Origin of the sequence: Bartonella sp. HY038 (assembly GCF_014117425.1) — a bacterium.
GTDB lineage: Bacteria > Pseudomonadota > Alphaproteobacteria > Rhizobiales > Rhizobiaceae > HY038.
In genome coordinates, this window is sequence record NZ_CP059725.1 from 1,441,786 (window position 1) to 1,499,456 (window position 57,671).

Here is a 57,671-nt window from a genome sequence, read left to right on the forward strand (position 1 = left end):
TAGATCTTGTTATTGAAACAAATATATCAAAACTTTCATTGCCATCTGACAATTCCTCCGAAATTTTAGGCTTTGACAACCTTGGTGATGAGCCAAATCAGGTGATGTCAGATATTTTCCCAGCCTCAACATCTAGTGCCAATATGTCAGTTACTGCTGGTGCACCTGGGCAATCTTCTGGCCAGACGCAGGAAAAACAAAATCTTTCTGGATTTGATAATATTAGTTCAAATATAGAGAGCAATATTGAAAAACTGCAATCCCATACTCCTAATGACGGCATAAGCGGTGTGAATAGCTATACCTCGCCCAAACTAGAAGTTGCAAAAGCATCACAATCTGATTCGAACACAGCCATCGATGTTGCGACTAATCAAGATAGCAAGGTTGATGCGCTAAGTTCATCAAGAAATGATTCAGCCTCTATAGAAGAAATAGCATCACCTAGACTCAATGAAGAAAATGATAATTGGGAGGCAGAGGAAACTGTCTTCGATGAGGAAACGCCATCAATTCATTCACATGATAGCCAAGGTGATGAAGTAAATTTTGAAGCTGCAGATAAAACAGCTTATGACGAAAAAATCCAAAGTGATGAACTACAAGAACGAAAGTTCGAAGCAGACGCAGAACAGTCATTTGCGCCTCAAGAAAAAAATGCCGATAGTGCTCCCATCAAAAATAAGCTAAGCAATACAGTCGTCGCCACTAATGAAGTTAACACAAGCATTGCATCACTTAAGTCCGCATCAACTAACAACGCCATCAAAGATGGAAATAATAGTGAACAGACTAGCTTTAAGAAGGTAAGTGATTCTAATCAGTCAGATCCAGTAGCTTCTGGATATACATCATTGCGCAGCGGTTTAAAGCGACCAACAGGTCAAGAGGTCAAAGAGCAGCAATCGAAACAATTTTTACGCGGTGAAACTTCTCATCAAAAGAACCAAGACAATCCCTTTGGTACTCCAAAGCCAATCAATCCTTACAAAATAATGAAAGCTGCTGGGGTATTTCGCGGTAGTAATGTCAACTTTAATGCAACTATTAGCAACGCGCCAATTAATAAAGGCACTACAGCTAGCGATAAAAGTAAATTATCCTCCAATAATGATGATAGTCGCAACATTCAACCAAGGTTTGCGACGCCCGCTTCATTAAACAACGTGGAATCAACGGTTTTTATAAACAAAAATGAGCAAGTATCTGAAGAAAAAATTCAAGAACATAAAGGCGAGACAGGGGCACACGTTTCCGCAGTAGATACGCCATCAGTTAAACCTTCAGGGCAAGACGAAAAGAATTTTGATAAAAATACGAGTAAAAATGCCACCCAGCCTAAAAATGCTTCTGGTAACGCAGCTAGCAATATAGGTAGCACAAATCCTGTAAATAGAGGACAGGCTGAAAACTCACCGATGCAAGGCTTTTTGCCCACTGACAAAGCAAGGTCTTCACAAGAACGTCCTATAGCGCAACGCAGTGTTCCGCAAGGAATGTTACGCCCACCGCTTATGGCAAAACCCCGCAATGCTGCTGTTACGTCTGTGGATAGCCAACTAAAGAAAGTTTCAGGTTTGGACGCCGCATTAGATAATGCAACCAAATTATCTCAATCTTCAACAATGGCAAAGGCAACTGAAAGCAAAAAGCCAACTTCAGTGAATACTGATACTAACACTGAAAGTAGAAAACCTCTGCCTCGCTCCCCAAATGATATTGCGACTGACAATGGTCAGATATCGAATGATAAACCGCAAGCAAGCAAGGATAATGTTAAAAATAAAAATGTAAATTTGCAAAAATTCTCGTTACAGCTCCTTGAACCGCAGCATATTCTAGACAAGCCCAGTCGCAATGAGCAGATTATTGACACTATAACTTCAAAAACTGCTTCTCAAATGACTGATGAAGATGAATTTGATCGAAGGTTGAAGAACGAGCTAAATCAGCCAGAACAGAAATAATATTGAAATTGAAGAATATGACATAAAGTCCTAAGCCTGTATTAATTCAATATCTTTAGTTTACTGGATAAATTTGGTTTATGTCATTTATTTGCAGGAATGTCATTTTAGCCTTTTAATATAAAGCCAAATCCATTTTTATTTTATAAATTGGATTTGGCTTAATTATAAGTAAAAGCCACCAGGGCTTTAAACTTCTGATATGTTATCGGTGCAAAAATGCCTCAATACGGTCTAATGCAATAGCTACGCGCTTAGGATCTCCAGCATAAGAAAAACGCAAAGCCTTATGCCCCATAATTGGATCGAAATCCTGCCCTGGGGTAACAGCAACTAATGTTTCAGCTAATATTTTTTTAGCAAAAATCATACTGTCATTGGTATATTGTGAACAATCACAATAGGCGTAAAATGCACCATCTAATGGAGCCAGAAGATTTAAACCTAAATGCGGCAAGCGGTTTTCAAGCAGATTGCGACTTATTTGATATTGAGCTTTAACATTTTCAAGCTCTTTTGTTGCACCAAATGCTGCAATAGCAGCTTTTTGAGATAGTTCTGGTGCAGAGATATATAGGCTTTGTGCAATTCTCTCAATCGAACGTACTGCATATTGGGGCAAAACCATCCAGCCTATACGCCAACCCGTCATGCAATAATATTTGGAAAATGAATTAATAATGGTCACATTATCACTAAATGATAGAGCTGTAATGTCTGGACCTGAATAGTTTAAGCGGTGGTAGATTTCATCTGAGATAATATGGATATTATGGTCTGCAGCTGCGGTCACAATTTGTTTTAACTGGTCTGCATTTAGAGAGGCACCCGTAGGATTGGCGGGTGATGCAAATAATACGGCTTTTAATGGGGTCTTTTTATGGGCCTCCAGCAAAGCATCAGCGGTTAATACGCCACCATTATTCTTATCGACTTCAATTTCGATAACATTGATTCCCAGCGCCTTCATAATGTTACGATAAGCTGGATATCCTGGTCGTGTAATTGCAACATTATCCCCAACATCAAAATAGCTTAAAAATGCTAAATTAAATGCTGCTGACGACCCAGTCGTAATTGCAATACGTTCAAAACTTATATTAACTCCGTGATGGGAATTATAATAATCAGCTATAGCCTGCCGTAAGGATTTAAGCCCTAATGAATCAGTATAGCCAATATGACCATCTATCAATGCAGCATTGGCAGCTTCCAATACTGCTTTAGGTGCCGGCGCTGAAGGTTGGCCAACTGCTAACGAAATAACATCATTGCCCTGCCTTTTTAGTTTATTGGCAGCCGCTAGGATATCCATTGCATAAAATGGCTCAACATCTCCGCGTTCTGAAAGAAACCGCAATTTTATTCTCCAGCTTTTAAATGCTTAACATAATTATAATTTAATAGATAAGCACTACTTATATAATAATGATTGATCGACTTTATGATCTAGGATTGCAATTATCAAGCATACATCGCTAAAGCAATTCTTTATTGCGTCACTTAATAATATTGCCCTATAATAGCCTGATTAATATGACTTTTATTAGTAAAGTGAATTAAAAGTGTAAAAACTATCAGCTTTGATAAAGAGTGAATTTTATATCGAGCTGTTTTTATGAGGTTTTCCAATTTATGAATACAGCAAAGAACAGTCAATATAAGCTTTGGCACAAGTTGCGTGCGATCTTATATCTAGCAGGAAACAGCAATTATTTTCAATATTTCGATTCTAAAAAATTACTAAAAACCTTTATAGCCATAGCATTGATTTTAAGTAATTTTTCTACCAATGCATCAGCGCAAGGGCGTAGTATCTCATTGGTTCGAGATGCTGAAATTGAAGCATTGGTGCGTGATTATGCCCGCCCATTATTAAAGGCGGCGGGTCTTCGTCCAGATGTTGAAGTAATTCTGGTTAACGATATGAGTTTTAATGCATTTGTTGATGGCGTACGCATATTTGTTAATGTCGGCGCCCTTATGCAGTCAGAAACACCGAATGAAATCATCGGTGTTATAGCGCATGAGATTGGCCATCTCGCCGGTGGTCACCAGCATCGATTACGTGAACAAATGAAACGCGCGCAGACTATGGCCGTAATTGGTATGCTCGTTGGTATTGGTGCCGGCGTTGCGGGTAGTTCGACTGGAAATAGTGATGCCGGCGCTGCTGGTGGTGCAATTGCTATGGGCAGTAGTGATGTAGCAATGCGCACTCTTATGGCCTATCAACGGGGTGAAGAAAGTGCTGCAGATCGCTCTGCAATTAATTATCTTAATAAGACACAGCAATCTGCGAAAGGCATGCTTACTACTTTTGACCGATTAGGCCGATCACTTAATCTATCTGGATCACGGATTGATCCTTATCGTAGTAGTCACCCATTGCCACCAGAGCGCATCGCAGCTATCCAAACACTAGCCAAGCAAAGCCCATATTTTGAAAAGAAAGATCCTGCAGATTTACAACTTCGCCATGATATGGCAAGGGCAAAAATAGCTGGCAATATGGGACGTACGTCAGAATTACGACGTATGTTTGCTGCTAATCCTCGCTCATTACCGGCTCGCTACGGCGATACAATTATCGCAGTTGCCAATGCGCGTCCACAAGACGGCGTGGCAAAAGCAAAAGCATTATTGAAAGAACAGCCACAAAATGCCTATTTTCAAGAATTATTAGGGGATGCACTATTGCGTGCTAATGATGCACAAGGAGCTGCTGAAGCTTATAAGCGTGCAAGTTCCCTTGATAAAAGTCGTTCTAGCCTGTTGCGTATCAATTATGGACGTGCACTACTTGCTACCAATAAACCGAGCAATCTCACTCTTGCAATAAGCGAGATCAAATCTGGATTGCGGAATGAGCCATCTTTTGCCTCTGGATACGGTGTTTTAGCGCAGGCTTATGGCAGACAAGGGCAAACAGGACTGGCTGATCTTGCAACAGCCGACATGTATTATTATGGTAGCGAGTATAAGCAAGCAAGAATCTTCGCAGTTCGTGCACAGCGTAGTCTTAAACCGAACTCAGCAGAATGGTTACGTGCCCAAGATATTTTAACCACAACAGAAAATCGCAAAGATAAAGACAAATAGTTTTTACTTGTAACAGCAATAGGTTTTGCTCTATTTAATTATAGTTCAAAATAGATAATACAATAACAAACATTGCAGATTGTTAGCTTTTAAGACTAAAATTCATTGCAATAAATACCGCTTAATTAAATACAAATCCGTATTACAGGGGATTGAATAAATTATGAATAAGGCACTAAAGCAATTGAAACTAAAGGGAATTTTAAGTCTTGGTCTTATTGCCGCCCTTGCATTTTCCAGCTTATCTCCTGCTATGGCACAAAATGCTTTACAAAAATCGGATCTTGCTACAGTGAAGAAAGAAATTCTTTCTGATCCGTTATTTTTAAGCCATTTACGCGATAAATTATCTGCTAGTAACTTAGATGATGATCATATCCGGAGTGTTGTGAAAAAATATCTCATTGAAAATCCAGAAATAATGTTGGAAGTTCAGCAAGCCTTAATTGAGCAACAATCAGGTAACGCAAAAGAACGCACCCCTGAAGTGACAGCGCAAATCATTAATAGCAATTTCGAACAAATTTTTAAGTCAGCAGACGACATTGTCCTCGGTAATCCTAATGGTGATGTGACCATTGTTGAATTCTATGATTATAATTGTGGCTACTGCAAGCGCTCATTTGAGGAAGTTGAAAAGCTTTTAAAGCAAGATAAAAATATCCGCTTTGTAATGAAGGATCTACCAATTTTGGGTAATGATTCTGTCCAAGCACACCTTGTTGCGCAAGTGATGCGGCAAAAATATCCTGATAAATATCAAGAATTTCATCTAAAAATGATGACACTCGATGCTAAGGCAACAGAAGAGAGTGCGCTCGAAGTTGCTAAATCTTTAGGTGCCGATGTTACCGAAATTAAGTCAATAGCTAGCGGTGCAATGCCTGCAGAAACACTTATTAAAAATGGTGAGATTGCAGCACAACTAGGCATTAATTTTACGCCTTGCTTTGTCATTGGCACGCAGATGATTACGGGCGCCACTGATAAGGATACCTTAGAATCGGTAGTTTCAGGAATTAGAGCTGAAGCAAACAAAGGATAAGTGCGTATTGAGGTAAGCCATGAATTTTGCGAACTAAAATTCATGGCTTATATTTAACAATAAGCAATGAATTACCTATATAATAATCTATAATATATATGAATATCTCATGCCTTGTTGATCCATGTTTTCTATAAATTAGTGATACAGTCCAAACTAATATAAAAATAGAGCAAAAGGAATTATTCGACTTTGCCTATTGACGAAAAATCCATAAAATAGCTATTACAGTGTTTATAGAACGCATATTTTACGCGAAAACAGAGAATATGGATAAAACGATAAGAAAAAGTAGAATTTTTGCTTTTTCTTGTCATCAATTCCCTCTATAAGGCGAATTATACATTGCTGCCAAAAGGCATGGTAGGGAACTAAATTATACAGTCCCTATCGCAAGGAGCTTAGATAAAAATGACAACAGATAAAAAGACCGGCTTTAACACAGATCTAATTCGTGATTTGGCTGAAATTTTGAATGATACCAATCTTTCAGATATTGAAGTTGAGCAGAATGATTTACGCATTCGTGTTTCAAGAACTATTGGCGGTGGCATTGCAGCACAACCGGTTTATGCAGCCCCAGTAGGCGTTCCTAATATGGTAGCGCCGCAAGTTGCAGCCGCACCAGCTGTCGAAACGGTAAGCAAAAATGCGGTTCCCTCTCCAATGGTTGGCACGGCTTATCTTTCCCCTGCCCCAGGCGCGCGCACATTTGTTGAAGTTGGACAACAAGTTAGCGAAGGACAAACTTTGCTCATTGTTGAAGCAATGAAAACCATGAATCCTATTTCATCACCACGCGCTGGAACAGTAAAAGCAATTTTGGTTGAAGATGCACAACCAGTTGAATTTGGTGAGCCTTTAGTTGTTGTTGAATAAACAGGCGTATAGTAATGATCAAGAAAATCCTTATAGCAAATCGTGGCGAAATTGCACTTCGCGTTCTAAGGGCCTGTAAAGAGCTTGATATAAAAACCGTAGCGGTCCATTCAACTGCTGACGCTGATGCTATGCATGTCCGTCTCGCGGATGAAAGTGTCTGTATTGGGCCTGCTCCTTCACGCGACAGCTATCTTAACATGCATCAAATCGTTGCAGCATGTGAAATAACCGGTGCGGATGCTATTCATCCAGGCTATGGCTTTTTATCTGAAAACGCCAAATTTGCTGAAATTCTTGAAGCTCATGCAATTACTTTTATTGGCCCTACTTCGGCCCATATTCGTATTATGGGTGATAAGATTGAAGCTAAAAAGACCGCAAAACGCCTTGGTATTCCAGTAGTTCCTGGCTCTGATGGTGCTGTAACAGAAGATGCAGAAGCCATGCGCATTGCCCACGAAATTGGCTTCCCGGTTATCATCAAGGCATCTGCAGGCGGCGGTGGACGCGGCATGAAGGTTGCACGCAACGCTGATGAGCTATCAATTGCTCTTTCAACAGCACGCACCGAGGCAGGTGCAGCTTTTGGTGATGACGCGGTTTACATTGAAAAATATCTTGAAAAGCCGCGCCATATTGAAGTTCAGGTTATGGGCGATGGCGCAGGAAATGCAATTCACCTTGGTGAACGTGATTGTTCGTTACAACGACGCCATCAAAAGGTTTGGGAAGAAGCAACCTCACCCGCTTTAGATGATGAAGCTCGCCAAAAAATTGGTAATATCGTTGCCAAAGCCTGTGCTGGTCTTGGCTATCGCGGTGCTGGCACCATCGAGTTTCTCTATGAAAATGGTGAATTCTATTTCATTGAAATGAATACACGCCTACAAGTTGAGCATCCGGTTACTGAAGCTATCACCGGTATAGACCTTGTGCATGAACAAATTCGCGTTGCATCAGGCAATGGTTTATCAGTTACCCAAGATGAGGTTCGTTTTTCTGGTCATGCGATTGAATGCCGTATTAATGCTGAGGATCCGCATAACTTTACGCCATCACCAGGTTTAATCACCCATTTTCATACTCCAGGTGGCTTGGGCATTCGTGTTGATTCGGGAGCCTATACGGGTTATCGTATTCCACCTTATTATGATAGCTTGATTGGTAAACTTATCGTTCATGGTCGCAATCGTAAAGAATGCATGATGCGTTTGCGCCGTGCGTTGGATGAATTTGTCGTCGATGGTGTAAAGACCACACTACCTTTGTTTATGGACCTCATTAAGAATGACGATATTGCCAAAGGTGACTATGATATTCATTGGCTAGAAAAATATTTAGCAAATAAAAATCCAGCTAAATAATTAGTTTTATATCAAGCAAAATAATTAGAGCAATTTGCATAGTCGTAACTATCAATTGCTCTAATTTTGTTTTTATCAGGTTCTATTCGTAAATACGCTATACTTAAATGCCGTATTTATAGGTTAAGTGGTATAATCATGGATTATTATAAGATTGATCCCGAAGACTTGCTTAACGCCTATGCTCAAGGCATTTTTCCAATGTCTGATGACGCAGATGATCCCGATATTTTTTGGGTAAAACCTAAAATGCGTGGTATTATCCCTCTTAACTCCTTACATATTTCACGCAGCCTTGCAAAATTTTTGCGTAAAAATCCTTTTGAAATTCGATTTGATACAGATTTCTTTGGAGTGATAAATGGTTGTGCCGAGGCCACGAAAGGCCGCGAAAATACATGGATAAATCAATCTATACGCGATGCATGCCATACACTTTTTTTAAATGGTTTTTGCCATACGGTGGAAGCTTGGCGTGATGAAAAGTTGGTAGGCGGACTATATGGCATTTCGCTTGGCGGCGCATTTTTTGGTGAAAGTATGTTTTCACGCACGGACAATGCTTCCAAAGCATGTTTAGTTGCTTTAGTTAACTTACTGCAAACCCATGGCTTTCAATTATTAGACACTCAGTTTTTAACCGATCATTTGGCGAGTATGGGGGCTATCGAAATTCCGCAAGAGGATTATGAAAAACTTCTTTTCACCGCTATTGAGCTTAAGAGTAAGTTTTAATTGACTTTTTTAAAAATTAGGCGGGTTGAATTAAATAGGACTTACGCTTATATAATTGCTACGGGTTAACCAAGCGATAGAATTAGGGTATATAGTGCTCCCATGGGAATTAATCTTGTAAAATTATGTGTTGGCGCTTCTTCAATTGAGGATTTACAGGCTTGGATTGACTTTAGAATGGATGAAAAGCGTTCTTTGGGAAAAGAAGCAAAACAAACCCATACCACACGGATGATCCCCAAGCGCAAAGATGAACTTCTTGACGGTGGCTCACTTTATTGGGTTATTAAAAATAATGTTCAATGCCGGCAAAGACTTATTGATATTCATGAATTTGTTGATGTTGACGGAATTAAAAGATGTGACTTGGTTTTAGAGCCTAAAATCATTGAGACACAATGGCAACCAAGACGCGCCTTCCAAGGTTGGCGTTATCTTGATGATAAAGATGCACCGCAAGACCTATCAGCCAATAGCCTAGCGGAACTACCTATAGAATTGCGCCATGAACTTGCCGAGCTTGGCTTGCTTTAGATTTATTATAAAACCATTTATCTTTAGAGCTAGAATAGAGCATGTCACCAACTCATTTGACAATGCTCTATGTGCTAGGGCTTAACTGACGTTAAGTCTTTCCCGTCTTATTTTGAATGCCTCATGCGCAGAATTTGACAAATCGACGCTAATTTCAACGCTTCCATCTTCAAGATCTTTACGTTGTTGGTTGCGCCCATTGCGATAAAGCCAATCCAACAGCACCAATTCATTTGAATTTAAATGCAAACTAATGTGCTCTATTTTGCCGGATATGCGCTGTTCAATAAGTGTGGTCAGCTCATCAATACCAGTACCATCAATTGCTGATAGTGGAATGCTAGGTAAAATTGCCGTTTGGGCTGTTTGCTGCAACTGTTCTTGAGCCGCAACCTCAAGCCTATCAACCTTATTCCAAACTTCAATCATGCGTTTAGGGTCATCAACCTCAACACCAAGACCTTTAAGAATATCCAAGACATCTTGGCGGTGGATGGCATTATCTGGATCAGACATATCGCGGACATGAAGAATAATATCAGCTTCAATCACCTCTTCTAGAGTTGCCCTAAATGCCGCCACCAAATGGGTTGGCAAATTAGAAATAAAGCCCACCGTATCGGATAAAATAACCGTATCACCATGCGGAAACTTTATGCGCCGCAATGTTGGATCAAGCGTTGCAAATAGCATATCCTTAGCCAAAACATCAGCACCAGTAATGCGATTAAACAATGTTGATTTACCCGCATTGGTGTAACCAACCAGTGCAACGACTGGATGAGGTGTCTTTTTACGTTTGGCACGATGCAATTCGCGTGTCTTGACCACCTTTTCAAGATCACGCTTTAAACGTGTAATTTTATCCTGTAATAAACGTCTATCAGCTTCGATCTGGGTTTCACCTGGCCCACCCAAAAAGCCGCCACCGCCGCGCTGTCGCTCCAAGTGAGTCCAACTGCGAACAAGACGCCCTTTTTGATAATTTAAATGGGCAAGTTCAACCTGTAGCGTTCCTTCACGAGTGCGCGCGCGTTCACCAAAAATTTCAAGAATAAGACCCGTACGGTCAATAACTTTACAATTCCAAGCTTTTTCAAGGTTGCGTTGCTGAACAGGCGTCAAACTATAATCAACAATTGCCAAGCCTATTTCATTGTCTGCTATAATTTCGCCAAGCTCATCCACCTTACCACTGCCAAGCAGCGTTGCAGGTTTAACCTGACTTAGCGTAACAGTCTGCTGCACCACTACATCAAGATCAATTGCTCGCGCAAGCCCCAAAGCTTCTTCAACCCGTGCAGATATACTGCGACTGGGCATATTTTCCGTTAGTCGATCTTCTTTTACCACCGGCACAACAACAAGACTGCGCATAGCTATGGGTTGATGATCTACTAATTTATGTTCAATAACTGTTTCTTTTTCCAAGGATAATCTTTTTCGCCTAGCGATGTTTGTGTTTTAAATTGGACAAAGCTTTTATTAAAAAACATTCCCAATTCAATCTTGATGATTATAAATGATATTAACTCTTTATATATAAATTTAACTTGCACTTTTACAAGTGACCTCACAGCTGCTCAAGCCATATTGAGCCATATTTTAAGCTAAATAGCAATCAGCAAATAAAAAAGCCCCTGCTAGAAAACAAGGGCTTTTACATTCATCATAATTTTAAAACTAATTGGTTGGTACTTCTGACGAAGATGACGGTGTATTGAGTGGTGCAACTGTAGCTGGTGCATCAATACCTGTAGGCACGCCATTATTTGTTGGAGCGACTGGAGTGGGAGCACTGCTAGCTGGAGGAACATTGTCAAGAATTGATGTGGGAGTATGATTGGATACCGACTGTAATACTGTTAAGATGATGGACGTTAAAAAGAAACACCCAGCAAGAATTGCAGTAAAGCGGGTTAAGGCATTTTTTGTGCCACGTGCGGTCATAAAACCAGAACCACCACCTATACCAAGACCACCGCCCTCAGAACGTTGGATCAATATAACCCCAACAAGGGCAATAACAATCAGAAGGTGGATAACGATGACAACTGTCTGCATTGGTCCTGTCTTTCATGCAAGTTTGCCTCACTATAATTTGGGAGGCGGCTTTAATTATTATAACGAGAATAGGAGTACTATCAGTATCCCCAAATACATATCTTGCAGTGTGTACACGCAAAACAACAATAATCCAAGAAAAATATCAAAAAACTTGATAAGTTTCTTGGATTAACGTTGTTAATAGATAGCTAATAACAGCTTATCACTTTCGTCCAGCATTGCAAATTGCAAGAAAATCACCAGCTTTTAAACTAGCGCCGCCGACAAGCGCGCCATTAACATTATCAACAGCTAGCAAAGTCGCCGCATTGTCAGGCTTCACTGAGCCACCATAAAGGATGCGTATTTGATTGGCATTTTCGCCATAACGCTTTACTAAAACATTGCGGATAAAGCCATGCATTTCTTCAACGTCAGCAATCGTTGGTATTTTACCAGTACCAATTGCCCAAACTGGCTCATAGGCGACGATCGTATCACTATCGCTAATTTTATCAGGAAGTGAACCAGCTAATTGGCTTTCAACTACTGAAAGAGCAATACCATTTTCGCGCTCTTCTAACTTTTCACCTACGCAAACCACCGCTACCAAATTAGCACGGTGAGCAGCTTCCGTTTTTTTGCGGACAATTTCATCACTTTCATGGTGATATTCGCGTCGTTCCGAATGGCCAACAATGACAAAAGACGCACCTGCATCCTTAATCATCGGCGCGGAGACATCACCCGTATATGCACCATTATCCAGCGTATGACAGTCTTGCCCACCTAAAGATAATACCTCACCCGACAAAATGTCATGGGCTCTAGAAATAAGTGTTGCTGGAACACAAATCAATGCATCAAAGCCACTACCCAGATCAGAACTTAAACCAACAGCGATAGCTCGCAACTCAGAGAGCGATTCGCTTGTGCCATGCATTTTCCAATTGCCTGCAATTAGCGGACGAATGGTAGTAGTCATTTTTTTCTCCCTTGGACCTTTTGCCAAATAGCGCAAATGGACTATGCTAAGTCAGTGTGGATATGAGTTTAACCGTAAATCGCTACAATCATAAAAAGTAGATATATAATATCAGCTAATATTTTACTGTCTATGAATCATTTAAATTTCAATAAAGCCCAATTATGTTTTTGACACAAGGGTAAGCTATTATTTTTCTCAAAGCTTTTTTGATGGTTGTTTATTTCAATCATCACAGTATGGAAATTGAGAACTACATGAATTAATTTTCATCACGTAAATAACCAAAGACAATTAAACTTGCATTATCAAATATTATTTAAAGCATAATCGAACTTTTATTTATTTAAATCTGCACGTGAATGCGCCCATTCTTCCATAAGAAAAATCAAATAAACCAATTTGCCGAAATCAAATCTTGTGTAGCTTAAAATATTCGCAGCAGTGAATTTTATACTTACTAAATAGGGGCATTGATTTTCAGATAAAAATCAATGCCCCTATTTTTTTAACTATTTTTATCGTTTAGCTTGCTTTTCTAGGCTCAACAAAGACATCGACTGTCGGAATTTCACCATGAAATTTCTCAATTTCAACAACTGCCGTTTGCCCGCAATTAGCTTGAGCCAATTTTGATGTAGCAATACCAGTCGTCAAATTATTAACATCACCGTAACGACAAAGGGTTTTAGCTTCACGTGGATTTGCTGGATCATACCACCCTCCTTCATTGATGCGGATGACGCCAGGGCGAATAACATCGGTAATTTTAATGCCAACAAGAATTTGGCCGCGATCATTGAAAGCGCGAGCAATATCGCCATCTTTCAAACCACGCTCAGCTGCATCTTTGGGATTAATCCAACAAGGCTCACGTCCACCAACCGCATATTCATCACGCAGTTTGGTGCCACATAATTGCGAGTGGAGACGATAAATCGGATGATTAGAAGCAATATGAAGCGGATATTTGGTTGTAGGCCCATCCAAACGCTCAATTGGCTCCATCCATGTTGGATGGGGAGGACAATCATCATATTGCATTTTTTCAATATTAAGAGAAAAAATTTCAATTTTACCAGACGGTGTACCCAAGGCATTTAACAATGGGTCTTCACGGAATGCTCCATAACGAACAAATTGTTTTTGAGCGTCTTTAATTGGGAAACCAAGAGCCTCATCACTTTCCCAAAACACATCAAAAATCGGCATTTCCATACCTTTGGCACGAGATTCAATGCGAGCTGCTTCATAAAAGTTACGAATCCACTCCATTTCTGTTAAGCCTTCAGTAAATTCCTGGCGCTTACCTAATCGCTCGCAAATATCTGCAAGGACATCAAAATCTGCGCGAGCCTCATACATGGGTTCTACAAGTTTTTTCATAGGAACAATATGGCTAAGGCCATAATCGCCCATTTGCTCGATATCATTGCGCTCATAAGATGTTGTCACGGGCAAAACAATATCTGCGTGACGAGCTGATGCGGTCCATTGAAAATCTTGAACAACAAAAGTATCAAGTTTCTTCCAAGCCTCAACCATTTCATTACGATCTTGTTGGTGAGAAAATGGATTACCACCTGCCCAATAAACCATATGCAATTCAGGTAAAACAATATCAGAACCATTATATTTAATCGTTTTACCTGGATTAAGCAGGGATTCGACAACACGACAAACAGGAATAGCATTCGACTTTGGTTGGCAAGCCGAATTGGTTGCCCCGGGGGCGCATCCTGGGGGCAATTCAGTTAAAGGTGCCGCAGGACCATCAGTAATACCGCTAAGGATTGGACCGGTTGCGGTTGGAGTACCGGCACTACAATAGTGATAACTAAAGCCGAAACCTCCGCCAGGCAGACCAATTTGACCTAACATTGAACACAAGGTGACTAACATCCAGTGAGCTTGCTCGCCATGGTGTTGACGTTGAATTGACCAACCCGCAGCAATCATCGTACGATTCTTGGCAAAGTCGCGTGCTAAATCTTTGATAGTTGCAGCATCAATACCGCAAATTTCTTCAGCCCATTCCGCGGTTTTCGCAGTGCCATCAGTTTTACCAATTAAATAGTCCAAAAATTGTTCAAAACCAACGGTATATTTTTTTAAAAAGGCTTCATCATGCAGCTTTTCAGCGTAAAGGGTGTGGGCGATACCAAGCATCATAGCAACATCGGTTTGCGGACGCGGTGCGAGCCACTCACCTTCTAAAAACTGGCAAGTTTCTGTTTTGATAGGATCAATACAAATAACCCTAATACCAGCTTTCTTAACCTCTTCCAAACCAACAAAACCACCATGATCTGGTACAAGCCAACCAATCTGATTAGTGTTGACCGGATTACAGCCCCAAAACACAATGGTTTTAGTATTTTCTTTTACAACATCCCAAGATGTGCATTGTTCATATACCTCTAGCGAACCAACGACATGTGGCATAATCACTTGCGCGGCTCCCGTAGAGTAATCACCAAGAGAATTAACAAAACCACCTGTTAATTTAAGCATACGACGTAATAAAGTACGGCAGTTATGGAACTTCCCAACGCTTTTCCAACCATATGAACCGCCAAAAATACTGGTAGGGCCATATTTTTCACGAACGCGTTTTAACTCGGCCGCAACCAAATCTAAAGCTTTATCCCAACTAACGCGAACAAAATCACCTGTCCCTCGTCCTGCTGGATCAGCGCCGGGCCCCTGCTCTAGCCAAGCACGACGAACCATGGGGTATTTAATCCGTGAGGGCGAATAAATCGAATCCATCATACCTTGTAACATCGGAGTTGGATGGGGATCCTTTTCCCAAGGGATTACTTCTATCAACCGACCATTTTCAACTTGACCGCGAAAGACACCCCAATGGCTTGCAGACATTGTGAGCTTGTTTGCAGCTTGTGCTAAAGCCCCACGCGTAAACAATGCACCACTCGTTGTGCTTAACATTGCAAGCACTGCCGCACTTTTTAAAAATGAACGACGGTTTAATGAAGTTTTTGTAACATTTTTATTGTCGAATGACATGGCATTCTCCTAATGTATTACTATATTTTCAGCCTGTAAATGGCTGTTTAATGAAGATAAATAGACTACCAGCAATGCCAATAGTTCAGCATAAAAGCTTGCATTAGCCTTTTCTCCTACAGCATCGCCCATCGCTGGAACCCAACTCATAAGGCGATCGACCAGATTTACGATAAAAGGACTATTTTGTTGCCGTAGTGCTTCAGCTAATGCAGCAAGTTCCAAAGCTAAATGATCCGCTGGCTCTTTACAGTTAGACGCAACGGACACGTCCAAGGCACCCAATATATTTAGCATTTCAACATAAGGCTGTTGAAATAGACGGCCTTGGGCATCCTTATAATAACTTTCATAAGGAGGAACGGTATTGGGACCAGCAAAACCATCAAATAGTGCAACATATTGCCTTGAAAGTAAGCCCTGTAAAGCTTCAGGCGAATTAGATTGCAAACATTTGGTTAAAGAGCCAGTTAGTTTAGTTGCATTAAGACTGAGACCTAGCTCCTCCAGAAATTCTGAAAGAGCATTGGTTTGATATTCAGCCAAAAGCTTTATATCTGGAGGGGCAATTAACAGATTAGAAAACCAATCCAAGATTGCAGCCCCCACCAAACATTCTTGTGCTTTTGCCTCTTCGCTATTATGGCAACCATTTTCGGTTAGCAAAGCAGTCATTAATGGGTGCTCCCACTTTCGTTGACATCTTTAGAATGATTTTGCAAATAGCCAAGTAATAAACGATATTGATCGGGTGTCAGTGATGTGTACCGCTTCATCGCGTTCAAATTACCAATCCATTGGTTTGCCAAAAGATGATCCGCTTGTGGTAGCGCATGACATACACCACAACTAGAATTAAACATATCAGATGAATAAGCCCACATATTAGAAAGTGATGTATTTAGCCCCTGATTGGTTGTCCATAATTCCAAGTTTACGGGATACCAAGTCTGGTTAGTTTCTGCGTCAATATCAGCTGCACCGCGACTATAAGCTGCTATGGCTTTATCACCTAAGACGGCATACATAATGCGTTGGCCCTTTAGCGCATAAACTACTGACGGCGCACCATCCATTTGCCAACCATCAAGGCGAACTTTAATCTTATCACCTTTACGGTCAACCACGGTAAGCTTAGCTGTTGCAAGTAGCTTTCCATCTTCATCACCACTACCATTTTCGTCTAAATAAAATGGCTTGGTATTGACCGTATATAAAATATCAGCCTGGGCAACTTCATTGTCTGACGAGGTTGGCAGAACTGCATTTACCTTTGAAGTTTGCTTTAGCATAACAATTTGCGGTGTGCGGTTAGGCTCTGGTTGCCCTGGAGCTGGAAGATCAACACCTGGAATGGTTTTTAAATAGGCTGCCATAGCGCGTAAATCAGCATCTGGAAGTTGTTTTGTATTTTCGATAACTTCGGCCATATCACCACCCGCAATCTTATTGATGGGGCTTTTTCCAGTTTTCAAGTAGCTGACAATGGAATTCTCAGGCCAGAATTTAATACCTGTCTCATCTTGGCTTATATTGGGAAAATGTCCCTTGCCATCTGGAGTTGGTCCACCACCATAGCGTAAGTCACTTTTAATTACACCCATAAAATTACGAGTCGAATGGCATTCGGCGCAATGCCCTGCACCTTCAACAAGATAACGACCGCGCTCAATTAATATTGCATCAGCCTTATCTGAAGCTGTATTTTTTTCAGGCGCTAAAGGCTGACCGTCAAGAAATGCAAGCCGCCATACACCGACACCGCGGCGCATAGTGAATGGAAATTTTAACTCGTGACCAGGAGCTTGTCCGGCCACTGGTTCTAAAGACTGTATGTAAGCAAACATATCACGCACATCATTAGCGGTGAGCCGTTGATACGAAGTGTAAGGAAATGCTGGATATAAATTTTGTCCATCTGGCATTATACCATTTGGGCCAACACCTTCACGAACAGCTTTGGTAAATTGGGCAAGTGTCCAATTGCCGATACCATCTTTTTTATCGGGCGAAATATTCGGCATATAAAAGCGACCGAATTCGGTGTCTAGTGCACGTCCACCGCCCAATTTTAAATGATTTTCTTGATTTGGTGTAGCGTGGCATGTAGCGCAATCGCTTGCAACAAAAACAACACGCCCATTTTCTAAATCTGGCGATGATTCATCCGCAACATCGCGAGTAGGATGGGTAAGTGACCATGTTATTGGTGATGTTAGGACAAAAAAGCCGATAACCCCTAATATAATAAGGGCTAAAAGCCAGCGGGTAAGCTTTTTCATGTTTTGGGCGTCCTTCTTTACGACATTGAAGCCGGGTTAAGAACCTCCCTCTTCTCAACTCTGCATAAATAGAAATAGACAAAAGTAAATTTACTATGCTGTAAGTTGTAGAACTATTTTAATTTATAGACAAGTAAAAATCTAAAAAAAAATTAAAATTTTTAAATACAAAACTAATAATAATTAAAAATACTAAAAGTGCTGTATATCTAAACTATATAACGGTAAATATAAAAAATTTTTATACTTAAATTTAAATAAAATTAACAAATTTAAATCTTCAAACAAAAAATAAAACTTGATTTTATTTTTCAAGATATTCCAAGAAATACCAACCAAACCACATTTGCATGCAATTGAGCGCTACTTTTGAGTTGCCTTTGATCAATTCTATACAAATAAAAATCAATCGATAAAATGACTTGAATCAATTTTCATGCAAATATATTAGAAAAAATAAATGTTACTGTGAATAATAACCCGACAATTAAGCTAGCTCATGATACAAGATGCTTAAATTTCCAATCGCAAGCAAATTTAGCTTGAGGGCTAAAGGCATTTAAAGTCTTACCGAAAAAATACCTTTGGCATTCAAATTTTAATTGCAATTTAGCGGGATAAAGATATTTTGTTGCGACTGATAATAGGAAAATCTGACAATCACATTGATTTGCATGATAAGATTATTTAAATTGCACCATTATTTATGATGAGCCTTTCAAAGGGCTATTTCGAAACAGGGTTTTTAAAATGTATAATGTAACGCGCCTATTGACCTTTGGGGCTGCAATTTTTTCATTTGGTATTTTGGGTGGTTGCGTAACCAACACTAATGACGGATCTGGCAAAATCATAAAGCCTTTTACACCAAAAGCTTCATTAACTACGCCAGCCGCACAAGCCTGCATCAATGCTGCAGCGAATAAATACTATTTACCCACCAAAGTGATTAAAGCGCTTGATTCTGCAAAGGCACAAGATGGATCGACAGTTTTAACTTTGAAGGTAGATTTGCGCGATGCACGATGTGTGATTAACAGCAACGGCTCCGTTCGTTCCGTAGTTGATACAAGCCCTAAAAGCGCCGACCAAATAGAAGCTGAAAAGGCAGCAGCTGAAGGGCGCATTTTATAAGCCCTTTATTTAATATGGCGTTGCCTTATTATAGCTAGAGACTAAAAGACAGACAGATATCAAAACCTTATTTGTATAAGGTTTTGATCTACTGTTTCGATAGAAAAATAGAAATAATCCAGAAGCATATTTGTGGTAATCATAGAAGTTGATTACTAGTGATATATAATGTGATACAACCGAGTTAAGGTGGAAAAACCAAGGTCTAATACATCAAAATGGTCTATTTTGCATGTTGATTGGTGACAAATCAACATTGTTGGTGTATCGACAGCAAAAATTATATGCTGGAGAATTTTGATATGACACATAGCCCCCAATATAAACGGATTTTGCTAAAGGCATCGGGCGAGGCATTAATGGGGGGGCAGAGTTTCGGTATTGATGTATCTGTAGCGGATAGAATCGCAGCAGACATAAAAGATGCTCGTGATCTAGGAGTGGAAGTTGCTATTGTTATCGGCGGTGGAAATATCTTCCGCGGTGTCGCTGTTGCGTCGCGTGGTGGTGATCGCGTTACTGGCGACCACATGGGGATGCTTGCAACAGCAATCAATTCTTTAGCCTTGCGAACATCTTTGACAAAAATTGGTGTTGATGCTGTTGTGCTTTCGGCTATTGCTATGCCTCAGATTTCTGAAAGTTTTTCACAGCGTAAGGCTATGGCTTACCTTAACTTAGGCAAGGTTGTGATTTTTGCTGGTGGTACTGGTAATCCTTTCTTCACAACCGACACAGCTGCCGCGCTTCGTGCAGCAGAAATTGGTGCCGATGTACTTTTAAAAGGTACGCAAGTTAATGGTATTTATACCGCAGATCCCAAGCTAGATCCAAATGCAACTCGTTTTGATCATTTAACCCATGATGAAGTTTTGCAGCGCGGTCTATCTGTTATGGATACGACAGCGGTTGCTTTAGCCCGCGAAAATAATATTCCGATTATTGTTTACTCAATTCACAATCGGGGCGGTCTTGCTGATGTACTCCGTGGAGAAGGTCAATATACGTTAGTTTCGGATGAAGTTTAAAACATCTAGCCTGGAAATTTAAGGAGAGTAAAATGAGTGACGCTATAAATATTGACGACCTTAAGCGCCGTATGGAAGGCGCCGTATCTTCTTTTAAACACGAGCTAGGAGGCTTGCGAACTGGTCGTGCATCTTCCAGCCTCTTGGAACCTATTACTGTTGTTGCTTACGGTTCAGCTGTTCCAATTAATCAGGTGGCAAATATTTCTGTGCCTGAACCACGTATGCTCTCAGTATCTGTTTGGGACAAAACCATGGTTGGTGCAGTAGAGCGTGCAATCCGCGATTCTGGTCTTGGTCTTAATCCAATTACCGATGGAACAAACCTTCGCATTCCCTTACCTGAGCTCAACGAAGAGCGTCGTCGTGAATTGGTAAAGATTGCCCATCAATATGCCGAACAAGCTAAAGTAGCCAGTCGTCATGTGCGCCGCGATGGTATGGATGCATTAAAAAAAGCAGAAAAAGATGGCACTATTGGTCAAGATGACACTCGCTCTTTATCGGAACGCGTCCAAAAAATGACCGATGATACCATCTCAGAGATTGATAAGATTTTAGCGACTAAGGAAGCTGAAATTATGCAAGTTTAAGTTATTAACTTTAACTTATTATACTATTTTAATGGGTGGATATTATAAGTTTTAAAATTTAAGCGGTGGTCAAGTTAAAAGATAGGCTTGCACCACGGCTTTAATTTTAATGATAATATGGTTTTAATAATTGTTCGACTATTGAATTTTCATATTATAATTTTAATATGCTCAATATCGGTCACTGTTTTTATTTCAGCTTACACCTAAATGTATTAAAAACAGTCTGATTGGAGTATCATTCACCTGCCCTTGCTATTTTATTTCTTATAAAATCTAAACTATTCAAATTCTTACATCTGTATATTTACAAAAAAGGTTATACCGTGCCAAATCCCAAACATATAGCTATTATAATGGATGGAAACGGTCGGTGGGCCAAGGAAAGGAAGCTTCCGCGCGTAGCCGGCCATAAGGCTGGCGCAGAGACTCTTCGTAAAATTGTCGATCACGGTGACAAGATTGGTATAAAATGGTTAACATTTTTTGCATTTTCATCTGAAAATTGGTCACGCCCCAAAGATGAAGTGAGCCATCTTCTTTCTCTTTTAAAATATTTTATCCGTAGCGATATCAAAAAGCTAAAGGCTAATAACGTACGCGTTCGGATTATAGGAGATCGTGACGGGCTGACCGCCGATATATTGTCTCTATTAGAAGAGGCCGAAAAAACGACAGCCGCAAATAATGGTTTGAATTTCGTTGTTGCATTTAATTATGGTAGTCGCAATGAGATTACACGCGCTGTAAAAAAGCTAGCAGAGCAAGTGAAGAAAAATATAGTACAGATTGAAGAAATAACTGAAGAACTCATTACATCGCATCTTGATACTTTTTTTATGCCTGATCCAGATCTTATTATTCGCACAAGCGGCGAGATGCGCTTATCCAACTTTTTGCTTTGGCAAGCAGCTTATGCGGAATTAAGTTTTGTGCCGTGTTTTTGGCCAGATTTTTCCAGCGCAGATTTTGATGCAGCGATAGAAAACTATCAAAAACGCGATCGTAGATTTGGTGCCGTTTTACAAAATGATTTGATCCCTTAATTGAAATTGGATAAAGAAGATATAAGTTGAAGAACTCAATCGATAACCTATCCAATGATAATGTTCTAATTTCTTCTATGAGGAGAAAAACATTAGGATTATATGCCGAGGATAAAGAAGGGGCATAAGTAATATGCAAACTCAATTTGTGTTATGCGGTGATGTTTAATGTCTAATTTACAGACCCGAATAATTACGGCTATAATCTTCGCACTAATAACGCTTGTAGTTACCTTTTTGGGGGGCGTTTGGTTCTCTGTTTTTGCTTTTGTAATTGGCTTTGCTGTGCTGTATGAATGGCAGACAATTAGCAAGGTGAAGCAAAACAATTTAACAACGATGTTGGGCTGGTTATTTTATAGCATAATTTTTATCCTTGTTCTGTTTAAATTTGATATTTCATATATCTTTTCAGCAACAATATTATTTGCAATAGTTTTAGCTTTTGCGTCACGGCAAAACGCAGGCTGGGTTGCGGGTGGCTTCTTGTATGGTCTAGTCCCCGCTCTTGCACTCACATTATTGCGCGGCGATGAGCAAATGGGGTTTGGTGCAATTATTTTCCTATTTGCAATTGTATGGGGCACAGATATTGCGGCCTATTTCAACGGACGTGCACTTGCAGGGCCAAAACTTGCCCCAAGGTTTTCCCCCAATAAAACGTGGTCTGGTGCAGTTGGTGGCGCAGCTATAGGTGTTGCAGGTGGTGTATTAGTAGTGCTGCTATTGATTAAAAATTCGCTAGTGGTCAATATCGCGCCAACAGATTTCTGGGTACCTTTATTGGCGCTTATGCTTTCAATTGCTTCACAAGCTGGTGACATAGGCGAATCTTGGGTTAAGCGGTATTTTGGTGTTAAAGATTCAAGCAACCTACTCCCTGGCCATGGTGGTTTTATGGATAGAGTTGATGGTTTAGTTGCTGCTGCCGTATTATTATATATTATCGCCGCACTTTTTGCAGATCCAAGAGCGCCGGCGAATCTTTTCAATTTACTGTAAAGTTTGTAAATTATGATATCGTTGCGTCATAAATATTATGAATAATTTGTCCATCCGAAGAGAGGAAGTTTTATGAAATTACCCGTTCTTTTAGCTATTGGCAGTGCTTTTATAATGCTAAGCGGTTGCAGTAGTAACTCATCATCAGCCTTATTAGCCAATAATGAAGCAAATGAAACCACCGGCTATTGGTATCTTGGCGATAATGGTCAGCGTCAATGGCGCACCTTTACTAATGAACCCAATAGCCAAGATAGCGCTGTTAAAAATACAACAACCGGTATTCGTCCTTTTGGTAATGGTTCTGGTCGATAAATTTTCAATATAACTTTAAAAGTGCTAAGTTTTACATCATATATATCCAAGGATAAAAATTATAATCATCCTCCTTATTTGGAGGATTGTTCCATATATTTTATTCTAGTTTTTTAAGGTAATTTTCGCTTGATGACAAAAAAAATAAAGATTGCCATTGTTGCAGGTGAAGAATCTGGTGATTTACTTGGCGCGGATCTAATCGAGGTTGTGAAAAAAAAGATAAGTGGACAAATTGAACTCATCGGTGTGGGTGGGCAACATCTTGAAAAATTTGGTTTAAAAAGCTTATTTGACCCTGAAGATATTGCACTTATGGGAATTACTGCAGTTTTAAAACAATTGCCGAAGCTGTATTCGCACATTAAGAAGTTAGCTCAGTTTTTAGCAGACCAAAATCCTGACTGTTTAATCATTATTGATAGTCCAGATTTTACTCATCGTGTTGCTAAACGCGTACGCGCTTTAAATCCTTCAATTCCAATTATCAAATATATAGCTCCATCTGTTTGGGCATGGCGCCCGCAGCGCGCTAAGGAAATGCGCAGTTATATTGATCACGTCCTAGTTATTTTGCCTTTTGAACCAAAAGTAATGGAAATGCTAGATGGTCCACCTTCAACCTATGTTGGTCACCGATTACTCTCATCCGCTTCTATCAACGATGTGCGACAGTTCCGTCAAACTAGGGTAACGGATGGAAAAAAACACGTTATTATTCTGCCTGGATCACGTCGTTCAGAGGTTCGTGCACTAATGCCAGACTTTGGTAGAGCAGTAAATGAACTATCGCAACGGGCGGATAATATTCGTTTTATATTGCCAACTCTGCCGAAAATTGAAAAAGAAGTGAGACAATTAGTATCTGAATGGGCTGTCAAACCCGATATTGTTGTTGGAGATGCTGAAAAATGGCAAGCATTTAAACAAAGTGATGTTGCCCTTGCTGCATCAGGTACTGTTTCATTAGAGCTTGCTTTATGTAATATCCCCACCGTTTTAGCTTACCGCGCCGATTGGTTTTCTAAAATGGTTGTACTACCGAAAATTACAATATGGTCAGCCGCATTACCCAATATTATCGCTGATGAACCTATTGTTCCTGAATATTTCAATGAATACATAAAGGTAGGAATGCTAGCAAGGCAAGTCGAAAGACACATGCATGATGGTCCTGCACAAAACGCTCAATTAATTGGCTTTAAAAAAATTTATAATATTATGAAAACAGAGCAGCCTTCAGGAGAAATTGCAGCTAATGTGATAATGAATTTTTTAAAATTGTAAGTTTGGTGTGGCTTTCCTAGTACCAATATTAATTCAATTTTTTTAAATTAAACGCCATTGCTGTACAACAGCGTTTAATTATCATTAGCTAAAGTTTTATATAGAGCCAGCATTCTACATTTTCTGCAGCAACACGAATGGTTGAAGGCTTTGGCAACGCTAAAATAATAGTTAACTTACATCAGACTTAAATCTATTTTTGGCTATCTTCTTGTCTAATCCAACGACAAACCAAGTGAGCACCCGGACCACATCCTAATGAATCAACTAAAAACGGACCAAGCAATTTTACTTCGTTTTCTAATGTATATGGAGGATTGACTATAATCATTCCGGTACCATCCAAACTAGCAATCGATGATTGCTTGCGAATATGCAATTCTAAACGCAATATTTTGGGAATGCCTGTTTCATATAGCTGGTTACAAAATTTATTTACACTATTGAAATTTTTAACTGGATACCAAAAAGCATAGATACCATGTGAAAAACGCTTATTAGCCCTTACTAACCCATCTACTAATCGTTCAAATTCACCTTCTAATTCAAACGGAGGATCCACTAATACTAAACCACGTTTTTCTTTTGGTGGCAATTGCGATCCAAGTGCTAGCCAACCATTAAGATTTATGATCTTCGTTTGAAAATCACCATCAAAATGTGATTTTAAAATTCTATAATCATCGGGATGCAACTCTATCGCAGTCAAGCGGTCTTTTTGCCGCAAAAGCTTACGTATAAGCATAGGTGAGCCAGGATATTTTTGAAGGGTACTTTGCTGATTATTTAATTCTGCAATAATATCTAGCCATGGCTTCAATAAGGATTCGATATCAGGATCTATATCCTTATTAATAATCCTACCTATACCATCGCGCCATTCGCCTGTTTTTTGTGCGCGATCATCACTAAGCTTATAAAGACCAATACCAGCATGGGTATCAAGGACACGAAAAGCTTGATCTTTCTTTTTTAAATATTCAATAATGCGAGTAACAATAATATGCTTGAAAACATCAGCAAAATTTCCAGCATGATAAATATGGCGATAATTCATTTTTACTCATTAAATTTGTGGGTTTATAATAAACCAATATATAGAAAAATATGGAATTTTTAGCATCTGGATAATTGATTTTAAATTAACTTGTTATGGCATTATAAAAAATCAAAGCAATGATACAAGCTTATTTCGTTAATTATCAATACCGTAAATCAACGACGGTTGTAGTTTCATTGCTGCGAAATAACATTCTACTATAATTCCATTCAGTTCCTTGCTTGGCTCCTACAATCAAAACAACTCCACTACCCTTCGGTCCTGAAAGTGGAATGGACATATCAATCATTCCCTGTTCATTTGGAGTAGGCATATTACCACCTACAAAAAAACCCGGCTCAATAGGCTCTCCTATTAAAGCAATAATCTCGCTATTTTTTTGTGCGGTTTGTAAGCCTAGCATATAAGGCTCAGATTTTTTCACTGCACCTACAACAAAATAGATAACAACGCAAATTACTAAAACAAAACCACCTATACAGCCAAGAATAATTGATAGTGGCAAAAACCACCCCTTATTTTTTGCCCACCAACCAAGCTGCTCAACATGAGACATTACAAGAGTTCCTATTGTCAATTAAAGTACTAATAAATGGGCAATAAACTAATATGATAAATATTGTAAGATACTATTTGATAATAAACTAGCGTTTTATCATTGGATCTATTCCATTATCCTATATGCATTGAATATTGACATAATATTCAATGCATATAGTCGGATTGAATTAAATCAACTGCTTTTTTGCGCTAGAATAAGTTGGCCCGCAACGGGATTTTGTTGTTCAAGACGCACTACAATATTTTGACAGTCAATAACGGCTAGACCATTACTATTCAAAGTTTTTTTGATATAATCTTCGCTATGAGCAAAACGTTGAAAAGGTCCAACCATAAAAGGACGGCCGGAAAAAGTTGCATTATCAGATGTCTCACTTGAAAAGCCAAAAACGCCATCATCTTCTAAATGCTCTGCAACATTTTTAAAAAAATCATCAAGTTGCCCCATATAAGGTAGAACATCGGTTGCTACAATTAAGTCCCATTTTTGTTCGCCTGCTTGACTTAAAAAACCTACTGCATCGCCCACAAATAATTTATCATAGTCACCTTTTTCATAGGCAATAGCAACCATATTTTCAGAAATATCAATACCTGTCTTTTCTTTAGCCATATCATCAAGTGCATCAGCAGATAAGCCAGTACCGCAACCAAGATCAAGCATATGCTCAAACATGAAATCGCCATCCAACACTTCAATCAAACGCTCACGTAATTGCAATGGCACATCATATTGTAATTGATCGACCAAAATCATATCAAACACATCGGCATGCTGATCAAATAATGTTGCAACATAGGCTTTTGGAGCATTTTGTGGCACTTCACCCTTGCCCATGGCAGCAAGGCGCACAGATGCACCAGCATGATCATCAGGATCAAGCTCTAAAGCGTGGCGATATGCAATGGCTGCACCATCAAAATCACCCGATTTTTCTAAACTTAAACCTCGATTATAAGCTTCTTCAAGGGCGTCTTCGTCAATCATCTATTAATTCTTTCCGTTGCGACAAATGCCGCGCAATTATAGTACAAGCCATAAGCTGAATTTGATGAAATAGCATCAAAGGCAACACAACAGCACCGATATTTATGTGGCTATAGCTTGAGAATATAGCATTTGCCATAGGGGCACCACTTGCCAAGCTCTTTTTTGATCCGCAAAACATGATTGTTATACAGTCGGGTTCATCGAATTTGAATAATTTAGCTCCCCACCATGTAATCATCAATACTAAAAACAATAAAATAATATCAAATCCAACCATTACCATAAGATCGTGCCACGACGTATTTGACCACAATTTTTGGGTAACAGCCTCGGAAAAAGCTAAATAAACAACCATAACAATCGAACCTCGATCAACGATAGACGTTAAAGTTTTATGACTATTTAAAAAACTCCCTATAAAGCGCCGGCATATTTGACCTGCAACAAAAGGCAATAAAAGCTGTAAGATAATGCTTAAAAAGGCGTCAAATGAAATACCTGTTCCAGAATGCGCTTGAAGTAAAAGCCCAACCAAAAAAGGAGTAACAAACATGCCCAAGATATTTGAAGCTGAAGCCGAAACAATAGCAGCAGGTACATTGCCGCCAGCAATAGAAGTAAAAGCAATAGACGATTGTACCGTTGAAGGCAGCACACATAAATATAGAATGCCTGCATAAAAAATAGATTGCTTTAATGAAGGGATAAGCCAACCTGCCATAAGACCAAGAATGGGAAAAAGTACAAATGTCGATAAAAATACCATTAAATGCAGGCGCCAATGGGTTATGCCAGCAACAACTGCCTCACTTGACAAACGAGCACCATGCAAAAAAAATAACAGAGCAACAGCACACTTTGTGGCCAGTGAAAACCATTCTTGCCCTTGCCCACTTACAGGCATAAAACTGGCAAAAATAATTGTTGCGATTAATATGGTCAAAAATTTATCAGGCAAAAACCGCGCCACAAATCACCTCATTGCGGAAAAGCGTAAGTACAAAAAATGTGTAATGAAATTCAACCAGTTTTATTTCATTACACATTTTTTCAAGAACTAATAACGTTAAGTGAATAAAACATATAGGGGCAAAATAGTTGTAATTTAAATTTATAAACCAGTTTCTTGTTGCTCTTCCAAACCACGAATAAAACGTTTTGAATTTTGCTGATATAATTGGGCTGAAGCTGTATTTTTCGCAATTTCATCTTCAGTTAGGGCGCGTTTCACGTTAGCCGGAGCACCAAGTATAAGCGAATTTGCTGGAAATACTTGACCTTCGGTGACCAATGCACCTGCTCCAACAATCGAATTTTCTCCGATTTTTACATTATTCATGATGATTGCACCCATGCCAATTAGAGTATTATCACCGATTATACAGCCATGAATGATCGCGCGGTGACCAATAGTGCAATTACGCCCGATAGTAACCGGAATTCCTTTGTCGGTATGGATAATAACACCATCTTGCACATTTGATCCCTCGCCTAAAATAATAGGTTCATTATCACCACGCAAAACGGCACCAAACCAAACACTTGCAGAATCGTGAATAATGATATTGCCTATCAAATCTGCACTGTTTGCAATGAAACTAGTTTTTTTTTCAATAATATTAGGTTTGTGTCCGTCAAGAACATAATTGGTCATTTCCATCCCCTTTTATTCGGTAATTACCAAACTTGAACAATTGAAAAGTTCAAATTAAAGCTAAACTTTTAATGCATACTGCCACTCTTAATACTATATCGAATTGACATATCGGCGCGTTACATAAGCTTCATACTGGTTTCATGATAAGTCTTTTCAAATCATTATAAAAGTCAAAAGGGTGAATTATTTAAGCCGTTAAACTTTATGTGATAATTTTAGCAAAATTGGTTTTTCAAAAGATCTTATAGCGCAAATATTTTTAAGCCTTTAGTTTTGTTGAGGCATATCCGCGCTAAAAGAAGCTTATTACAAAATTTATTATGATTAAAAATTAAAAAATGCTAGCAACTAAAAATAACATGCCAGCTAGCAAAAATGCCATAATGCCAATAGTTGTTTCCATAACCGTCCAAGTTTTAAATGTTGTCTTTTCATCGATTTCAAGAAAACGACTAACCAGCCAAAAACCCGAATCATTTACATGGCTACAAACAACCGAACCTGCTGCAACAGCAATTACCGTCGCAATGATTTGAAAACTATTATAGCCAGAGTTAAGCACCGCTGTTTCAATTAAACTAGCAGCTGTCGTAAGTGCAACCGTTGCCGACCCTTGAGCAATACGCAAAATTGCTGCCACAACAAAGCCGGCAACAAAAACAGGTAACCCAATAGAGGATAAAGAGCCTGCAAGGGCGTCGCCAATACCACTTGCTCGCAAAACACCACCAAACATGCCGCCCGCCCCAGTAATGAGAATGACACCGCAAACAGGCCCAAGGGCAGAACCAAGCATTTTTTCAATATCAACACCGCTTAAACCGCGTAAATATCCAAGCTTGTAAGATGCAAATAAAACAGCAATAAGCAGCGCGACAGGTGTTGACCCAATAGTGGTTAAAACGCCAAACCAATAACCCGTGCCTTCAATAACCCCAGCTGATTTTAAGGTAGTTAACCCCGTATTCATGAATATGATCACGAGGGGAATAAGCAAGACAACAACAATAGTTGCAGCGCTTGGTGGATTTTTATATTCTATTTCTTTGCCACCTGACAATAAATCAGGCACCGGAAAAACATAGCGTTTGCCAACAAAAAGCCCAAATAAATAAGATGTCACATACCATGTCGGAATAGCTATAATAATACCTATAATAGTTAAAAGGCCAATATCGGCATGAAGAAATGAAGCTGCAGCTACTGGTCCAGGATGAGGTGGCACAAAGACATGCATTACCGAAAATGCACCTGCGGCAGGAATTGCATAGCGCAAGATTCCACCGCCCAGGCGCTTTGCAACGCTAAAGACAATAGGCAGCATAACAATGAGGCCTGCGTCAAAAAATATAGGAAACCCGAATAAAAGCGATGCAACTCCAAGGGCAAGCGGAGCCCTTTGTTCGCCAAAGCGGCAAATGAGTGATTCAGCCAATGCATGCGCACCGCCAGAACCTTCAACCATGCGCCCCAACATTGCACCAAGACCAACCAATAGAGCTACGCCGCCTACAGTTGCGCCAAAGCTTGACGTTAATACCTCAACAATTCGATTTGAGGGAATTTGCGTAGCAAACGCAGTTGCGATACTAACAATAATTAAGGCAAGGAAAGCATGAATTTTTAATTTTATGATGAGAACCAAAAGAACCAAAATGGCAATCGCTGTAATGAGCAACAATTCTGGTGCACCAAGGGTTTGCACAAAATCTTTTAACATTGATCATCGCCCCCATCATAATCTATAGCTTTCAAGATTTCATCCGTAATTTCTTCAGGGCTACCAGATATAGAAAAACGTTCACCCGACTCATCATCTTGCAAAGATTCTAATATTGCATATTGTGAATCGAGCAAGGATGCAGGCATATAGGCATGTTGACGGTGCGAAATTCGTTCTGCAACCAAAGTTTCAGGGCCATAAAGCTCTGCGAAAAATATATTGGCATGTTGTGTTTGCCGCAATATATCACGATAAATACGCTTTAAAGCAGAACAGGTAATAATGGTATTTTTACCATTCTGCGCATTTTTATCAATAAAATTGCGTAGCAGCTCAAGCCATGGTTTTCGATCTTCATCATTAAGCGGTATCCCAGCCGCCATTTTATCTTTATTGGTTTTCGGATGGAATTCATCAGCTTCTGCAAATTGCCAATGGGTTTTATTGACCAATAATTGTGCGGTTGTTGTTTTTCCAACGCCCGATGGCCCCATGACGACAATACCGATGGGCTTATCATTTAATTGCATTGCTACCTCCCCAAAAATGTTAACGTTTTCATTTTCAACACGAACATTTATGAAAAGCATCTTTTTAATCAATATACCAGAAGTATTTCAGTTGAAATTATACTTCCCACATAACAAACAGTTAGTTTAAAAAGGTTATAGAAAAATGTGAGCCAAATTATTAATCAACAGTCTGCAATAATTTTTGCACGAGCAAAAAACCTCAATAAACATTATATTATTGAGATTTTTTATTTAATAATGAAACCATTAGTTCTGTAAGAAGCCAACAATGTCGCGTACAGATTTCATTGTCTTTTCAGCAATTTCACTGGCGCGTTCCCCACCCTTTTTCAAAACCGCATCAATATAGGCAGGTTCATTATTAAGGCGACGTAAATTGGTGGCAATTGGTTCCAATTGGCTAACAGCCAAATCAGCAAGTTGCGGTTTAAATTCTGAAAACTGCTTGCCAGAAAACTGCGCTAAAACATCTTGCTTTTCTATGCCAGCAAGCGCTGCATAAATACCGACAAGATTATTAGCCTCTGGACGGTCTTTTAAACCATCAACCAACTCTGGCAAAGGTTCCGTATCAGTTTTTGCCTTACGGATTTTTTTTGCAATGTCATCAGCTGTATCAATGAGGTTAATACGTGACATATCAGATGGATCCGATTTTGACATTTTCTTAGTGCCATCGCGTAAGGACATAATACGCATGGACGTTTCACCAATAAGCGGTTCTGCCATTGGAAAAAACCCATTAACGCTTTTATCACCAACTAGCATATCAACACCAACATTGAGCTCGCCAATACGTGCTGAATAATCATTGTTAAATTTTTGCGCAATATCACGGGTAAGTTCTAAATGCTGTTTTTGGTCTTCACCAACAGGTACATGAGTTGCGCGGTAAACAAGAATATCAGCAGCCATCAGACTTGGATAAGCAAATAGTCCAAGCGATGCGTTTTCACGATCCTTACCCGCCTTATCTTTAAACTGTGTCATACGGCTCATCCAGCCCATACGCGCAACACAATTAAAAACCCAAGCAAGTTCGGCATGTTGGTAAACACGACTTTGATTGAAAATAATATGCTTTTCAGGATCAATGCCCGAAGCCATAAAAGCCGCTGCAACTTCACGAGTATTTTTAATAAGTTCAGTTGGATCTGGATTAATGGTCAAGGCATGCATATCAACAACGCAATACACACAATTATAGCTTTGTTGCAATTCTACCCAACGCTTGATTGCCCCAAGATAATTACCTAGTTGCAAGTTTCCTGTTGGTTGCACACCAGAAAACACGAGTGGATCAAAGCCAGCCATTCCAAATATCCTTATCGATCATCAATCAAAAATTTGATCTATCAATTATCAATTTTTCAAAAGAAATCAATAGCACTATGAAAATTGAGCATTTTCATTACAAAATGCTCAATTATATGCATTAAATCTTGGTTAGCGTCCAATTAACGATTTGCGAAGTTGTTTCAGAAAAAGCAGACTCTAATGCTTGTGCATAGGCATCATTGCCAGTGCCATGAACAGGGCTTTGAGCTTTAAATATTTGGGTTGCACGGACATTACCAGTGCGATCATCGAGTATCTTAACAGCGATCTCAACATCGGCCTTTTCTGGACTTTGGGCAGAATTAATACCAAATACGCGAATATCGCTGATAATTTGATAATTAATAGCAAGACCATCCCCAGGACGACCTACCCCTGCAAGCCTTCTGGTATCTTCAAAAGCTTGAACAAGACGAGCTTGCACAAGATTTGGCAACCTGTCTGCCCATTGTGAATCTTTCAAATAAGAAATTGACGCACCATTGCTTTGCACCATGATATCTTGACCATCAAGGGCTTTTAATGCAGATGGATTGGCAATGAGAATCTGAACCGGTTTACGCTTTACAGCACTAGATTGATTAACAACTGCCAAATTTGCAGTCGAAAGATCAAAGGTTTGTTTAACAGTAACAGTTGAACATCCTGCTAAACCAATAGTTGCAAGCAAAATACCTAAACCAATAGGCTTCTTCATAATATTTCCTTTTAATTTAAACATCCAGTTCACCGAAGTGTCCTTTCCTATTGCGTCAGGTAAGTTTTATCAAAATCTGATTGATAAGTTTTAATAATTTTTAAATATTATTTTTAACACAACCTAATCAAAATTTAAAAAATTAAAACCTAAGTCACTTACAAGAATTCTCAAAATTCTTATCTACAACTATTCTAACTATTGATCCTTGCTTTGAATCAGCCTTCAAAACATCTTCATCACTCTTATCATTATTGATTAATTCAATCTGACACATACCAGTTAGTCCTTGAAAGCTTAAATGCGCTATTGTTGAACGAGAAACATGATATTTTGAATTTATAGCGGCTCGAACAACGGTGACTGTCTTTTCATTTTTTATAAAAACTTCTTTAACGTCGCGATATGTATATGATTAAGATAAATAGCTGCACCGCCATTTATTCCTATGTGCGTCGCAGGAAAACGAATATCAAGAGCATGAAATTGCGGTTCGCCTTTAGTTAACAATTGAAAAGCTTTTATTAGCCCATCGCCACATGAAACGACTTGGGCGATAATATTTGATGTACCCTTATTTGTTTCAAAGGTGCATGCGGGTGGTGTTAAAATTGATACTAAGGCAATTAATCGCGCATAAGCTAAATTTATTTTCGTAAAATTAAATATGCGCGATCTAAAACTCATCGGCGGTTGCGCCCATCATATTGTGGTACGCTGCTACCACTACCGAATAAGATTTGCTGCGGATTTTTCTCAAGGTCGGTCAATGCACGTTCAATACGTTGAACTGAAATACGGCTATCATTAACCAGTGCTTCAATATTTCGAAGCCCCTGCCCTGAAAAACGCTCAACATTATTAGCAATCGGTTTGATGTGAGCGTTTAACGTATCAGACGTCTGTTTAATAGAAGCTAGCGTTTCTTGCGCCTGAACAACAACCGAATTTTTATTGTCTGGTGACAGCATATTATCTAACTTTGCCATAATTGCATCTGTTTTTTGCGAGGCGTTACTAAGACGTGCCATCATTTCACGTGTATCGGTCATGATTTTATCAATGTCATCACGGTTATCGACCAATGTATTACTAAACAGTTCTGCATTCTTTGCGGTCTGTGTGAGAGGGCCACGTGCATCTTTGATAAAACCTTCAAGTTGGGTCAAAGCTTCATTAGCACGCGCAAAAATATCTTGAGCTGTTGCAAGTAGATTATTAAGAGTTGAAGGATCAGCATCAATTCGCGCAACGGCACCTTCCTTTTGTGCTTCCTCAACTAAATTACTTTCATTTAGGCTACCACCTTTTAGCTCGATAAATGCAAGGCCTGTTAGTCCTTGAAAGCCAAGTGTTGCCTGGGTTGAGCGGGTAATTCGTATAGTCCTGTTAACTTCAGTCTTTGCTATTACCACATTTGGATTAGTGTCATCAAAAACCAGCTGACGCACTGTGCCAACTTTAATACCATTAAACAATACTTGACTGCTTGCGCTAAGACCAGTAACCGACCCGGGGATACGTATATCAAGCGGTGCCAAGTTGCGATTATCAAGAAAATGTCCAAAATATAGAATGATTGCAAACGCTGCTGCTAGTGTGCCAAGCGTGAAGCTACCAACCAATACATAACTTGCTTTGGTTTCCATTTTAACTATTTGCCTCTGTCTTTGCCCCTTTACGGCGCCGGGATGAATCGGTACTTATGCTACGTGAACGTTTGCCATGGAAATATGATTTAATCCAAGGTACATCACTTTCAAGCATATCTTCAATTGTTCCTTCTGCTGCAACCTTTTTACCACCTAAAACCGCCACGCGATCACAAATGGAGTAAAGACTGTCAAGATCATGGGTTACCATATAAACAGTAAGCCCCATTGTATCACGTAAATCAGCAATAAGTTCATCAAAATCAGCCGCACCAATCGGATCAAGACCCGAGGTCGGCTCATCAAGAAATACAATATGTGGGTCAAGAGCCAATGAACGTGCAAGAGCGGCACGTTTAATCATACCACCTGATAATTCCGATGGATATTTATCGGCAGCATCGGCCTCCAAGCCCACAAGCTCAATTTTCATGCGCGCCAATTCATTCATAAGTTTTGGCGGCATGCGTAAATATTGCTGCATGGGAATACGAATATTTTCCAATACAGTAAGGGCCGAAAACAATGCCCCGTGTTGAAATAATACCCCCATGCGCATATCAATTTGCGTTTTTTCCCTATCGCTTATCGCATCAATATTTTTTCCTAAAATATTGATTTGCCCTGATTCTTTTGAATTAAGCCCAAGAATAGTGCGCATTAATACGGATTTACCAGCACCTGAAGGACCAATAAAACCTAAAATTTCACCACGTTGAATATCAAGGTCTAAGCCATCAAGAACAGTTTTAGTTCCAAAGCGCACTGTGACATCGCGCACGGAAATAATTGCATCATTCGATGCTGGATTTGCGACTAGTTCTTGTTGATTAGATATATTTATTTCTTTATCATTCATAATCGAATTCTTTTAAAAATTGATCGCTGCATAAAAAATTGCAAAGAAACCATCCAACACAATCACCACAAAAATAGCTTTAACAACTGATGATGTCACTCGGGCACCAAGAGATTCAGAGCTACCTTCAACCTTCATGCCTTCAACCGAAGCAATAATGCCGATAACCATTGCCATAAATGGGGCTTTGATAAGACCAACAAATAAAGTACTTACGGTTACTGATTCTGAAAGACGATCCATAAAGGCGCCAAAAGGTATACCCGAATAGGCCAACAAGACACATGCTGCACCCAATAAAGCAGCTAAATCAGCTATAATTGTTAATAATGGTAGAGCAAAAACCAACGCAACCAAGCGGGGGAAAACTAGAACACTAACAGGATTGAACCCCATAACCTTTAGCGCATCTATCTCCTCTTGCATTTTCATAGAGCCAAGCTCCGCAGTAATAGCACTACCAGAACGACCCGCTATCATGATTGCTGTCATTAATACGGCTAATTCGCGAAACACAAGTATGCCAACAAGATCGACAGCATAGGGTTCGGCGCCAAAATTCCGCAATTGGAAAGCACCTTGCTGAGCAATAATTGCTCCAACAATAAATGACATAAGCGATATAATCGGAATTGCGCCAACACCCATTTTCTGAACTTGCGCAACAATGGCGGTAAAGTTTATACTGCTCCGCCCATCGGCTCGCTTACCTTGAGGCCCAATCAAAGTGGAACCTAAGATATTCATTGCCATAACAAAATCACTAAAGCCGCTCATCATTACGCGACCCAAACCACCCACCGTCAAAATGAGTGCATTGTCTTTTTTTGGCTTTTTAATTTCATCTTGCGATGGAACGGCTGCGCCAACAGATTTCAGCAAGGATTCCCACCCGGGCTTTGAGCCTTCAATAGAAACTTCGCATTGATTATTATGGAGGCGGTAGGCGAGACGCTCGATTAACCACGCCCCACCTGTATCAAGCCCATCAATATTGCTAAGCGAAAGAACAACCCTTTGATTACCCAGTTTTTCAAGCATACGCATTTCATTATCTACTAAGTAGATAGTATGCGTAGTCCAATGACCACTTAATGCTATTGTTGTAGCACCATTTTTATTTTCACTTGCCACACTAGGCTTAGCCCAACTATCGGGATTATTTTTTTGTTTTTCTGCCATTATTTCCAAATCACTTTTGGCCGCGGCACGCAGCAATAGATTCTAATAATATATTTTTTACTATTACGGTTAATTAAATATTAATAATTTACTCCCTAGCTAACCAATATTTAATTGTTTTACAACTAGGTAAACCCTAAAAAATTAACGGCCTTCAAATTTATCATTTAAAATCAAAATATTAATTAATTTAAATATTTAAAAATTCAAGATTAAAGGGATATTTCATTCCGATTATTTCATTTTTCTATGATTAATTTTTCTTTTTATGAAGCTATAGGATGAAAGTTTCATCACCTTAATATCGAGATATATCAATATTTATGAGTTATTTATGCCTAACAGCATTATAGATCGAAATTCAATTAAATATCTTATTATGCATTACAAATCAAATAGTTGTGAATTATATTTAAAGTTATTTGTTTACTTAATCGGCATTATTACAAACATTTCAACCATCCTAACGGACCAATAAGCCACCTATCCTAATGAGATCAGCAACCGTAATTTACATTCACTTGTAATTAACTTGGGCATTTATCGAATTCAAAACTTTGCTCACATTATTTTGAAATTGCTCTAGGACTTAAAAAATGCTTAAAACGATTTGAATAATTTTCATTTGTGAAGATTGATATAAAAAAAACAACCGCATTTTTTTGCGTTGGATCGATTGAATTAAGTTTTTGTATCAGTATAAACTAACCGCATTACGGGAGCTAATCTAAATAAATTGATAGGCTTAGATTACCCTTAATCGCCGATTGAACAATAAACCTTTGCATGAGGAGACCAAAATGGATCTTGGTTTAAAAAATAAAAAAGCAATTATCTGTGCCTCGAGCAAAGGACTTGGCAAAGCTTGTGCATTTTCGTTGGCGCGCGCTGGTTGCGAAATCACCATTAATGGTAGAGATAAAGAAATCTTGCAAAAAGCTGCTGATGAAATTCAGATGGCAACGGGCGTTAAAGTTTCAATCGTCAATGCTGATGTCTCAACCAAGGAAGGGCAAAAAGCTCTATTATCCGCCTGCCCCGACCCTGATATCCTTGTAAACAACAATGGCGGTCCGGCTTATAAAAACTTTAGGCAGCTAGATCGGCAAACAATTCTGGCTGGATTGGAGCAAAATATGGTTACTCCAATCGAGCTTATTCAGGCTGTAATTGATGGCATGGTAAGCCGTAAATTTGGTAGAATTGTTAACATCACGTCAACTTCGGTTTATCGACCTATTCCTGGGCTTGATCTATCATCTGGTGCTCGTGCTGGCTTAACTGCTTTTTTAGCAGGGGTTGCGCAAGTCGTAGTATCCAGTAATGTTACCATTAACAATCTTTTGCCTGGGGCGTTTGCCACTGACCGACTAAAGGGCTCACTCGAAAATGAGCAAAGGACAAGTGGACTTCCATTAGATGATATTTACAAGCACCGCATGGCGCATATTCCTGCAAAGCGCTTTGGTAATCCGGAAGAATTTGGTGATGCTTGTGCTTTCTTATGCTCATCAAAATCGGGTTATATAACAGGCCAAAACTTGGTTATTGACGGCGGCTCTTATGCAAGTGCTTTTTAATTATTTTTTTAATGCGTAAAAAGCTAACTGAGATAACTATATTGTTAATATTTATTGCAATAAATTAAACGTAAATGCGTAACATATATACAGCCCAAAAAAGCGTTAATTAGCAACAAAGGCAAGATAATGACAACCAAAAGCGGTAAAAAGAAACTTTCGGAGCTTGAAGAAGCAGCATTGTTTTTTCATCAATATCCAAAGCCGGGAAAATTAGAAATTCATGCAACCAAACCCTTGGGAAACCAACGCGATTTGGCATTAGCCTACTCGCCGGGTGTTGCCGCTCCTTGTCTTGCTATTCATGATGACCCTAATCTTGCTGCTCAATATACGTCAAGAGCTAATCTTGTTGCGGTTATTTCGAATGGTACCGCAGTTTTGGGCCTTGGCAATATTGGTCCATTAGCATCTAAACCGGTAATGGAAGGTAAGGCTGTCCTTTTTAAGAAATTTGCCAATATTGATGTTTTTGATATTGAGATCGAAGCTCCAACAATTGAATCAATGGTAAAGACCATTTCGTCTTTAGAACCTACTTTTGGCGGTATCAACCTTGAAGATATTAAAGCACCTGAATGTTTCGAGGTTGAAGACCAATTACGTAAAATCATGAAAATACCTGTTTTTCATGATGATCAGCATGGTACAGCCATTATTGTTGCTGCTGCTGTCATCAATGCGCTTTCTCTTGCCAATAAGCGTATTGAACATGCAAAAATCGTAACTTCTGGCGCCGGTGCGGCTGCTCTTGCCTGCCTCAATCTTCTTGTTTCATTGGGCGCTCGGCGCGAAAACATTTGGGTCAGCGATATTGAAGGCGTTGTCTTTGAAGGACGTAACAGCCTCATGGATAGATGGAAAGAAGTTTACGCGCAGCAAACTGATGCACGCACTCTAAGTGAAGTCATTAAAGATGCCGATATTTTTCTTGGTCTTTCAGCTGGCGGAGTATTGAAGCCAGAATTGTTAAAATCAATGGCTGAAAAGCCCCTCGTCATGGCTCTTGCCAATCCAACACCAGAAATTATGCCAGAAGAGGCGCGCAAAGTTCGTCCTGATGCGATGATTTGTACTGGGCGTTCTGACTATCCTAATCAGGTTAATAATGTCCTGTGCTTCCCACATATTTTTCGTGGTGCATTGGATGTTGGTGCAACCGCTATCAATGAAGAAATGAAACGAGCGGCAGTGTTTGCCATTGCAGCACTTGCGCAAGAGGAAACCTCTGATACGGCTGCAAAAGCCTATAGTGGCGAAGTACCCAAATTTGGTCCAGATTACCTAATTCCCTCGCCTTTTGATAATCGCCTTATTTTGCGTATTGCTCCAGCTGTTGCTAAAGCTGCACTGGAGACAGGTGTTGCTTTACGTCCAATTACCGATATGGAGCACTACCTTGAAGAGTTAAATCGCTTCGTTTTCCGTTCGGGACTTATTATGAAGCCAGTTTTTGCCACGGCAAAAAGCTCCAAGGTAAAACGGGTGATTTACGCAGATGGTGAAGATGAGCGTGTATTGCGGGCTGCTCAAGTCGTATTAGAAGAAAAGACAGCCATTCCGATACTTATTGGAAGGCCTAATGTTATTGATGTAAGGCTAAGACGCTTTGGTTTAAAAATTAGACCAAATGAAGATTTTGAGCTGATAAATCCCGATGACGATCCACGCTATCGTGATTATGTGGATCTCTTTTTAAGCTATACAGGTAGACGCGGCGTCACGCCAGAAGTTGCCCGCACAATTGTTCGTACATCAACAACAGCAATTGCGGCTTTGGCTGTTATGCGCGACGAAGCTGATGCTATGATTTGTGGTCTTGGCGGCCGCTTTGAGCGCAATTTGCAATTGGTTGAACAAATAATCGGCCTTGAGCCGGGCGTATCTGGTTTCTCGGCATTAAGTTTGCTTATCTCACAGCGCACGCCAATATTTTTTACAGACACCTATGTTAATCAAGATCCAACAGCAGAAGAATTGGTTGAAATTGCTTGGCTTGCCGCGCAAGAGCTACAGGGCTTTGGTATTGAACCCAAAATTGCTTTTGTTTCACACTCTAATTTTGGTTCGAAAAGCAGCAAAAGCGCCGAAAAAATGCGCGAAACCGCTAATCTATTTGCGCAACGTTTTCCAGAAATTGAAGCAGATGGTGAAATGCATGGTGATTCAGCTTTATCGCAATCTTTACGTGATCGCGTTTTACCAGGTTCACGCTTAAAGGGTGAAGCAAATCTTCTGGTATTTCCTAATCTTGATTCAGCCAATATTACCATGAATGTTGTCAAGCAAACCCTTGATGCATTGCATGTTGGCCCTATTCTAATGGGACCTTCAAGACCAGCCCATATTTTAACACCTTCAGTTACATCGCGCGGCGTTGTTAATATGACTGCCCTAGCTGTAGTTGAAGCAAATCGCAGAAATGCACTCTTAACCGCAAAGGATAAAGAGGTTGATACGGGAGATTATTTCCGTCGCCATCGCCGTATTATCCCAACCTAATGAATTATTTTGGCTATTAAAATTTTGTCTTTTTGCTAAACATTACTAAAACATATGTAGTTTAAAGTTTTTTTTGCAAAAAAAATGATAAAATATTATCTTTGAAACAGTTAAAAGGGTGAAAAATATATTTTTCACCCTTTTACTTCACTTGCAAAGCGATTAGATAGCTATAAATCATAATTTGGATTATAGCCTAATTTCGTATATAACGAAGAGCAGGATGAATAAATGGTCTTTAAGAAGAGGTCTATGGATTTAAATTAGAGACTATTGTACACTCTCGCAAAAGCCAATGAGCTTCAACGAGACTAATTGAGCGTTAACAAATTTATATGTGATGTGTTTTTTAATATGTTAAAAACATGTTATATATTGCTAAAACAAGGAATTGCACATTGTCCTCAACATTTGACAAAGTCGCCGATATTATTGCTGAAACCAGTGAAATTGATCGTGATACAATTACACCTGAGAGCCACACGATTGATGACCTAGGGATCGACAGCCTTGATTTCCTTGATATCGTTTTTGCTATTGATAAGGAATTTGGCATTAAAATTCCACTTGAGCAATGGACACAAGAAGTTAATGACGGCAAAGCTGAAACAGAGGAATATTTTGTCCTTAAAAATCTTTGCGCCAAGATTGATGAACTTGTTGCAGCAAAAGCTGCCAGCTAATAATTTTTAAAATTATAATTCTACCTCCTGATGCCATGAGTATTAAACACTTCAGTTGGCATTGGGAGATATGTAAGTAATTAAGTGCTAAACACTTAACTAGAAAATATTTAACATTTCTGCGGACAATTTTAAATATTTGTCCTTTGGCAGTATATTTATGGGCATTGGATATGATGCAAGAAAAATCCGTTTTCATCACCGGTATTGGCTTAATCTCTTCACTTGGTGAGGGTGTAGATCATCATTGGCAACAAATAAACGGTAAACCACAGCCCAATTTGGATGAAGCACGCTTTGCGCCCTATATGGTTCATGCTTTAGGAGAAGTTGATTGGAATAGTCAAATTCCAAAGCGCAGCGATCAACGTCAAATGGAAACATGGCAACGTCTTGGTACCTATGCCGCAGGTCTTGCCCTAGAAGATGCTGGCATGAAAGGTAATGAAGCTTTAACTTCAACCATGGATATGATCGTTGCAGCAGGCGGCGGTGAGCGCGACATTAATGTTGATCAGTTGATTTTATCTAAAGGCAGAGAAGCAGGTATTGACCGCGAAGTGCTGCTTAATAAGATGCTATCAACCGAATTGCGACCTACCCTTTTTCTTGCCCAACTATCCAACCTACTTGCAGGTAATATTTCTATTGTCCATAAAGTAACTGGTTCATCGCGCACATTTATGGGTGAAGAGGGTTCGGGTATAGCAGCGCTTGAAACTGCCGCTGCTCGCATTAGAGGCGGCCAAAGTACTCACACATTGGTTGGCGCATCTTATAATAGCGAACATTATGATATGTTGCTTGGCTATGCTTTGGGCGGCTATTTGCAAAAAGATAAATGGTCATCGGTTTGGGAGCGCGATTTTGCCCATGGTGGCGGCGCTATAACTGGCACAAGTGGCGTTTTTCTTGTTCTTGAAGAAGCTGAGCAAGCAAAGGCGCGTGGCGCCACCATTTATGGTGAATTGAAAAAAATTGTTACTGACCAAACAAATCGAAAAAAGCAGCCATTAGAAGTAAGTTTAACTAGCATGTTGGATAAGGTTGGTGCAAAAGATAATGATTTTGCAATAAGCGGTGCATCCGGTATTATTGATATAACCAATCAAGAGCGTGCAGCATTAGAAAAAACGGGCCTTTCCTATCGTGGTTTTGCCAGTCTTTTTGGCCATATGCGTGAAGCACAGTTTTTATTTGCAACAGCCCTTGCAGCAATAGCTGTACAAAAACAAAGCGCGTTCCCACCACTTAGCACCAATGAAAAAGCCTATGAAGGTGAAGTAAAAGATGCATTTGCCATCACAGCAGGTGTTTCACGCGCTGAAGGTATTGCGCATATTACGCGCGCATAAGGAATATTTGTACCATGTCTCAATATCTTGATCATCTAGGTCGTCCAATTGTTGCCATTACTGGTATGGGGGTTGTTTCCTCGCTTGGGATTGGCAAGGAAGAAAATTGGCATAAATTGACGAATGGCATAAGCGGCATTCATGCGATTAGCCGTTTTCCAACTGAGAACCTTGCAACGCGTATTGCCGGCACTGTTGATTTTTTACCAGAAAGTCAGCTTGGCGCTTCTACTTTATCGGAAAAATTGGCATTGCTCGCCGGACGAGAAGCCCTTGAAGAAGCTGGTTTTGCCGGAAAAAATTTTGATGGCCCACTTGTTTTAGCAGCCCCACCAGTAGAACTTGCATGGAAAAGTCGCTTTGCCTTGGATGATGAGGTACGCGACCAAGGTGAAGCATCCTATCAATTGGCTTTACAAGCTTGTGCTCAAAAACCTCATGATGAATTCTATAATTCCACTCAATTCGGCTTTATTGCTGAGCGAATTGCTGACGAATTTGGAACGCGTGGTTTACCGGTAACTTTATCGACAGCTTGCGCATCAGGTGCCACCGCAATTCAAACGGGAGTTGAAGCGATCAGGCGCGGCGAAACAGACCGTGTATTGGCAATTGGAACCGATGGATCGGTAACAGCAGAAGCACTTATCCGTTTTTCACTTTTATCAGCCTTATCCACGCAAAATGAACATCCAGAAAAAGCCTCTAAACCTTTTGCAAAAGGGCGCGATGGCTTTGTTATTGCTGAAGGTTCTGGTGCTTTGGTTTTAGAAACATTGGAAAGTGCGGTTAAACGCGGTGCCAATATATTAGGAATCTTGGCAGGCTGTGGTGAAACCGCCGATGATTTCCATCGTACTCGCTCTAAACCTGATGCGTCTCCTGCGATAGGCTCGATCCACAAAGCTTTAGCCGATGCTGGTCTTAATGTTATGGATGTTGGCTATATTAACGCCCATGGCACTTCAACGCCTGAGAATGAAAAAATGGAATACCTTGCCATGTCGACGGTATTCGGCGATAACATTCAAAATATCCCCGTATCTTCGAATAAATCGATGATTGGCCATACGTTAACCGCAGCAGGCGCTATTGAAGCCGTGTTTTCACTGTTAACAATTCGTTCAGGTATTTTGCCGCCAACAATTAATTATCAAGAAGCTGACCCAACAATACCGCTTGATGTTGTAGCTAATATTGCCCGCACAGCAGAAGTTGATACAGTATTATCAAACTCTTTTGGCTTTGGTGGTCAAAATAGCAGTCTGGTAATTAAAGCTTATAAAAACTAATCATTAAGTTAAGGTGATTTTGACGTAATTGTCGGCGTCACCTCGCCACTCTATATTGCGGATTGTAATCCATTTGGTTTATTCTTAAACATTTATGTGGTATGCGATATCACGAGTATTAGTTTTATCAAGCTTTTATGGGCTTGCTTATTTTTATGCTGCATATTAAAGAGCAGCAAATTTATTTGAGAGGACTACACATATGCGCGCGCTGCAATTGCTAGATGATCGCCGCCTTGAAATTACCGATATAGCAGAACCAGATGCGCCAGCTATTGGCGAAGTTACTGTACGCATTAAAGCTGTTGCACTCAATCATATCGATGTTTGGGGTTGGCGCGGCATGGCCTTTGCCAAACGTAAAATGCCGCTCGTCATCGGTGCAGAGGCATCTGGTGAAGTTATTGCCATCGGTGAAGGCGTTAGCTCTTTTTATCCAGGGCAATTGGTTTCAATTTATGGCGCCAGAACCTGCGGGCTTTGCAAGGCATGCCGCGAAGGTTGCGACAATCTATGTGAGCATGTAAGCGGCGTGCATGGCTTTCACCTTGATGGTTTTGCTTGCGAAAAAGTAAATCTACCCGCACGTCTTTTAGTGCCAGCTCCTCCCGGTGTTGATGCAATTGGCGCAGCTGTCGCACCAGTAACTTTTGGTACAGTTGAGCACATGCTTTTTGACAATGCCAAGCTACAACCAGGTGAAACTATTTTGATCCATGCTGGCGGATCTGGTATTGGTTCTGCCGCTATTCAACTTGCCAAAAAAATGGGGTGTACAATCATCACCACGGTTGGCTCAGATGACAAAATTGAAAAGGCGCGCGCATTAGGTGCCGATCATGTTATTAATTACCGCGAAGATCGCTTTGAAGGTGTAGTACGCAAGCTAACCCGCAAAAAAGGTGTTGATGTTGTTTTTGAACATGTCGGCGCAACCACTTGGGCAGGTTCAATGTTATGCATGAAACGTGGTGCCCGTCTCGTGACTTGCGGTTCCACTTCAGGCGTTTCAACTCAAATGAATTTGATGCAGCTTTTCCAACAACAATTGAAGATTTTAGGTTCATTTGGTTGCCGCATGGAAAATATGGCAGATGCTATGCAAAAAATGGCACAAGGCTTGGTTCATCCAGTAATTGACACCATCGTTGGTTTTGAAGAGATCGATATAGCACTTAGCCGCATGGAAGGTCGAGATGTCTTTGGAAAAATTATTCTAAAGATAGATTGATCTAAAATGTTAAAACTTCGTATCAAGTTATTTATTTACCGTCTTAAAATGAAATTTAAAGATTGGTGGAATTGGTTATGGGCGCATATTGCGGCTGGCATGTTGGTATCGATTAAGTTTTTACCAGCAAAGCCAAGTATTGCGTTTTTTGCTAATTTTGCCAGTTTAATTGGACCAATGACCCCTCGTCATCAGGTAGCACTTAAAAACCTTCGTGCTGCTTTTCCTGAAAAAGACGATAAGGAAATAAAATCGATTGCGCGTGAAATGTGGCGCAATATGGGGCGTCTTTTTGCTGAATATGTTTTTCTTGATGAAATTTTCGATTTCGACCCAACATCAGATAAGCCTGGTTTTGTAGAGGTTGAAGGAGAGGAAATATTCAAGCGCATCAGAGATGAGAATAAGCCACATATTTTCTTTACAGCTCATACCGGAAATTTTGAGCTTTTACCGATTTGTGCAGCAACCTACGATCTTGATGTGATGGCGCTATTTAGGCCACCTAATAACCCTTACATCGCAAAGAGGGTTTTAAAAGCCCGCCGCACTAAGATGGGGCATTTGGTTCCTTCCAAAGCTGGATCGGCTTGGGTTCTTGCCGGTCGCCTGCAAGAAAACGGTAACGTGGGAATGTTGGTAGATCAAAAGTTTCGTCGCGGATTGAACACAACATTTTTCAATTTGCCAGTTAAAACAAATCCATTACTGGCCAAATTAGCCCGTCAATATGATTGCGACGTTTATCCTGCCCGTTGTATCCGCTTACCTGAAGGTCGATATAAGTTACAACTTTTCGATAAGGTTGAACTACCCAAAAACGCTGAAGGTGCAATTGACACCAATGCTAGTGTTCAATTGATAAATGATATTGTTGAAAATTGGGTTAGAGAATATCCTGGGCAATGGATGTGGTTTCATAAAAGATGGGAAAAATAGTCGGCATTTCAGACATTTGGAAGATGTGCAACCTTATTAAATTGAACAATAAAAACAATTCATTAGAGCAAAATTCTAAATAATTGCTCTAATGATTTTGGTTGAGCTTGTTAAAGCAATATATTTTCAAAGTGACCGTTACATATCATTTCTTTTGTAATTTTTAAAATGGGCAAGAAAAAGGTTTATCATGACAGTGCATTTCATTGGTGCGGGCCCAGGTGCTGCAGATCTCATCACTGTGCGCGGCCTTAGACTATTACAATCCTGTCCTATTTGTCTTTATGCCGGCTCTCTTATTCCTAAAGATTTGCTGACAGATTTGCCCCCCCATATCAAACGCATTAGTAGCCATGATATGACACTTGATCAAATTATTGAGCTCGTCAAGGATGCTCATAATAAGGGACAAGATATAGCACGCTTACATTCGGGTGACCCATCACTCTATGGTGCAATTGCCGAGCAGATACGTTGTCTTGAGGATATTGGTATTCCTTACGATATAACTCCTGGCGTTCCCTCATTTGTAGCTGCAGCTGCGGCTATGAAACAAGAATTAACCCTGCCAGGAATTAACCAGTCAATTATTCTTACCCGTACTTCAAAAAACTCATCCGCTATGCCTGAAAAAGAAACTTTAACGCATTTAGGGGCATCTGGCGCAACAATCGTAATACATTTATCTGCTACAAACCCAGATACAATCATCCAACAATTATCACCGCTTTATGGGGACACATGTCCTGTTGTTATTGCAGCAAATGTTAGCTGGGACAATGAAAAAATAATACCTACAACGCTCTCAGAGCTTAAAATAAGTCTTGATGAGCATAATATTTCACGCACAGCACTTATTTTCGTTGGACCAGCATTAGCACAGCAAAATTTTTTAAATTCTTATCTTTATTCCGAAAAATAAAACAACTAAATTTTTAATGAAGAAATCTAAATTGGTGAGCGCGCAGGGATTCGAACCCTGGACCTACTGATTAAAAGTCAGTTGCTCTACCGGCTGAGCTACGCGCTCCCTTACAACATGATTTGTTGCGGAAAGTGAGCGGAACATACGTTTAAGAAGACAAAACGTCAACAGCAAAAATAGAAAAAACACAGATAAACTCAATTTAATTATAACTATATGTTTTAAAATAAGTTTTTTTACAAAATCATCAAAAATAATCATTTCGATATTAAAATTACTGTCTTGTGACAAATCTTAGTGTCAGATTCTTAAACAGCAAATTTTAATATTTTTTATCGCAGCGCTATTTCACATAAATTGGTTTAAAGGGCACACTTAAAATTCTTCTCATAATCACATTAATTGAAGTCAAAGATAAATCATCTATTGGTAAAAAAGCACTAGCTTGAAAATTTACCCGTGATCGCTGTTTTTAAAATGGACCATTGACGTTGCAAGTGTGACAATTCAAATGGCTCAGTAAACGCTATAAAGTCAGCCTTCTGTGTCCGCCTAACATATCGTGGCATAAGTGTTAAGGGTAGAAAAACTGGCCTTAAGCTTGGTGCTAATTTTTGTTGCGCAGTTTTAAAATCTGTATAATGCTCAAAGGCAAAAGCCGTTAAAGCTGCAATCACTCGTGACTTTTGTTCAATATTATTGCTATCTGGAGTGATATCTTCTCTGCTAACACCAACAGCATTTAAAATCTCAGTAGGAATGTAAAATTGATGTTCCGCAGTGATCATAGGTAAAAAGCGCAATATTTGCATTAATACAGCACTTACACCGCCATGTCCGCATGCATTGTCGCTATTTTGCGCTTCAAACTCGTCCAATATTTGGCAACCAAGCTTAAACAGGATAGACTGTGTTTCGCCACAATACCCCTCAAAGTCAGCGATAGTAATGAATGAATCATTATATAGATCAAAAATTCGTGCTTCACATGCATTGATTAAAGCCTTTTCGGGCAAGCCATAAATGCTAACCGTCTCAAGCAAAGCATCAAGAACCGGATTTTGGGTTGCCTCCTTGCTGCCTTTTTCAATATTATCCGCCCACCACCGCAATCTAACTTCACCTGCTAATGGCTCTTTCACCACATTTCGAATACGTGCAATTTCATGATTAAATGCAAATAACGCTGCAAGCCCTGCCCGCTTTTTCGCTGGTGCAAAAAGCAAGGAGATATAACGATCAAAATCACCCTGCTTTAAAAGCTGCATACAATATTGAGTATTATCCATTATTCAACCGCATAGAGAATTGCTGCAACTGCGCGGTTTTCAGCCAATAATACATTATATGTACGTACGGCAGCACCTGTACTCATGGTATCGGCAGATATATTGCGCAGTTGTAGTGCTGAACGCACCTCTTTTGGCAATCGCAAAAGCTTTACGCCCGTACCAATCAGTAATATCTCAATTGCATCTGCTTCTTGCAAAACTCGATCAACATCAAAAATTGTGGGCGTTGATTGAGTGAGATCTATGCCATATATACCGCTTGGCACGCAAATAATTGAGCCTTTATGGGACATATCTGCAAAGCGAAAACCACCATTTCCATAGGCATCGATAGGGGCGCTACCTGGAAAATGTGCGTCTCGGATTTCAATTCCTTGAACCATAAAAATTCCTATTATTTATTTAGCATGCAATATTTCAGAATATCGATTATGCTGATTCTGAAACGAAATCTTCTTCATATTCCATTTTCTTATTGCGTCCTATGCCTAATAAAACAGCTAAAGGACCAGCAATAAAGATGGAGGAATAAGTTCCAATAATAATCCCAAGCAGTAACACCGAAGCAAAGTCACGCATATCTGTACCACCAAAATAGTAAAGCGGAATATGGGCAATTAATGTAGCAAGGGATGTTAATAAGGTACGCGACAACGTGCGATTAATGGCAAGATCAACCAATGATGTTATTTGGATATAACCATCCTTGCGCAAGAGTTCTCTTATCCTATCATAAACAACAATAGTATCATTAAGAGAATAACCAATAATTGCAAGCACTGCGGCAATACTCCAAATATTGAATTGCCACTGGAACACAATGAATAAAAATAACAAGATGATTACGTCATGGATAGTGGTAACCACTGCACCAATCGCAAACTTCCAATCAAAGCGCAACCAGACATAACCAAAAATAGCAATGAGGGAAACTATAACAGCCACTAAACTAGCAGAAGATAGGTTTTCTGATATTTGCGGCCCAACCACGTCCATACGCTGTAATTGATAATCTTGTGAAAACTCGTTTCTGAGTTTTACTGCAACAGACTGATCTGCATCCTCGCCCATTTCTTGACTTGGAACCGTTAGATATAAAATTTTAGCGTTTTTAGATTGCGTAACAACTACATCACCAATATTAAGGTTTCCTACCCGTTCAGCAACATCAATAGGGTCAGAGTGATCGCCTTTAGCCTCTAAAACAGCCAACGAACCGCCGGCAAAATCAATGCCGTAATTAACGCCGCTTGCTAGGGTCAAGGCACCCGTTGCAATAATTAGTGCGCATGCAATACCAAGTGTCCATTTTCCAATACGCATAAATGCTATGCGGGTATTTACCGGAACAATGCGGAAAATACGTGCGGGAACTTCACCAGGCTTAGAATAACGAACCCAAGTAGAAATCATTAGTCGGGTAAAGGTAAGTGTTGTAAAAAGCGATACAATAATGCCAACAGTTACGGTCAATGCAAAACCGTGAATTGGACCAATCCCTAACAAGAAAAGAACTAAGGCAGCAATCAAAGTAGTAATATTGGCATCAATGATTGTGCCCTTTGCTCGCGCAAAACCAGCCTCTAATGCTTGTGTAACTGAATAACCATTACGGCGGTCTTCTCGTATGCGCTCATATATCAAAATAATCGCATCAACCGAAACACCAATCGTTAAAACAAGACCAGCAAAGCCAGCAAGCGAAAGTGGAACGCCAATAAAACTCAAAATTGTTATTACGAGTGCAAGATTTGCGGTTAGAGCAATATCTGCAACAACACCTAAAAATCCGTAAGAAATAACCATAAAAATTGCAACAACTAATAAAGCGCCAATGGCTGCCTTAAAGCCTGAAGCGGCATAATCCTTGCCAAGATCTGCACCAATTGTGCGCTCTTCAATTAAGGTCACTGCAGTTGGAAGTGGACCACTTGAAATAAGAGTTGCAAAACTACTAGCCCGCTCAGCCTCAACAGGGCCTATATCGAGGTAACCAGAAACAGTTTTTTTAACATTTTTCTCAATCCAGATGATATCACCATCCATAATAAAGAATAATCGCTTGTTAGGTGATGTTTGTGAAAAATTATTAAGGGCTTGTGCTCCAACCTCATCAAGAGCTATGTTGACGAGTACATTATTGCTATCGGCTATCGGGTTTGCAAAAGCGCCAATCAGGTTTTCGCTGCGGATAACAGCATTAGTGTCAATAAGATAGCCAACCGGCGGATCTGAAAAATCATAAAAAATTTCACTGTTTTGAGGCGTTGCAACTTTACCAGTAATAACATCTTGTGCGTTAATTCCGTCCACCTCTTGATAAACAGCAGTATTAGCCGGTACACTAACGATATCTTTTAATTCTTGTACATTAAAAAAGCCCGGCACTTCAACGCGAATTGCATGACTGCCTTGTGCGTTAACGCTATAGTCCATAAAATCTTGATTTGATTGATCTAAACGCCTTGTGATCACATCTATGGTATCAGCACGCAATTGCTCATCATCCTTTGGCAACTGCATAACGATCCGTGAACCACCGCGTAAATCTATACCTAACGGTAAATGAAGGCTAGCATACGCCTCAGGAAGCTTATTTAAAATGCTGTGTGGCAAGATATTTGGTAATGCAACAATAACACCAAATAAAATTACTGCCCAAATGAGAACCCGCTTCCATACAGAAAAAAATAGCATATTACTCAATTCCCATTTAAAGATTTTACAGCATTAACTTATTTTATTTTCAAACTAAAAAAGCTAGAGCAATTTCAACAAAATAAAAATTAACTTTTATGTTAAAAGATAAGACAATAAAAGCAAACTAGAGCACATCAACGACACAATTATTCGTGAATGGGCTCTAGGACATAATAATGCTTACATTATCAATTTCAAATGCTCTAGCTATATTTTAAATTATTTATTTTCTGATGCATGATCCTTTTCTGCGGATGTTTCATCGCTGTCATTTTTATCCACTGATTCATCAGCATTTTTATCGTTTTTATGACCACGATCTTTATTATTGGCTTTGCTAGCTGTTTTTTCAACTGCAACTTCGCCTTTGGTGCGAACACTTGACAAGGTACTACGTAAAACGCGTACACGCACATTATCAGCAAGTTCAACTTCAACTTCACCTTCTGCATCAAAAACTTTGGTAACCTTACCAATAAAGCCACCACCGGTGATAACATTGTCGCCACGACGAACAGCATTGATCATTTCTTGATGCTTTTTCATTTGCGCGCGCTGAGGGCGAATAATAAGAAAATACATAATTACGAAAATGAGAACCAGTGGTAAAAGCATTGAAAATGTTGAACCACCTCCACCTGCAGCTTGCGCATAAGCTGGTGTAATAAACGACATAGGAAAACTCCTTAAGCAATTTGATAAAAATAGCGATATATACCACTATCAGTTACTATCACGAAATAATGTGTTGCGAAGCTTATAGCAACTAGCAAAAACAATGAATTGCATTTTTCACACCCAGAACATAATAATAATTTTAAAATATTGACATAAAGGTGATAATTTCAATGCCTAATAATCCAGAATTGCTCAATAAGCTTGATGAATTGATTAGCGTGCTTAGGCAAATCGCACCACCACTTACCAAACCAGTAGAAGCGGAAAACGCAGATTGCTTTGTTTGGGATGCGGCAAATCTTACGCTTAGTCCGGTAAAAAAGGTAAATCGGGTGGATATTGATCTTATAAAAGGCGTTGATCAATCGCGTGATACTTTAGTTGAAAACACTCGCCGTTTTGCCCAAGGTTTTGCTGCAAACAATGTTTTGCTTTGGGGTGCACGCGGCATGGGGAAATCATCTTTGATTAAATCTGCCCATGCTGCGGTTAATCTAGAAAATAAAAGTGAAGAGCGCTTAAAACTTGTAGAAATTCATCGTGAGGATATTGATTCTCTGCCACAACTGATGAATCTTTTAAAAGATACAACTTATCGTTTCATTCTTTTTTGTGATGACTTGTCCTTTGACCATGACGATACATCATATAAATCTTTGAAAGCAGCACTAGACGGCGGCATTGAAGGTCGTCCAGCCAATGTGTTATTTTACGCCACCTCCAATCGACGACATTTAATGCCCCGTGATATGATTGATAACGAGCGCTCAAGCGCAATTAATCCATCGGAAGCAATTGAAGAAAAAGTGTCACTTTCTGATCGTTTTGGTTTATGGCTTGGATTTCATAAATGCAGCCAAGATGACTATTTAGCGATGATTTTTGGTTATGCGGAGCACTATAAATTACCAATTGATCGCAATGAACTGCGTCAAGAAGCGCTAACTTGGGCTACAACCCGTGGTAATCGATCCGGACGAGTTGCATGGCAATTCATCCAAGATGTAGCCGGAAGACTTGGAAAAAACATCCAATGATGAATTAACGGCATTTAATATTCTGCTTTTATTTTATGCCGTTACTTATTGTCATAATTATATATTCTACCATTTCAAAGTAGTTTTATTTACTTTGTATGAATTGGCAAATTAAAAAATCATGTGTAAAAATTTAAAGCTTTTGGGGGTCGTACTTTCTGGTGGTCGCTCACAACGGATGGGCAGCGACAAGGCCCTTATAACTATTGGTGATACCACATTACTCGATCATACATTTAATCGCTTGTTGTCGCAATTTTTAGCGATTAGAAAAACTGGTTTGATCGGTGGTGAAGTGGTTGTCAGCGCTAATAATCCATTGCTGCTTGCAAAAAATGATAGAACCTACCTTGCTGACCAGAACGATTTTAATAATATGGGGCCCCTATCTGGTATCTATTCAACAATGACCTATGCCCAAATTCATGATTATCGCGCCATTATAACTGTTGCTGTTGATACCCCCTTTTTCCCAGATGATTATTTAATGCAGTTGCAATCATTATATAAAGGCGATTTAGATAGAGCAATTTTGTCGACTTTTAACGGAGAATACCAACCGACTTTTGGGCTTTGGCCTGTCAATTTAATCGATGACTTAAAAAGCCATTTACAGGCGGGCAAAAGAAGTATCTATTCATTTGCACAAAAGGTATGCGCGAAAAACTGTGAGTTTGGTAACGGCAATGAAAATGGCTTCAATCCGTTTTTTAATGTCAACACCAAAGACGACCTTGAGGTTGCAAAGGCATTATGGTTGTAAGTGAGGTAAATTAACATGAAACATAAAATATTTGGGATAACCGGTTGGAAAAACAACGGTAAAACCACAATGACTGAACGTATTGTTAGCGAACTTACCTCTCGCGGTTATAAAATTGCGACAATAAAACATGCACATCATGATTTTGATATTGATGTTGAAGGCACTGATTCTTGGCGCCACCGCCATGCGGGAGCAGGTGAAATTGCTGTTGTTTCAGCTAATCGTTGGGCTTTTATCCATGAAAACAAGGATGAAGATGAGGCTGATATAGTGACAATTTTATCACACTTTTCTCCTTGTGATCTTATATTGGTTGAAGGCTATAAGCGAGAAAACCATGACAAGCTCGAAATACGCCGTGAAGGAGGAAAACGCGGTGAAAATCTTAGTTTAAATGACCCCCATATTGTTGCGGTGGCAAGCGATATGAACCAAAGTGAGGAAACTCTACCGGTTTTCGATATTAATGATATAATTGCTATTTCAGATTTCATCGAAAATCATATGGACTTAAGCAGAAAAACAAAGGGGAATTAATATGCTAAAAATTTGGGGTCGTAATAATTCTATTAATGTAAAAAAAGTGCTTTGGATTGCCGAGGAACTTGGGTTAAATTACGAAAATATCGAAGTCGGCGGCAAATTTGGCGGCCTTGATACCCCAGAATTTTTAAAACTTAATCCCAACGCTATGATTCCAGTACTTGAAGATAATGGTTTCACCTTATGGGAATCGAACACCATCGTGCGTTATATTGCTGCCCAATATGGTCGCGACAGTTTTTGGATTGAAGACCCTAAGCAGCGTAGTGCCGTTGAAAAATGGATGGATTGGGCAAGTGAAGAACTCTTTCCATTATTTAAAGCCATTTTATTTAACTCCGTGCGTTTGGCACCAGAAAAACGCGACGCCGGCATTTTATCCAATGCCATAGATGGCTTTGAAAAAAAGCTTTCTATAATTGAAAACGAACTTAGTTTAAACTTATGGCTATCGGGTAAGAATTTTGGTATTGCCGACATTGTTGTTGGTACATTTATTTATTATTATTATGAAATTGACATCAAACGGCTTAAGCAATTTCCTAAAATTTCTGAATGGTACGAGCGGTTAAAAAAGCGCCCATCTTATGCAAAAATAATTATGATTCCAATTAACTAGTTTATCGCAATATTGCTTCATTTAGGCGCGAAAAGTAAAGTGTTACATTCAAGAAAAAAACCATTCAATCTACGCTCTATGATGCGTGGGCGTAAGCCGTCTGACTTTATCATTATTTTTTTGGTTATCATATGCTTGGCTCTGCTAAAAAACTTTAACAATGAACAAGACACTTCCATAACTGAAACAGCTAATGCCAATGTAATTTCAGGTTTTGCGCATATTAGTGATGGTGATTCTATTCGTATAAATGGTGAAAGAATAAGATTGCTTGGAATAGATGCACCTGAGCTTGCCCAATATTGCACAAAAGGACAAGAAAAATATGCCTGTGGTGAATTATCAAAACAACATTTAATAAAAATGATTAATGGACGTAAAGTTTCTTGTAAATGGATAGAGCGAGACAAATATAAACGCATTTTAGGACAGTGCATGGTTGAAAATATCGATATTAGTCGCCAAATGGTAGAAGATGGTTGGGCAGTCAGCTATTCAAGTTACCCCAAAGAAGAGCGTTTTGCCAAAAACAACAAACTTGGCATGTGGGTATGGCAAGTGCAACGCCCCAACCAATGGCGCAAAGAAAACCCACGCAAAAATTAAATATCGAGATTGGCAATGCAGGATAGCCTTAGGATAAACACGGATGGTAATATTAAACAACAATTGGCCGCGCTTGATAAAAAAATTAAAAGCTGCCGAATTTGTCTTGATTGCCCTAAATATCTCCCTGCCCTAACCATTGAGCCACGACCAATCTGCATAAGTTCAGATAAAGCGCAGATTGCCGTTGCAGGACAAGCCCCTGGTTTAAAAGTTTTTGAAACTGGCATTCCATTTAATGATGCATCTGGAAATCGCCTACGGCAATGGCTTGATGTGTCACCGCAATATTTTTACAATAAAGATAATTTTGCCATTATACCAATGGGATTTTGCTTCCCTGGCTACGATAATAAAGGTTCGGATCTTCCACCGCGTAAAGAATGTCAACAGCAATGGCACGCGCAATTATTTAGCCTTATGCCACAAATTAAAGTGGTTTTAGCCATCGGCCAATATGCCCAAAAATGGCATATTAAACAGGGATTAGGTAAAAACCTTACCGAAACTGTTAGTAACTGGCGTGATATTTTAAGAATAAAGCAACCAATGGGCTATCACGTTTTTCCACTGCCACATCCATCATGGCGCAATACATCTTGGATTAAAAAAAATCCTTGGTTTAGTGATGAATTGCTACCAATCTTACGAAAAATCATTAAGAATAAAAATGGCAATCTGTTATAAGATTATTGCTATATTATTGTTTTAGAACTGATGATATTTGGTGATAAATATCCATCTTGGCAATGGATTTCTCACCATCATCTGTAACTATATAGATGTTATTATCATCTTCACCCAACAGCCAGTAATCGCCGCTTCCATTATTCATGATAATTGGCTTAAATTTAAAAATTGATGATTGCTCAGGTATATGATAACCTTTATCAATTAGTATAAAATATGCATTAGATAAAATATTTTCGCTACATATATATAAAATCAATAATAATATAATTATATTCTTCCACATTTCAGACCTCTATATTAAAATTGGATTTAATGCTTATTTTACTTATTTAAGATGATTTTTTAGTAAAAATTGGATTTTATTCAATATGCGCCAAAAATATTATCTACAACTTATAAAGATTGGTGTAAAAGATAGCCCACAAGCACCAGTTGGTCATGATATTTATTATAAATGTCTTCATTGCGAGGGATTAATATTGTCATCGGTTTTTGATGATGTCTCTTGCAATTGTGGAAGGGTTTCCATTGATTTTTGTCTTCATCGTCTTACAATAGTAGATAAAAAGAAATTTGCAGTTGTGCGTAAGATTTCAATAAAAAAATAGACTAAGCCCATAAGAATATAAACTTCGCCCACGACACGAGCTTAGTAAAAACTTTAAAAATCTAAATTGAGATTGGATTAGAGCGTTAAAGTGCCTGCTTTGCCACGTTTTTTTGTGGAAGCCAATTTTAGACTTCATCTGCGACACATTAAAGCGGGCTGATTTACCAAGTGACAAAACCAAAATGAAAGCACCTTTGATGAATAATCACCAAGGTGCTTTTGTCAATTACCCTGCTAAAGCAATTATTTTTAAGCGTCAAATTGTGGAGCAGCCTTCTTATCAATGCCAGCTTGCTCAAATGTTGCCATTTGGCTATGGCAAAGGGTTGCTGCTTTAACAACACCTGCCGCTAAAGCTGCACCTGTCCCCTCACCCAAATGCATACCAAGGTCAAGAATCGGTTTTTTACCTATAATTTCTAATAGTTTTTTATGCCCAGGTTCGCTTGATAATTGACCAACCAAACAATGATCAAGAGCAGCCGGTAAACAACGATAAAGAACCGCCGCTGCCGCAGTTACGACATAACCATCTAGGATAACGGGAATTTTTTCCATTCGCGCGGCAAGGATCGCACCAACAATTGCCGCAAATTCACGCCCACCTAAGCGGCGCAATACCTCGAATGGATCTTCCAAATGGCCTTCATTACGCGCAACTGCCTTACGAACAGCTTCAACCTTACGGGTAAAATAATCACCAGTGGAGCCAGTGCCCGGCCCTACCCATTCCTCAACATCTCCGCCAAACAAACCACAAGAAAGTGCAGCCGCAACGGTTGTATTGCCAATCCCCATTTCGCCAATGCACAAAAGATCAGTGCCACCAGCAATTGATTCCATACCAAAGGCCATGGTCGCAGCGCAGCCGCGTACATCCATAGCAGCGTCTTTGGTAATATTCATAGTTGGATAATCAAGGGCAAGATCATAAATCTTAAGACCTAAATCATTGGTGATGCAAATCTGATTAATAGCGGCACCGCCAGC

54 protein-coding genes and 1 tRNA gene (2 of these 55 only partly in view) are annotated in these 57,671 nt (G+C 39.5%); 28 read left to right on the top strand and 27 right to left on the bottom strand.

Annotated elements, in window-relative coordinates; all coding sequences use genetic code 11:
• Positions 1-1,967, top strand: partial view of a flagellar biosynthetic protein FliO gene (locus H3299_RS06080; RefSeq protein WP_182419381.1) — the 3' portion only. It extends 268 nt beyond the left edge of the window; only the last 1,967 of its 2,235 coding nucleotides appear in the window; its start codon lies beyond the left edge, outside the window; the stop codon is at positions 1,965-1,967.
• 205 nt (positions 1,968-2,172) lie between these two features.
• Here H3299_RS06080 and H3299_RS06085 read toward each other — a convergent pair whose 3' ends face one another.
• Entirely contained in the window at positions 2,173-3,327 is a 1,155-nt protein-coding gene (locus H3299_RS06085; RefSeq protein WP_246708158.1) for a pyridoxal phosphate-dependent aminotransferase, read from the bottom strand.
• A gap of 275 nt (positions 3,328-3,602) precedes the next feature.
• On the opposite strand from H3299_RS06085, the gene H3299_RS06090 reads away from it, so the two are divergent.
• The 6 genes from H3299_RS06090 (at position 3,603) to H3299_RS06115 (ending at position 9,629) form a co-directional block, all read left to right on the top strand.
• The gene (locus H3299_RS06090; RefSeq protein WP_182419382.1) at positions 3,603-5,069 is read left to right on the top strand and encodes a M48 family metalloprotease; all 1,467 of its coding nucleotides are present in this window, start codon (positions 3,603-3,605) and stop codon (positions 5,067-5,069) included.
• A 163-nt stretch (positions 5,070-5,232) separates the two neighbouring features.
• Positions 5,233-6,114, top strand: a complete 882-nt coding sequence (locus H3299_RS06095; RefSeq protein ID WP_182419383.1) for a DsbA family protein — start codon at positions 5,233-5,235, stop codon at positions 6,112-6,114.
• A gap of 411 nt (positions 6,115-6,525) precedes the next feature.
• Positions 6,526-6,993 (top strand): acetyl-CoA carboxylase biotin carboxyl carrier protein, encoded by a 468-nt coding sequence (gene accB / locus H3299_RS06100; protein WP_182419384.1) that lies wholly within the window; start codon positions 6,526-6,528, stop codon positions 6,991-6,993.
• A gap of 14 nt (positions 6,994-7,007) precedes the next feature.
• A complete protein-coding gene (gene accC / locus H3299_RS06105; protein ID WP_182419385.1) occupies positions 7,008-8,360 on the top strand; it encodes an acetyl-CoA carboxylase biotin carboxylase subunit in 1,353 nt (450 codons plus the stop codon).
• Positions 8,361-8,498: 138 nt separating this feature from the next.
• Positions 8,499-9,095 carry a leucyl/phenylalanyl-tRNA--protein transferase gene (gene aat, locus H3299_RS06110; protein WP_182419386.1) on the top strand — a complete coding sequence of 199 codons (597 nt, stop codon included), beginning with the start codon at positions 8,499-8,501 and terminating at the stop codon, positions 9,093-9,095.
• Between the two features lie 102 nt (positions 9,096-9,197).
• Positions 9,198-9,629: a DUF1489 family protein gene (locus H3299_RS06115; protein WP_182419387.1), complete on the top strand. Its 432-nt coding sequence runs from the start codon at positions 9,198-9,200 to the stop codon at positions 9,627-9,629.
• Between the two features lie 81 nt (positions 9,630-9,710).
• On the opposite strand, the gene hflX is transcribed toward H3299_RS06115, so the two are convergent.
• The 6 genes from hflX to H3299_RS15785 form a co-directional block, all read right to left on the bottom strand.
• Positions 9,711-11,006, bottom strand: a complete 1,296-nt coding sequence (gene hflX, locus H3299_RS06120; protein WP_182419676.1) for a GTPase HflX — start codon at positions 11,004-11,006, stop codon at positions 9,711-9,713.
• 306 nt (positions 11,007-11,312) lie between these two features.
• Entirely contained in the window at positions 11,313-11,693 is a 381-nt protein-coding gene (secG, locus tag H3299_RS06125; RefSeq protein ID WP_182419388.1) for a preprotein translocase subunit SecG, read from the bottom strand.
• A 205-nt stretch (positions 11,694-11,898) separates the two neighbouring features.
• On the bottom strand, positions 11,899-12,660 hold the full coding sequence (tpiA, locus tag H3299_RS06130) for a triose-phosphate isomerase (protein ID WP_182419389.1): 762 nt from the start codon (positions 12,658-12,660) through the stop codon (positions 11,899-11,901).
• A 525-nt stretch (positions 12,661-13,185) separates the two neighbouring features.
• Positions 13,186-15,690: a trimethylamine-N-oxide reductase TorA gene (torA, locus tag H3299_RS06135; protein ID WP_182419390.1), complete on the bottom strand. Its 2,505-nt coding sequence runs from the start codon at positions 15,688-15,690 to the stop codon at positions 13,186-13,188.
• Between the two features lie 9 nt (positions 15,691-15,699).
• Positions 15,700-16,365 (bottom strand): molecular chaperone, encoded by a 666-nt coding sequence (locus H3299_RS06140; RefSeq protein ID WP_182419391.1) that lies wholly within the window; start codon positions 16,363-16,365, stop codon positions 15,700-15,702.
• The gene (locus H3299_RS15785) at positions 16,365-17,972 is read right to left on the bottom strand and encodes a c-type cytochrome (protein WP_182419392.1); all 1,608 of its coding nucleotides are present in this window, start codon (positions 17,970-17,972) and stop codon (positions 16,365-16,367) included. Before H3299_RS15785 ends, H3299_RS06140 begins: the two co-directional genes overlap by 1 nt.
• A gap of 750 nt (positions 17,973-18,722) precedes the next feature.
• Here H3299_RS15785 and H3299_RS06150 point away from each other — a divergent pair.
• The 7 genes from H3299_RS06150 (at position 18,723) to lpxB (ending at position 24,377) form a co-directional block, all read left to right on the top strand.
• Positions 18,723-19,106 carry a hypothetical protein gene (locus tag H3299_RS06150; RefSeq protein WP_182419393.1) on the top strand — a complete coding sequence of 128 codons (384 nt, stop codon included), beginning with the start codon at positions 18,723-18,725 and terminating at the stop codon, positions 19,104-19,106.
• A gap of 302 nt (positions 19,107-19,408) precedes the next feature.
• Positions 19,409-20,134, top strand: a complete 726-nt coding sequence (gene pyrH / locus H3299_RS06155) for a UMP kinase (protein ID WP_182419394.1) — start codon at positions 19,409-19,411, stop codon at positions 20,132-20,134.
• 32 nt (positions 20,135-20,166) lie between these two features.
• The gene (gene frr / locus H3299_RS06160) at positions 20,167-20,727 is read left to right on the top strand and encodes a ribosome recycling factor (RefSeq protein ID WP_182419395.1); all 561 of its coding nucleotides are present in this window, start codon (positions 20,167-20,169) and stop codon (positions 20,725-20,727) included.
• Positions 20,728-21,053: 326 nt separating this feature from the next.
• Positions 21,054-21,773: an isoprenyl transferase gene (locus tag H3299_RS06165; RefSeq protein WP_182419396.1), complete on the top strand. Its 720-nt coding sequence runs from the start codon at positions 21,054-21,056 to the stop codon at positions 21,771-21,773.
• A gap of 168 nt (positions 21,774-21,941) precedes the next feature.
• Positions 21,942-22,775 (top strand): CDP-archaeol synthase, encoded by an 834-nt coding sequence (locus tag H3299_RS06170; protein WP_182419397.1) that lies wholly within the window; start codon positions 21,942-21,944, stop codon positions 22,773-22,775.
• A gap of 72 nt (positions 22,776-22,847) precedes the next feature.
• Positions 22,848-23,090, top strand: coding sequence for a hypothetical protein (locus tag H3299_RS06175; RefSeq protein WP_182419398.1), 243 nt, complete (start codon positions 22,848-22,850; stop codon positions 23,088-23,090).
• A 132-nt stretch (positions 23,091-23,222) separates the two neighbouring features.
• Positions 23,223-24,377: a lipid-A-disaccharide synthase gene (gene lpxB / locus H3299_RS06180; protein ID WP_182419399.1), complete on the top strand. Its 1,155-nt coding sequence runs from the start codon at positions 23,223-23,225 to the stop codon at positions 24,375-24,377.
• Between the two features lie 193 nt (positions 24,378-24,570).
• On the opposite strand, the gene H3299_RS06185 is transcribed toward lpxB, so the two are convergent.
• The 13 genes from H3299_RS06185 to H3299_RS06245 form a co-directional block, all read right to left on the bottom strand.
• Positions 24,571-25,434 (bottom strand): 23S rRNA (adenine(2030)-N(6))-methyltransferase RlmJ, encoded by an 864-nt coding sequence (locus tag H3299_RS06185; protein WP_182419400.1) that lies wholly within the window; start codon positions 25,432-25,434, stop codon positions 24,571-24,573.
• Positions 25,435-25,579: 145 nt separating this feature from the next.
• Complete coding sequence (locus H3299_RS06190) at positions 25,580-25,993, bottom strand: cytochrome c oxidase assembly factor Coa1 family protein (RefSeq protein WP_182419401.1); 414 nt, start codon at positions 25,991-25,993, stop codon at positions 25,580-25,582.
• A 177-nt stretch (positions 25,994-26,170) separates the two neighbouring features.
• Complete coding sequence (locus H3299_RS06195; protein WP_182419402.1) at positions 26,171-26,986, bottom strand: methyltransferase; 816 nt, start codon at positions 26,984-26,986, stop codon at positions 26,171-26,173.
• Positions 26,979-27,959: a bile acid:sodium symporter family protein gene (locus tag H3299_RS06200; RefSeq protein ID WP_182419403.1), complete on the bottom strand. Its 981-nt coding sequence runs from the start codon at positions 27,957-27,959 to the stop codon at positions 26,979-26,981. Before H3299_RS06200 ends, H3299_RS06195 begins: the two co-directional genes overlap by 8 nt.
• Before the next feature lie 141 nt (positions 27,960-28,100).
• Entirely contained in the window at positions 28,101-28,643 is a 543-nt protein-coding gene (locus tag H3299_RS06205; protein WP_182419404.1) for a gamma carbonic anhydrase family protein, read from the bottom strand.
• Between the two features lie 334 nt (positions 28,644-28,977).
• Positions 28,978-30,366: a GntP family permease gene (locus H3299_RS06210; protein ID WP_182419405.1), complete on the bottom strand. Its 1,389-nt coding sequence runs from the start codon at positions 30,364-30,366 to the stop codon at positions 28,978-28,980.
• Entirely contained in the window at positions 30,360-30,899 is a 540-nt protein-coding gene (locus H3299_RS06215; protein WP_246708159.1) for a gluconokinase, read from the bottom strand. Before H3299_RS06215 ends, H3299_RS06210 begins: the two co-directional genes overlap by 7 nt.
• Before the next feature lie 249 nt (positions 30,900-31,148).
• On the bottom strand, positions 31,149-32,216 hold the full coding sequence (gene trpS, locus H3299_RS06220) for a tryptophan--tRNA ligase (RefSeq protein WP_182419406.1): 1,068 nt from the start codon (positions 32,214-32,216) through the stop codon (positions 31,149-31,151).
• Between the two features lie 121 nt (positions 32,217-32,337).
• Positions 32,338-32,937, bottom strand: coding sequence for an ABC-type transport auxiliary lipoprotein family protein (locus tag H3299_RS06225; protein ID WP_182419407.1), 600 nt, complete (start codon positions 32,935-32,937; stop codon positions 32,338-32,340).
• Positions 32,938-33,315: 378 nt separating this feature from the next.
• Positions 33,316-33,624: a hypothetical protein gene (locus H3299_RS06230; RefSeq protein ID WP_182419408.1), complete on the bottom strand. Its 309-nt coding sequence runs from the start codon at positions 33,622-33,624 to the stop codon at positions 33,316-33,318.
• Positions 33,621-34,586, bottom strand: coding sequence for an MlaD family protein (locus tag H3299_RS06235; RefSeq protein ID WP_182419409.1), 966 nt, complete (start codon positions 34,584-34,586; stop codon positions 33,621-33,623). Before H3299_RS06235 ends, H3299_RS06230 begins: the two co-directional genes overlap by 4 nt.
• Position 34,587: 1 nt before the next feature.
• Positions 34,588-35,448, bottom strand: a complete 861-nt coding sequence (locus H3299_RS06240) for an ABC transporter ATP-binding protein (RefSeq protein WP_182419410.1) — start codon at positions 35,446-35,448, stop codon at positions 34,588-34,590.
• A gap of 12 nt (positions 35,449-35,460) precedes the next feature.
• Positions 35,461-36,630 (bottom strand): ABC transporter permease, encoded by a 1,170-nt coding sequence (locus H3299_RS06245; RefSeq protein ID WP_182419411.1) that lies wholly within the window; start codon positions 36,628-36,630, stop codon positions 35,461-35,463.
• Positions 36,631-37,430: 800 nt separating this feature from the next.
• Between H3299_RS06245 and H3299_RS06250 the strand changes: the two genes are divergently transcribed.
• The 8 genes from H3299_RS06250 (at position 37,431) to cobM (ending at position 47,134) form a co-directional block, all read left to right on the top strand.
• Complete coding sequence (locus H3299_RS06250; RefSeq protein ID WP_182419412.1) at positions 37,431-38,210, top strand: SDR family oxidoreductase; 780 nt, start codon at positions 37,431-37,433, stop codon at positions 38,208-38,210.
• A gap of 129 nt (positions 38,211-38,339) precedes the next feature.
• The gene (locus H3299_RS06255; RefSeq protein ID WP_182419413.1) at positions 38,340-40,712 is read left to right on the top strand and encodes an NADP-dependent malic enzyme; all 2,373 of its coding nucleotides are present in this window, start codon (positions 38,340-38,342) and stop codon (positions 40,710-40,712) included.
• A gap of 398 nt (positions 40,713-41,110) precedes the next feature.
• Entirely contained in the window at positions 41,111-41,395 is a 285-nt protein-coding gene (locus H3299_RS06260) for an acyl carrier protein (protein ID WP_182419414.1), read from the top strand.
• Between the two features lie 176 nt (positions 41,396-41,571).
• Positions 41,572-42,750 (top strand): beta-ketoacyl-ACP synthase, encoded by a 1,179-nt coding sequence (locus tag H3299_RS06265; RefSeq protein ID WP_182419678.1) that lies wholly within the window; start codon positions 41,572-41,574, stop codon positions 42,748-42,750.
• A gap of 14 nt (positions 42,751-42,764) precedes the next feature.
• Positions 42,765-44,042, top strand: a complete 1,278-nt coding sequence (locus tag H3299_RS06270) for a beta-ketoacyl-ACP synthase (RefSeq protein WP_182419415.1) — start codon at positions 42,765-42,767, stop codon at positions 44,040-44,042.
• A gap of 202 nt (positions 44,043-44,244) precedes the next feature.
• Positions 44,245-45,273 (top strand): zinc-binding dehydrogenase, encoded by a 1,029-nt coding sequence (locus tag H3299_RS06275; RefSeq protein ID WP_182419416.1) that lies wholly within the window; start codon positions 44,245-44,247, stop codon positions 45,271-45,273.
• Between the two features lie 6 nt (positions 45,274-45,279).
• On the top strand, positions 45,280-46,212 hold the full coding sequence (locus H3299_RS06280; RefSeq protein WP_182419417.1) for a lipid A biosynthesis lauroyl acyltransferase: 933 nt from the start codon (positions 45,280-45,282) through the stop codon (positions 46,210-46,212).
• 190 nt (positions 46,213-46,402) lie between these two features.
• Positions 46,403-47,134, top strand: a complete 732-nt coding sequence (gene cobM, locus H3299_RS06285; protein WP_182419418.1) for a precorrin-4 C(11)-methyltransferase — start codon at positions 46,403-46,405, stop codon at positions 47,132-47,134.
• Positions 47,135-47,166: 32 nt separating this feature from the next.
• Here the strand turns inward: cobM and H3299_RS06290 are convergent.
• The 5 genes from H3299_RS06290 to yajC form a co-directional block, all read right to left on the bottom strand.
• Positions 47,167-47,242 (bottom strand) — tRNA-Lys (locus H3299_RS06290).
• Positions 47,243-47,577: 335 nt separating this feature from the next.
• Positions 47,578-48,426 (bottom strand): phytoene/squalene synthase family protein, encoded by an 849-nt coding sequence (locus tag H3299_RS06295; protein WP_182419419.1) that lies wholly within the window; start codon positions 48,424-48,426, stop codon positions 47,578-47,580.
• Positions 48,426-48,812: an Mth938-like domain-containing protein gene (locus H3299_RS06300; protein ID WP_182419420.1), complete on the bottom strand. Its 387-nt coding sequence runs from the start codon at positions 48,810-48,812 to the stop codon at positions 48,426-48,428. The genes H3299_RS06295 and H3299_RS06300 overlap by 1 nt, the downstream gene beginning before the upstream one ends.
• Before the next feature lie 46 nt (positions 48,813-48,858).
• On the bottom strand, positions 48,859-51,126 hold the full coding sequence (secD, locus tag H3299_RS06305; protein ID WP_182419421.1) for a protein translocase subunit SecD: 2,268 nt from the start codon (positions 51,124-51,126) through the stop codon (positions 48,859-48,861).
• A 222-nt stretch (positions 51,127-51,348) separates the two neighbouring features.
• Entirely contained in the window at positions 51,349-51,804 is a 456-nt protein-coding gene (gene yajC, locus H3299_RS06310; RefSeq protein WP_182419422.1) for a preprotein translocase subunit YajC, read from the bottom strand.
• A 173-nt stretch (positions 51,805-51,977) separates the two neighbouring features.
• Between yajC and H3299_RS06315 the strand changes: the two genes are divergently transcribed.
• The 6 genes from H3299_RS06315 to H3299_RS06340 all read left to right on the top strand — a co-directional run bounded on the left by H3299_RS06315 (position 51,978) and on the right by H3299_RS06340 (position 56,065).
• Positions 51,978-52,844: an ATP-binding protein gene (locus H3299_RS06315; protein WP_182419423.1), complete on the top strand. Its 867-nt coding sequence runs from the start codon at positions 51,978-51,980 to the stop codon at positions 52,842-52,844.
• A 121-nt stretch (positions 52,845-52,965) separates the two neighbouring features.
• Complete coding sequence (locus H3299_RS06320) at positions 52,966-53,607, top strand: molybdenum cofactor guanylyltransferase (RefSeq protein WP_182419424.1); 642 nt, start codon at positions 52,966-52,968, stop codon at positions 53,605-53,607.
• Positions 53,608-53,622: 15 nt separating this feature from the next.
• Positions 53,623-54,147: a molybdopterin-guanine dinucleotide biosynthesis protein B gene (mobB, locus tag H3299_RS06325; RefSeq protein WP_182419425.1), complete on the top strand. Its 525-nt coding sequence runs from the start codon at positions 53,623-53,625 to the stop codon at positions 54,145-54,147.
• A 1-nt stretch (position 54,148) separates the two neighbouring features.
• Positions 54,149-54,772, top strand: coding sequence for a glutathione S-transferase family protein (locus H3299_RS06330; protein ID WP_182419426.1), 624 nt, complete (start codon positions 54,149-54,151; stop codon positions 54,770-54,772).
• A gap of 39 nt (positions 54,773-54,811) precedes the next feature.
• The gene (locus tag H3299_RS06335) at positions 54,812-55,378 is read left to right on the top strand and encodes a thermonuclease family protein (protein WP_246708161.1); all 567 of its coding nucleotides are present in this window, start codon (positions 54,812-54,814) and stop codon (positions 55,376-55,378) included.
• Positions 55,379-55,393: 15 nt separating this feature from the next.
• Complete coding sequence (locus H3299_RS06340; protein ID WP_182419427.1) at positions 55,394-56,065, top strand: uracil-DNA glycosylase family protein; 672 nt, start codon at positions 55,394-55,396, stop codon at positions 56,063-56,065.
• A 13-nt stretch (positions 56,066-56,078) separates the two neighbouring features.
• On the opposite strand, the gene H3299_RS06345 is transcribed toward H3299_RS06340, so the two are convergent.
• Together H3299_RS06345 and cobT are read right to left on the bottom strand one after the other, a co-directional pair.
• Entirely contained in the window at positions 56,079-56,354 is a 276-nt protein-coding gene (locus H3299_RS06345; protein WP_182419428.1) for a hypothetical protein, read from the bottom strand.
• Positions 56,355-56,930: 576 nt separating this feature from the next.
• Positions 56,931-57,671 carry the 3' portion of a nicotinate-nucleotide--dimethylbenzimidazole phosphoribosyltransferase gene (cobT, locus tag H3299_RS06350; RefSeq protein WP_371739813.1) on the bottom strand. Its footprint extends 297 nt past the window's final position, so the window shows 741 of its 1,038 coding nt (coding positions 298-1,038); its start codon lies off the right edge, out of view; it ends in the stop codon at positions 56,931-56,933.

What these genes read in the sequence shown, in the direction of transcription:
- H3299_RS06205 (WP_182419404.1), bottom strand. Translation starts at nt 28,643, where the DNA reads ATGACCAATTATGTTCTTGACGGACACAAACCTAATATTATTGAAAAA.
- hflX (WP_182419676.1), bottom strand. Translation starts at nt 11,006, where the DNA reads ATGCGCAGTCTTGTTGTTGTGCCGGTGGTAAAAGAAGATCGACTAACG.
- H3299_RS06330 (WP_182419426.1), top strand. Translation starts at nt 54,149, where the DNA reads ATGCTAAAAATTTGGGGTCGTAATAATTCTATTAATGTAAAAAAAGTG.
- H3299_RS06245 (WP_182419411.1), bottom strand. Translation starts at nt 36,630, where the DNA reads ATGGCAGAAAAACAAAAAAATAATCCCGATAGTTGGGCTAAGCCTAGT.
- H3299_RS06275 (WP_182419416.1), top strand. Translation starts at nt 44,245, where the DNA reads ATGCGCGCGCTGCAATTGCTAGATGATCGCCGCCTTGAAATTACCGAT.
- H3299_RS06185 (WP_182419400.1), bottom strand. Translation starts at nt 25,434, where the DNA reads ATGAATTATCGCCATATTTATCATGCTGGAAATTTTGCTGATGTTTTC.
- H3299_RS06235 (WP_182419409.1), bottom strand. Translation starts at nt 34,586, where the DNA reads ATGGAAACCAAAGCAAGTTATGTATTGGTTGGTAGCTTCACGCTTGGC.
- secG (WP_182419388.1), bottom strand. Translation starts at nt 11,693, where the DNA reads ATGCAGACAGTTGTCATCGTTATCCACCTTCTGATTGTTATTGCCCTT.
- yajC (WP_182419422.1), bottom strand. Translation starts at nt 51,804, where the DNA reads ATGTCGTTTATTACACCAGCTTATGCGCAAGCTGCAGGTGGAGGTGGT.
- H3299_RS15785 (WP_182419392.1), bottom strand. Translation starts at nt 17,972, where the DNA reads ATGAAAAAGCTTACCCGCTGGCTTTTAGCCCTTATTATATTAGGGGTT.
- H3299_RS06300 (WP_182419420.1), bottom strand. Translation starts at nt 48,812, where the DNA reads ATGGTTCAAGGAATTGAAATCCGAGACGCACATTTTCCAGGTAGCGCC.
- H3299_RS06175 (WP_182419398.1), top strand. Translation starts at nt 22,848, where the DNA reads ATGAAATTACCCGTTCTTTTAGCTATTGGCAGTGCTTTTATAATGCTA.
- secD (WP_182419421.1), bottom strand. Translation starts at nt 51,126, where the DNA reads ATGCTATTTTTTTCTGTATGGAAGCGGGTTCTCATTTGGGCAGTAATT.
- pyrH (WP_182419394.1), top strand. Translation starts at nt 19,409, where the DNA reads ATGACACATAGCCCCCAATATAAACGGATTTTGCTAAAGGCATCGGGC.
- H3299_RS06295 (WP_182419419.1), bottom strand. Translation starts at nt 48,426, where the DNA reads ATGGATAATACTCAATATTGTATGCAGCTTTTAAAGCAGGGTGATTTT.
- H3299_RS06195 (WP_182419402.1), bottom strand. Translation starts at nt 26,986, where the DNA reads ATGATTGACGAAGACGCCCTTGAAGAAGCTTATAATCGAGGTTTAAGT.
- trpS (WP_182419406.1), bottom strand. Translation starts at nt 32,216, where the DNA reads ATGGCTGGCTTTGATCCACTCGTGTTTTCTGGTGTGCAACCAACAGGA.
- H3299_RS06250 (WP_182419412.1), top strand. Translation starts at nt 37,431, where the DNA reads ATGGATCTTGGTTTAAAAAATAAAAAAGCAATTATCTGTGCCTCGAGC.
- H3299_RS06270 (WP_182419415.1), top strand. Translation starts at nt 42,765, where the DNA reads ATGTCTCAATATCTTGATCATCTAGGTCGTCCAATTGTTGCCATTACT.
- aat (WP_182419386.1), top strand. Translation starts at nt 8,499, where the DNA reads ATGGATTATTATAAGATTGATCCCGAAGACTTGCTTAACGCCTATGCT.
- H3299_RS06140 (WP_182419391.1), bottom strand. Translation starts at nt 16,365, where the DNA reads ATGACTGCTTTGCTAACCGAAAATGGTTGCCATAATAGCGAAGAGGCA.
- lpxB (WP_182419399.1), top strand. Translation starts at nt 23,223, where the DNA reads ATGACAAAAAAAATAAAGATTGCCATTGTTGCAGGTGAAGAATCTGGT.
- H3299_RS06345 (WP_182419428.1), bottom strand. Translation starts at nt 56,354, where the DNA reads ATGTGGAAGAATATAATTATATTATTATTGATTTTATATATATGTAGC.
- H3299_RS06265 (WP_182419678.1), top strand. Translation starts at nt 41,572, where the DNA reads ATGCAAGAAAAATCCGTTTTCATCACCGGTATTGGCTTAATCTCTTCA.
- frr (WP_182419395.1), top strand. Translation starts at nt 20,167, where the DNA reads ATGAGTGACGCTATAAATATTGACGACCTTAAGCGCCGTATGGAAGGC.
- H3299_RS06320 (WP_182419424.1), top strand. Translation starts at nt 52,966, where the DNA reads ATGTGTAAAAATTTAAAGCTTTTGGGGGTCGTACTTTCTGGTGGTCGC.
- H3299_RS06090 (WP_182419382.1), top strand. Translation starts at nt 3,603, where the DNA reads ATGAATACAGCAAAGAACAGTCAATATAAGCTTTGGCACAAGTTGCGT.
- H3299_RS06315 (WP_182419423.1), top strand. Translation starts at nt 51,978, where the DNA reads ATGCCTAATAATCCAGAATTGCTCAATAAGCTTGATGAATTGATTAGC.
- mobB (WP_182419425.1), top strand. Translation starts at nt 53,623, where the DNA reads ATGAAACATAAAATATTTGGGATAACCGGTTGGAAAAACAACGGTAAA.
- accB (WP_182419384.1), top strand. Translation starts at nt 6,526, where the DNA reads ATGACAACAGATAAAAAGACCGGCTTTAACACAGATCTAATTCGTGAT.
- cobM (WP_182419418.1), top strand. Translation starts at nt 46,403, where the DNA reads ATGACAGTGCATTTCATTGGTGCGGGCCCAGGTGCTGCAGATCTCATC.
- H3299_RS06240 (WP_182419410.1), bottom strand. Translation starts at nt 35,448, where the DNA reads ATGAATGATAAAGAAATAAATATATCTAATCAACAAGAACTAGTCGCA.
- H3299_RS06280 (WP_182419417.1), top strand. Translation starts at nt 45,280, where the DNA reads ATGTTAAAACTTCGTATCAAGTTATTTATTTACCGTCTTAAAATGAAA.
- H3299_RS06115 (WP_182419387.1), top strand. Translation starts at nt 9,198, where the DNA reads ATGGGAATTAATCTTGTAAAATTATGTGTTGGCGCTTCTTCAATTGAG.
- H3299_RS06340 (WP_182419427.1), top strand. Translation starts at nt 55,394, where the DNA reads ATGCAGGATAGCCTTAGGATAAACACGGATGGTAATATTAAACAACAA.
- H3299_RS06255 (WP_182419413.1), top strand. Translation starts at nt 38,340, where the DNA reads ATGACAACCAAAAGCGGTAAAAAGAAACTTTCGGAGCTTGAAGAAGCA.
- H3299_RS06190 (WP_182419401.1), bottom strand. Translation starts at nt 25,993, where the DNA reads ATGTCTCATGTTGAGCAGCTTGGTTGGTGGGCAAAAAATAAGGGGTGG.
- accC (WP_182419385.1), top strand. Translation starts at nt 7,008, where the DNA reads ATGATCAAGAAAATCCTTATAGCAAATCGTGGCGAAATTGCACTTCGC.
- H3299_RS06150 (WP_182419393.1), top strand. Translation starts at nt 18,723, where the DNA reads ATGTATAATGTAACGCGCCTATTGACCTTTGGGGCTGCAATTTTTTCA.
- H3299_RS06210 (WP_182419405.1), bottom strand. Translation starts at nt 30,366, where the DNA reads ATGTTAAAAGATTTTGTGCAAACCCTTGGTGCACCAGAATTGTTGCTC.
- torA (WP_182419390.1), bottom strand. Translation starts at nt 15,690, where the DNA reads ATGTCATTCGACAATAAAAATGTTACAAAAACTTCATTAAACCGTCGT.
- tpiA (WP_182419389.1), bottom strand. Translation starts at nt 12,660, where the DNA reads ATGACTACTACCATTCGTCCGCTAATTGCAGGCAATTGGAAAATGCAT.
- H3299_RS06215 (WP_246708159.1), bottom strand. Translation starts at nt 30,899, where the DNA reads ATGCAATTAAATGATAAGCCCATCGGTATTGTCGTCATGGGGCCATCG.
- H3299_RS06225 (WP_182419407.1), bottom strand. Translation starts at nt 32,937, where the DNA reads ATGAAGAAGCCTATTGGTTTAGGTATTTTGCTTGCAACTATTGGTTTA.
- H3299_RS06170 (WP_182419397.1), top strand. Translation starts at nt 21,942, where the DNA reads ATGTCTAATTTACAGACCCGAATAATTACGGCTATAATCTTCGCACTA.
- H3299_RS06230 (WP_182419408.1), bottom strand. Translation starts at nt 33,624, where the DNA reads ATGAGTTTTAGATCGCGCATATTTAATTTTACGAAAATAAATTTAGCT.
- H3299_RS06095 (WP_182419383.1), top strand. Translation starts at nt 5,233, where the DNA reads ATGAATAAGGCACTAAAGCAATTGAAACTAAAGGGAATTTTAAGTCTT.